This is a genomic window from Streptomyces hebeiensis (genome assembly GCF_052983195.1).
Genome location: NZ_CM129812.1, coordinates 3,563,680 through 3,619,433 on the forward strand (window position 1 = coordinate 3,563,680; position 55,754 = coordinate 3,619,433).

General features: G+C 71.3%; 54 protein-coding genes (2 of these 54 only partly in view). 15 read left to right on the plus strand and 39 right to left on the minus strand.

What is annotated here, in order from left to right:
• Window positions 1-417 carry the 3' portion of an SURF1 family protein gene (locus ACU6P3_RS15530; RefSeq protein WP_447197626.1) on the plus strand. It extends 336 nt beyond the left edge of the window, so 417 of the gene's 753 nt are visible here — the last part of the coding sequence; its start codon lies off the left edge, out of view; the stop codon is at window positions 415-417.
• Window positions 418-655: 238 nt separating this feature from the next.
• Here ACU6P3_RS15530 and ACU6P3_RS15535 read toward each other — a convergent pair whose 3' ends face one another.
• From ACU6P3_RS15535 to ACU6P3_RS15550, 4 genes are all read right to left on the minus strand, one after another.
• A complete protein-coding gene (locus ACU6P3_RS15535) occupies window positions 656-1,729 on the minus strand; it encodes a hypothetical protein (protein ID WP_447197627.1) in 1,074 nt (357 codons plus the stop codon).
• Window positions 1,730-2,148: 419 nt separating this feature from the next.
• Entirely contained in the window at window positions 2,149-2,967 is an 819-nt protein-coding gene (locus ACU6P3_RS15540) for a SigE family RNA polymerase sigma factor (protein WP_447197628.1), read from the minus strand.
• 357 nt (window positions 2,968-3,324) lie between these two features.
• Window positions 3,325-4,506: an aspartate-semialdehyde dehydrogenase gene (locus ACU6P3_RS15545; RefSeq protein ID WP_447197629.1), complete on the minus strand. Its 1,182-nt coding sequence runs from the start codon at window positions 4,504-4,506 to the stop codon at window positions 3,325-3,327.
• A gap of 28 nt (window positions 4,507-4,534) precedes the next feature.
• Complete coding sequence (locus ACU6P3_RS15550) at window positions 4,535-5,803, minus strand: aspartate kinase (protein WP_030751265.1); 1,269 nt, start codon at window positions 5,801-5,803, stop codon at window positions 4,535-4,537.
• 371 nt (window positions 5,804-6,174) lie between these two features.
• Here ACU6P3_RS15550 and ACU6P3_RS15555 point away from each other — a divergent pair, with 371 nt between their 5' ends.
• Window positions 6,175-6,585 (plus strand): VOC family protein, encoded by a 411-nt coding sequence (locus tag ACU6P3_RS15555; protein WP_447197630.1) that lies wholly within the window; start codon window positions 6,175-6,177, stop codon window positions 6,583-6,585.
• 242 nt (window positions 6,586-6,827) lie between these two features.
• On the opposite strand, the gene ACU6P3_RS15560 is transcribed toward ACU6P3_RS15555, so the two are convergent.
• The 3 genes from ACU6P3_RS15560 to ACU6P3_RS15570 form a co-directional block, all read right to left on the minus strand.
• Window positions 6,828-7,496, minus strand: a complete 669-nt coding sequence (locus tag ACU6P3_RS15560) for a DUF5063 domain-containing protein (RefSeq protein ID WP_447197631.1) — start codon at window positions 7,494-7,496, stop codon at window positions 6,828-6,830.
• Entirely contained in the window at window positions 7,489-8,088 is a 600-nt protein-coding gene (recR, locus tag ACU6P3_RS15565) for a recombination mediator RecR (RefSeq protein ID WP_030751288.1), read from the minus strand. The genes ACU6P3_RS15560 and recR overlap by 8 nt, the downstream gene beginning before the upstream one ends.
• Before the next feature lie 80 nt (window positions 8,089-8,168).
• Window positions 8,169-8,504, minus strand: coding sequence for a YbaB/EbfC family nucleoid-associated protein (locus ACU6P3_RS15570; RefSeq protein ID WP_030751292.1), 336 nt, complete (start codon window positions 8,502-8,504; stop codon window positions 8,169-8,171).
• A gap of 410 nt (window positions 8,505-8,914) precedes the next feature.
• On the opposite strand from ACU6P3_RS15570, the gene ACU6P3_RS15575 reads away from it, so the two are divergent.
• The gene (locus ACU6P3_RS15575) at window positions 8,915-9,802 is read left to right on the plus strand and encodes an SLATT domain-containing protein (RefSeq protein WP_447197632.1); all 888 of its coding nucleotides are present in this window, start codon (window positions 8,915-8,917) and stop codon (window positions 9,800-9,802) included.
• A 47-nt stretch (window positions 9,803-9,849) separates the two neighbouring features.
• Here the strand turns inward: ACU6P3_RS15575 and ACU6P3_RS15580 are convergent, their stop codons facing one another.
• The 4 genes from ACU6P3_RS15580 to ACU6P3_RS15595 form a co-directional block, all read right to left on the minus strand.
• Entirely contained in the window at window positions 9,850-10,500 is a 651-nt protein-coding gene (locus tag ACU6P3_RS15580) for a putative DNA-mimic protein (protein ID WP_030751296.1), read from the minus strand.
• A gap of 289 nt (window positions 10,501-10,789) precedes the next feature.
• Complete coding sequence (locus ACU6P3_RS15585; RefSeq protein ID WP_447197633.1) at window positions 10,790-13,600, minus strand: glycosyltransferase; 2,811 nt, start codon at window positions 13,598-13,600, stop codon at window positions 10,790-10,792.
• A gap of 77 nt (window positions 13,601-13,677) precedes the next feature.
• A complete protein-coding gene (locus ACU6P3_RS15590; RefSeq protein ID WP_447197634.1) occupies window positions 13,678-14,370 on the minus strand; it encodes a GntR family transcriptional regulator in 693 nt (230 codons plus the stop codon).
• Between the two features lie 249 nt (window positions 14,371-14,619).
• Window positions 14,620-16,017: an aspartate aminotransferase family protein gene (locus ACU6P3_RS15595; protein ID WP_447197635.1), complete on the minus strand. Its 1,398-nt coding sequence runs from the start codon at window positions 16,015-16,017 to the stop codon at window positions 14,620-14,622.
• Window positions 16,018-16,209: 192 nt separating this feature from the next.
• Between ACU6P3_RS15595 and ACU6P3_RS15600 the strand changes: the two genes are divergently transcribed.
• Window positions 16,210-18,357 (plus strand): serine/threonine-protein kinase, encoded by a 2,148-nt coding sequence (locus tag ACU6P3_RS15600; RefSeq protein ID WP_447197636.1) that lies wholly within the window; start codon window positions 16,210-16,212, stop codon window positions 18,355-18,357.
• A gap of 26 nt (window positions 18,358-18,383) precedes the next feature.
• Here the strand turns inward: ACU6P3_RS15600 and ACU6P3_RS15605 are convergent, their stop codons facing one another.
• Window positions 18,384-18,857, minus strand: coding sequence for a hypothetical protein (locus ACU6P3_RS15605; RefSeq protein WP_447197637.1), 474 nt, complete (start codon window positions 18,855-18,857; stop codon window positions 18,384-18,386).
• 155 nt (window positions 18,858-19,012) lie between these two features.
• Here ACU6P3_RS15605 and ACU6P3_RS15610 point away from each other — a divergent pair, with 155 nt between their 5' ends.
• Both ACU6P3_RS15610 and ACU6P3_RS15615 read left to right on the plus strand, forming a co-directional pair.
• Window positions 19,013-19,849, plus strand: coding sequence for a helix-turn-helix domain-containing protein (locus ACU6P3_RS15610; RefSeq protein ID WP_447197638.1), 837 nt, complete (start codon window positions 19,013-19,015; stop codon window positions 19,847-19,849).
• On the plus strand, window positions 19,846-20,082 hold the full coding sequence (locus ACU6P3_RS15615) for a DUF397 domain-containing protein (protein WP_447197639.1): 237 nt from the start codon (window positions 19,846-19,848) through the stop codon (window positions 20,080-20,082). Before ACU6P3_RS15610 ends, ACU6P3_RS15615 begins: the two co-directional genes overlap by 4 nt.
• A gap of 78 nt (window positions 20,083-20,160) precedes the next feature.
• Here ACU6P3_RS15615 and ACU6P3_RS15620 read toward each other — a convergent pair whose 3' ends face one another.
• The gene (locus ACU6P3_RS15620) at window positions 20,161-20,949 is read right to left on the minus strand and encodes an SDR family NAD(P)-dependent oxidoreductase (protein ID WP_447197640.1); all 789 of its coding nucleotides are present in this window, start codon (window positions 20,947-20,949) and stop codon (window positions 20,161-20,163) included.
• A 63-nt stretch (window positions 20,950-21,012) separates the two neighbouring features.
• Between ACU6P3_RS15620 and ACU6P3_RS15625 the strand changes: the two genes are divergently transcribed.
• Window positions 21,013-21,396 carry a MerR family transcriptional regulator gene (locus tag ACU6P3_RS15625; protein ID WP_447197641.1) on the plus strand — a complete coding sequence of 128 codons (384 nt, stop codon included), beginning with the start codon at window positions 21,013-21,015 and terminating at the stop codon, window positions 21,394-21,396.
• A 47-nt stretch (window positions 21,397-21,443) separates the two neighbouring features.
• A complete protein-coding gene (locus tag ACU6P3_RS15630; protein ID WP_447197642.1) occupies window positions 21,444-21,911 on the plus strand; it encodes an SRPBCC family protein in 468 nt (155 codons plus the stop codon).
• A 79-nt stretch (window positions 21,912-21,990) separates the two neighbouring features.
• On the opposite strand, the gene ACU6P3_RS15635 is transcribed toward ACU6P3_RS15630, so the two are convergent.
• The 3 genes from ACU6P3_RS15635 to ACU6P3_RS15645 form a co-directional block, all read right to left on the minus strand.
• A complete protein-coding gene (locus tag ACU6P3_RS15635) occupies window positions 21,991-22,392 on the minus strand; it encodes a PIN domain-containing protein (RefSeq protein WP_030751326.1) in 402 nt (133 codons plus the stop codon).
• Entirely contained in the window at window positions 22,389-22,652 is a 264-nt protein-coding gene (locus ACU6P3_RS15640) for a hypothetical protein (RefSeq protein WP_234314871.1), read from the minus strand. The genes ACU6P3_RS15635 and ACU6P3_RS15640 overlap by 4 nt, the downstream gene beginning before the upstream one ends.
• Window positions 22,653-23,827: 1,175 nt before the next feature.
• A complete protein-coding gene (locus tag ACU6P3_RS15645) occupies window positions 23,828-25,111 on the minus strand; it encodes an adenylosuccinate synthase (protein WP_030751332.1) in 1,284 nt (427 codons plus the stop codon).
• Between the two features lie 290 nt (window positions 25,112-25,401).
• Here ACU6P3_RS15645 and ACU6P3_RS15650 point away from each other — a divergent pair, with 290 nt between their 5' ends.
• Window positions 25,402-26,322, plus strand: a complete 921-nt coding sequence (locus ACU6P3_RS15650; protein ID WP_447197643.1) for an acylglycerol kinase family protein — start codon at window positions 25,402-25,404, stop codon at window positions 26,320-26,322.
• A 6-nt stretch (window positions 26,323-26,328) separates the two neighbouring features.
• Here the strand turns inward: ACU6P3_RS15650 and ACU6P3_RS15655 are convergent, their stop codons facing one another.
• Window positions 26,329-26,949, minus strand: a complete 621-nt coding sequence (locus ACU6P3_RS15655) for a GbsR/MarR family transcriptional regulator (RefSeq protein ID WP_447197644.1) — start codon at window positions 26,947-26,949, stop codon at window positions 26,329-26,331.
• Window positions 26,950-27,065: 116 nt separating this feature from the next.
• On the opposite strand from ACU6P3_RS15655, the gene ACU6P3_RS15660 reads away from it, so the two are divergent.
• Together ACU6P3_RS15660 and ACU6P3_RS15665 are read left to right on the plus strand one after the other, a co-directional pair.
• Window positions 27,066-28,037, plus strand: coding sequence for an ABC transporter ATP-binding protein (locus ACU6P3_RS15660; protein WP_447197645.1), 972 nt, complete (start codon window positions 27,066-27,068; stop codon window positions 28,035-28,037).
• Complete coding sequence (locus tag ACU6P3_RS15665; protein WP_447197646.1) at window positions 28,034-29,659, plus strand: ABC transporter permease; 1,626 nt, start codon at window positions 28,034-28,036, stop codon at window positions 29,657-29,659. The genes ACU6P3_RS15660 and ACU6P3_RS15665 overlap by 4 nt, the downstream gene beginning before the upstream one ends.
• A gap of 103 nt (window positions 29,660-29,762) precedes the next feature.
• Here ACU6P3_RS15665 and ACU6P3_RS15670 read toward each other — a convergent pair whose 3' ends face one another.
• The 16 genes from ACU6P3_RS15670 to ACU6P3_RS15745 form a co-directional block, all read right to left on the minus strand.
• On the minus strand, window positions 29,763-30,347 hold the full coding sequence (locus ACU6P3_RS15670; RefSeq protein ID WP_447197647.1) for a Uma2 family endonuclease: 585 nt from the start codon (window positions 30,345-30,347) through the stop codon (window positions 29,763-29,765).
• Window positions 30,348-30,488: 141 nt separating this feature from the next.
• The gene (locus tag ACU6P3_RS15675) at window positions 30,489-31,085 is read right to left on the minus strand and encodes a Uma2 family endonuclease (RefSeq protein WP_447197648.1); all 597 of its coding nucleotides are present in this window, start codon (window positions 31,083-31,085) and stop codon (window positions 30,489-30,491) included.
• Between the two features lie 102 nt (window positions 31,086-31,187).
• Entirely contained in the window at window positions 31,188-31,847 is a 660-nt protein-coding gene (locus ACU6P3_RS15680; protein ID WP_344269831.1) for a response regulator, read from the minus strand.
• Window positions 31,844-33,202, minus strand: a complete 1,359-nt coding sequence (locus ACU6P3_RS15685; protein WP_447197649.1) for a sensor histidine kinase — start codon at window positions 33,200-33,202, stop codon at window positions 31,844-31,846. Before ACU6P3_RS15685 ends, ACU6P3_RS15680 begins: the two co-directional genes overlap by 4 nt.
• Window positions 33,203-33,494: 292 nt before the next feature.
• Complete coding sequence (locus tag ACU6P3_RS15690; protein ID WP_447197650.1) at window positions 33,495-34,445, minus strand: alpha/beta hydrolase family protein; 951 nt, start codon at window positions 34,443-34,445, stop codon at window positions 33,495-33,497.
• Window positions 34,446-34,548: 103 nt separating this feature from the next.
• Complete coding sequence (kynU, locus tag ACU6P3_RS15695; protein WP_447197651.1) at window positions 34,549-36,024, minus strand: kynureninase; 1,476 nt, start codon at window positions 36,022-36,024, stop codon at window positions 34,549-34,551.
• Window positions 36,017-36,868, minus strand: a complete 852-nt coding sequence (locus ACU6P3_RS15700; RefSeq protein WP_447197652.1) for a tryptophan 2,3-dioxygenase family protein — start codon at window positions 36,866-36,868, stop codon at window positions 36,017-36,019. Before ACU6P3_RS15700 ends, kynU begins: the two co-directional genes overlap by 8 nt.
• A gap of 299 nt (window positions 36,869-37,167) precedes the next feature.
• Window positions 37,168-37,581 (minus strand): DUF3151 domain-containing protein, encoded by a 414-nt coding sequence (locus tag ACU6P3_RS15705; protein ID WP_447197653.1) that lies wholly within the window; start codon window positions 37,579-37,581, stop codon window positions 37,168-37,170.
• A gap of 89 nt (window positions 37,582-37,670) precedes the next feature.
• Complete coding sequence (locus ACU6P3_RS15710; protein WP_447197654.1) at window positions 37,671-39,158, minus strand: MFS transporter; 1,488 nt, start codon at window positions 39,156-39,158, stop codon at window positions 37,671-37,673.
• Between the two features lie 205 nt (window positions 39,159-39,363).
• Complete coding sequence (gene fbaA / locus ACU6P3_RS15715; protein WP_447197655.1) at window positions 39,364-40,395, minus strand: class II fructose-bisphosphate aldolase; 1,032 nt, start codon at window positions 40,393-40,395, stop codon at window positions 39,364-39,366.
• Window positions 40,396-40,656: 261 nt separating this feature from the next.
• On the minus strand, window positions 40,657-41,196 hold the full coding sequence (pyrE, locus tag ACU6P3_RS15720) for an orotate phosphoribosyltransferase (RefSeq protein ID WP_030751371.1): 540 nt from the start codon (window positions 41,194-41,196) through the stop codon (window positions 40,657-40,659).
• Between the two features lie 49 nt (window positions 41,197-41,245).
• On the minus strand, window positions 41,246-42,040 hold the full coding sequence (locus tag ACU6P3_RS15725) for an aldose epimerase family protein (protein ID WP_447197656.1): 795 nt from the start codon (window positions 42,038-42,040) through the stop codon (window positions 41,246-41,248).
• A 9-nt stretch (window positions 42,041-42,049) separates the two neighbouring features.
• Window positions 42,050-42,925, minus strand: coding sequence for an SRPBCC family protein (locus ACU6P3_RS15730; protein WP_447197903.1), 876 nt, complete (start codon window positions 42,923-42,925; stop codon window positions 42,050-42,052).
• A 204-nt stretch (window positions 42,926-43,129) separates the two neighbouring features.
• Window positions 43,130-44,833, minus strand: coding sequence for a polyamine aminopropyltransferase (locus ACU6P3_RS15735; protein WP_447197657.1), 1,704 nt, complete (start codon window positions 44,831-44,833; stop codon window positions 43,130-43,132).
• Between the two features lie 86 nt (window positions 44,834-44,919).
• A complete protein-coding gene (locus ACU6P3_RS15740; protein WP_344269806.1) occupies window positions 44,920-45,438 on the minus strand; it encodes a DUF2617 family protein in 519 nt (172 codons plus the stop codon).
• A 408-nt stretch (window positions 45,439-45,846) separates the two neighbouring features.
• Entirely contained in the window at window positions 45,847-46,209 is a 363-nt protein-coding gene (locus tag ACU6P3_RS15745) for a hypothetical protein (protein WP_447197658.1), read from the minus strand.
• 192 nt (window positions 46,210-46,401) lie between these two features.
• Between ACU6P3_RS15745 and ACU6P3_RS15750 the strand changes: the two genes are divergently transcribed.
• Window positions 46,402-47,688 (plus strand): pyridoxal phosphate-dependent aminotransferase, encoded by a 1,287-nt coding sequence (locus ACU6P3_RS15750; protein ID WP_447197659.1) that lies wholly within the window; start codon window positions 46,402-46,404, stop codon window positions 47,686-47,688.
• A gap of 197 nt (window positions 47,689-47,885) precedes the next feature.
• Here ACU6P3_RS15750 and ACU6P3_RS15755 read toward each other — a convergent pair whose 3' ends face one another.
• Window positions 47,886-48,296 carry a hypothetical protein gene (locus tag ACU6P3_RS15755; protein WP_447197660.1) on the minus strand — a complete coding sequence of 137 codons (411 nt, stop codon included), beginning with the start codon at window positions 48,294-48,296 and terminating at the stop codon, window positions 47,886-47,888.
• 413 nt (window positions 48,297-48,709) lie between these two features.
• Window positions 48,710-49,831 (minus strand): helix-turn-helix domain-containing protein, encoded by a 1,122-nt coding sequence (locus ACU6P3_RS15760; RefSeq protein WP_447197661.1) that lies wholly within the window; start codon window positions 49,829-49,831, stop codon window positions 48,710-48,712.
• 223 nt (window positions 49,832-50,054) lie between these two features.
• Here ACU6P3_RS15760 and ACU6P3_RS15765 point away from each other — a divergent pair, with 223 nt between their 5' ends.
• Both ACU6P3_RS15765 and ACU6P3_RS15770 read left to right on the plus strand, forming a co-directional pair.
• Entirely contained in the window at window positions 50,055-50,894 is an 840-nt protein-coding gene (locus ACU6P3_RS15765; protein WP_447197662.1) for a helix-turn-helix domain-containing protein, read from the plus strand.
• On the plus strand, window positions 50,891-51,100 hold the full coding sequence (locus ACU6P3_RS15770) for a DUF397 domain-containing protein (protein WP_447197663.1): 210 nt from the start codon (window positions 50,891-50,893) through the stop codon (window positions 51,098-51,100). Before ACU6P3_RS15765 ends, ACU6P3_RS15770 begins: the two co-directional genes overlap by 4 nt.
• Window positions 51,101-51,191: 91 nt before the next feature.
• Here ACU6P3_RS15770 and ACU6P3_RS15775 read toward each other — a convergent pair whose 3' ends face one another.
• Together ACU6P3_RS15775 and clpB are read right to left on the minus strand one after the other, a co-directional pair.
• Window positions 51,192-51,728 (minus strand): type III secretion system chaperone family protein, encoded by a 537-nt coding sequence (locus tag ACU6P3_RS15775; RefSeq protein WP_030751403.1) that lies wholly within the window; start codon window positions 51,726-51,728, stop codon window positions 51,192-51,194.
• Between the two features lie 153 nt (window positions 51,729-51,881).
• Window positions 51,882-54,536 (minus strand): ATP-dependent chaperone ClpB, encoded by a 2,655-nt coding sequence (gene clpB, locus ACU6P3_RS15780; RefSeq protein ID WP_447197664.1) that lies wholly within the window; start codon window positions 54,534-54,536, stop codon window positions 51,882-51,884.
• A gap of 222 nt (window positions 54,537-54,758) precedes the next feature.
• Here clpB and ACU6P3_RS15785 point away from each other — a divergent pair, with 222 nt between their 5' ends.
• Window positions 54,759-55,262 carry a pyridoxamine 5'-phosphate oxidase family protein gene (locus ACU6P3_RS15785; protein WP_447197665.1) on the plus strand — a complete coding sequence of 168 codons (504 nt, stop codon included), beginning with the start codon at window positions 54,759-54,761 and terminating at the stop codon, window positions 55,260-55,262.
• Between the two features lie 102 nt (window positions 55,263-55,364).
• Here the strand turns inward: ACU6P3_RS15785 and ACU6P3_RS15790 are convergent, their stop codons facing one another.
• Together ACU6P3_RS15790 and ACU6P3_RS15795 are read right to left on the minus strand one after the other, a co-directional pair.
• Window positions 55,365-55,685, minus strand: coding sequence for a Rieske (2Fe-2S) protein (locus ACU6P3_RS15790; RefSeq protein ID WP_030751410.1), 321 nt, complete (start codon window positions 55,683-55,685; stop codon window positions 55,365-55,367).
• Window positions 55,682-55,754, minus strand: partial view of a 5'-nucleotidase gene (locus ACU6P3_RS15795; RefSeq protein ID WP_344269778.1) — the 3' portion only. Its footprint extends 209 nt past the window's final position; 73 of the gene's 282 nt are visible here — the last part of the coding sequence; the start codon falls outside the window, past its right edge; the stop codon is at window positions 55,682-55,684. Before ACU6P3_RS15795 ends, ACU6P3_RS15790 begins: the two co-directional genes overlap by 4 nt.

Sequence of the window (55,754 nt, forward strand, 5' to 3'; positions counted from 1 at the left end):
GTCGTACGGGGCTGGCTGGCCGACGGCACGAAGGCACCGGCGCCGCCACGGGGCGAGGTCACGGTCACCGGGGCGCTCCAGGCGTCGGAGTCCACCGGGTCGGACGGGGTGCACACGGGCGGCGGGCTGCCGGAGGGACAGCTCGGCATGATCAGCGCGGCATCGCTGGTCAATGTCGTGCCGTACGACGTCTACAACGCCTGGATCACCGTGGACCGGGCGGCGGACGGGCTGCGGGCCGTCCCGGCGTCCGCCCCGCAGAACAGCGGACTGGACCTGAAGGCGTTCCAGAACCTCGGCTACACCGGCGAGTGGTTCGTGTTCGCCGGATTCGTGGTCTTCATGTGGTTCCGGCTGTTCCGCCGCGAGGTCGAGACCGCGAAGGACCGGGCGCTGGGCCTGGAAACGGCGGCCTGAGCCGACGCCGCGCGCGTGTGGCCGGGCCCTGCCGGAAGGGCTCGGGTCCGGGGGCCCACGGGGCGCCCCTTCCGAGCGGGTCCTCGGAGCGGGCCTTCGGAGAGCGCCGGCCCGTGCGCCCATCAGGCCGGGGTACGTGCGCCAGGCCGGGACGGAGCGTCCGCGCCGACCGGGGCGGGGCAGCGGCGTCTCCTCCGGCCTCGACCGCGCCACCGGGCGGGTGCGGCGCGGCGCCGCGTCATGACGCGGCGATGGCTCCGGTCCGGTAGACCGTGCCGACGCAGGCATTGGGGATCGTCGTCTGCGCGAAGGGCGCGCCCGCCTGCGGAACGTGCGACACCGACACGCTGCCGTCCGCCGTCCCGCCCGTGTCGTAGCCGAGCTGCGGCTCCACGTTCGAGCCGTCCGAACCCGATCCGGGGTTCGCCCCCGGGTCCGTACCTCCGCCGCCCGCACCCGAGGAGCTCCCCTCGGTGGGCGTCGGACCGGGCGAGGGCCCGACGGGCTGACAGCTCTCCGAGGGCACCCAGGCGAACCGCACCTCGTACGCCCCGCTCGGCGCCAGCGTCAGCGTCGACGCCTCCTGGGACGGATCGGGCAGGCCGGGTGCCGCGTCTCCCGCCGCGTGCCGCACGACGGTGATCCTGCTTCCGTCGGCCGCGCCGCTCGCCTGGGTGCCGACCGTCCCGGGGTCGGTGACGGTACAGGTGGTGCCCGAGACATTGGCGATACGGAAGGTGCCGTACACCGTGCCGGAGGCGTCCGGTGCGCCCGCTTCCGCGGCGGCGACCTGGAGCTGGCCCGCGACGCAGAGGGACGAGGACGCGACGGAACCCCCGCCGGGCTTGTCCGCGCCGCCCTTGGTGCCCTCCGACGTGCTGGACGCACGCTCCTCCGGCTTCGCCTTCTTCCCCGGCTCGTCCTCGTCGACGGTGGACACCTTGTCGGACGGACGGTCCGGGTCGTCATGCGGGCTGTCGGGCCGCCGGTCGGGGTCCGTGTCGTCGTGCGACTCCTCGCCATGGCCCGCGTTCACGGACTGCTTGTCCGCCGCGGTGCCGGAGTTCGCGACGTGGACGAACGCCGGTACCGCCGTGCTCAGCAGCAGGGCCGCGGCCGCCATGCCGACGACGGCCTGGCGCTTCCTGGCCCGCCGGGCCGGTACCGCCTTGCGCAGATGGTCGAGGGCGTCATCGGCGGGACGGAGGTCCGCGACGGCACTGTGCATCAGGCGTCGAAGCGCCAGTTCGTCGTCGTCGAAGCCGTCCGAACCGTCGGGACCGTCCGAACCGTCGAGGCTGACGCTGTGCAACTGGGCGCCCGGAAAAGCGCCCGTGCCGCGATCACGGTCAGGACCAGGGGCAGGGCCAGGGCCAGGGCCAGGGCCACGATCAGGGTCAGGGGCACCGGCGTCGTTGTTGCCGTCGGCCGTGGCTTCCGCCGGGCCTTCCGCCGTACCCCGCGCCGAGCTCTGTGCCGCGTCCTCTGTTGTGTCGTCGGTCGCGCTCAGAGGCTCGTCCGGTGACACGGCCGACGCCGCGTCCGCCGCTGGGGACGCGGCGGGACCTTCGAGGCCGCTCTGTTCGTTTTCCGGCCTGTTGTTCACAATGTCGTTTCCAGTCAGGTCGTTCAACCGCGTATCCCGGTCCGCCGGCTCGCTTCCCCGGCTCTCGTCACGGCTCCCCCCACGGCCGTCGCCGCCGCGGAAACCGCGCCGGTCCCTGCAGGCACTCATGTCGTGGCCTCCATGGCGACGCGCAGCGCCGCGATACCGCGGGAGCCGTACGCCTTCACCGAGCCGAGGGATATCCCCAGCGTCTCGGCGACCTGCGCCTCGGTCATGTCCGCGAAGTACCGCAGGGAGAGCACCTCGCGCTGGCGCCGCTGGAGCCCGCGCATCGCCTTGATCAGCGCGTCCCGCTCCAGCAGGTCGTACGCGCCCTCCTCCGCGCTCGCCATGTCGGGCATGGGCTTCGAGAGGAGCTTGAGCCCGAGAATACGGCGGCGCAGCGCGGACCGGGACAGGTTCACCACGGTCTGCCGCAGGTACGCGAGCGTCTTCTCCGGCTCCCGTACACGGTTGCGTGCCGAGTGGACCCGGATGAACGCCTCTTGGACGACGTCCTCACAGGAGGCGGTGTCGTCCAGCAGAAGGGCCGCGAGACCGAGCAGCGAACGGTAGTGCGCACGGTAGGTCTCGGTGAGATGGTCGACAGTGGTGCCCGCAGCCATCGCTTCGTCAGGATTCCCGCGCCGGGAGGACGGCGACAGGGGCGACTTCGCGGCCTTCGGACTCCTCGACGCCCCGGACGGATCGACCGGAACGCCCGGCGCCCCCGGCACACCCGACGGATCCGGCGCGTCCGCCGGCGCCACGGGTGACGCCGGCGAAGGTACGCGAGCCGGCCGCGCGGCCGGCATGGGCGCGATCACCGGCATGCCACCGGACGCACGGGGACGCCGAAGCGGGCGCACGGTCGCGTCGCGCACCGGGACGACCGTCGCGTCGCGTGCCGGAACAGCTTCCGCGATATCGAGAACCTCTGCCACTGCCACGTCTGTTGGACACGCTTCCCCCCGTCAGGGTTGTACGTGCACGCGATCTCGTCCAACGCTGCACCAATTAGCTTCATACGCCCCGCTCTCCCCCTATGCCCCATATCTGCGGCACCCCTGAAGGGTGACCGCAGAGACGCGTCCCGGCCGCCGGCGGTTGCGGTGTTTTCGAGGTGCTCTCGCGGGAGGACGGGACGCGCGTTGCCGCATACAAGAACGTCCCAGCTCAAGCGGTTCGGATCACAAGCTTGCGCACGGGACGTTCAGGACGTTCACGAATCCTACAAAGTTTAAGGACACCCTGGCGCCCGGGTTATGTCCAGGGCCGGTACGCACCGGCCGTCGGAACGCCTACCGCCGCGCCGACAGCTCCGCCGCGACGGCCTCGGCGATCTGCGCGCTGTTCAGCGCCGCGCCCTTGCGGAGGTTGTCGCCGCAGACGAACAGCTCCAGCGCCCGCGGGTCGTCCAGCGAGCGCCGTACGCGCCCGACCCAGACCGGGTCCGTCCCCACCACGTCCGCCGGCGTGGGGAAGTCGCCCGACTCCGGGTCGTCGAACAGCACCACTCCCGGCGCGGTCGCCAGGATCTCGTGTGCGCGCTCCACGCTGATCTCCTGCTCGAAACGCGCGTGCACCGTCTGGGAATGTCCGGTGATCACCGGTACGCGGACGCAGGTGGCCGTGACCCTCAGCTCCGGCAGGCCCAGGACCTTCCGGGTCTCCTCCCGGATCGCCAGTTCCTCCGACGACCAGCCGCCCTCCCCGGCCCAACCGGCCCAGGGCACGACATTGAGCGCCAGCGGGGCGGGGAAGGGGCCGGTGGCGTCCCCCACCGCGCGGCGCACATCGCCGGGGTGCGTGCCCAGCTTCGTACCGGCGACGAGGGAGAGCTGATCGCGCAGCGCGGTGACACCGTCAGGACCCGCCGCGCTGACCGCCTGGTACGAGGAGACCACCAGTTCGCGCACGCCGAACTCGGCGTGCAGCGCGCCCACCGCGACGATCATCGACAGGGTGCCGCAGCCCGGCCCGGCGACGATGCCGCGCGGCCGGGACCGTACGGCATGGGGGTTCAGCTCCGGTACGACCAGCGGTACGTCGGGGTCCATCCGGAACGCGGACGAGTTGTCCACGACGACCGCGCCCTTCGCGGCCGCGACCGGTGCCCAACGGGCGGACACGGTGTCCGGTACGAGGAACAGCGCGACGTCCACGCCGTCGAGCGCTTCCTCGGAGAGTTCGACGACCTCGATCTCCTCGCCGCGCACGGAGAGCTTGCGCGTGTCCGGGAGGCCGCGGCCGTCCGGGTGCGCGGGACCGCGACCGTCGGAGCGCGCGGGGGCCCGGCCGCCGGAGCGCGCGTGACCGCCGCGGCCGACGGCCGTACGGGGATCGGCGCGTACGCCCGTACGCGGCGAGGCGATCAGCCGGATGTCGCCCCAGACGTCGGCGTGCTGCGACAGGATCTGGAGCATGACGGCGCCGACGGCCCCGGTCGCTCCCACGACCGCGAGCGTCGGCCCGCCGTTCATCGCACGGGACCTCCGGCCGGGCGGCGGTTCATCGTCCGGTGCCTCCGTAGACCACGGCCTCGTCGGAGTCGCTGTCGAGCCCGAAGGCGCTGTGCACGGCGCGCACCGCTTCCTTGACCTCGTCCGCACGCGTGACGACCGAGATGCGGATCTCGGACGTCGAGATGAGCTCGATGTTCACCCCCGCGTCCGACAGCGCCTCGAAGAAGCCGGCCGTGACGCCCGGATTGGTCTTCATGCCGGCGCCGACGAGCGAGATCTTGGCGATCTGGTCGTCGTAGCGGAGCGACTCGAAGCCGATCGTCGACTTGGTCTTCTCCAGCGCGTCGATGGCCTTGCGGCCCTCGGCCTTCGGCAGCGTGAACGAGATGTCGGTCAGGCCCGTCGACGCGGCGGAGACGTTCTGCACCACCATGTCGATGTTGATTTCGTTGTTCGCGATGGCGCGGAAGATCGTCGCCGCCTCGCCGGGCTTGTCGGGGACGCCGACGACCGTGATCTTCGCCTCGGAGGTGTCATGGGCGACACCGGAGATGATGGCCTGCTCCACCTTGCGGTCCCCTTGCTCGTTGCTGACCCATGTGCCCTGAAGGCCCGAGAAGGAGGAGCGTACATGGATCGGGATGTTGTAACGGCGTGCGTACTCCACGCACCGGTGCAGCAGCACCTTGGAGCCGGAGCTGGCGAGCTCCAGCATGTCCTCGAAGGAGATCCGGTCGATCTTCCGGGCCTTCGGCACGACCCGCGGGTCGGCGGTGAAGACACCGTCCACATCGGTGTAGATCTCACAGACCTCGGCGTCCAGCGCGGCCGCGAGCGCGACGGCGGTGGTGTCCGAGCCGCCACGCCCCAGGGTGGTGATGTCCTTCTTGTCCTGGGACACCCCCTGGAAGCCCGCGACGATGGCGATGTTGCCCTCGTCCAGCGCCGTACGGATCCGGCCCGGCGTGACATCGATGATGCGCGCCTTGTTGTGGACCGAGTCGGTGATGACGCCCGCCTGGCTACCGGTGAACGACTGGGCCTCGTGACCCAGGTTTTTGATCGCCATCGCCAGCAGAGCCATGGAGATCCGCTCTCCGGCGGTCAGCAGCATGTCGAACTCACGCCCGGCAGGGATCGGCGATACCTGCCCGGCGAGATCGATCAACTCGTCCGTCGTGTCACCCATCGCCGACACCACGACGACCACTTGGTGGCCGTTCTTCTTGGCATCGACGATCCGCTTGGCGACCCGCTTGATGCCCTCGGCATCGGCGACGGAGGAGCCTCCGTACTTCTGCACGACAAGGCCCACGTGCGCTCCTCGCTCAGTCCATTGCTGTCGGCTCAGTTTAACGAGCAACCGCGGAACGACCCGGACATATCGCATCGTGAGATGACCCGCTCACGTGCCGAACGCCGGCGTCGGCTCACAGCCGCTCGCTGACCATGCATGCCCCGGATGCGGTAGGGCACGCGGGAACGTGTGACGGGTCACACGCGACGGGGGGGCGGCCGCGGCGACGCCGGCCCCGCCTCCGCCCCGACGTGGATCCCATGGGGATCCCCACGGTTCGACGCGATTCGAAAATTTTTCCGCGCCGCCGATGAGTTCCGTCGCGGCCCCTGGTCTACCCCTCCGAACAGCGCGGACCGATCGCGCCCCGGACAAAGGCGGAACCTCTCATGTCGACCAAGATCTTCGTGAACCTCCCGGTGAAGGACCTGGAGGTCTCCAAGAACTTCTTCACCAAGATCGGCTACTCGATCAACCCGCAGTTCAGCGACGAGCACGCCGCGTCTGTCGTCATCAGCGACACCATCTACGTGATGCTCCTGACCGAGCCGCGCTTCAAGGACTTCACGAAGAAGGACATCGCCGACGCCTCGCTCACGACCGAGGCGATCCTCTGCCTCAGCGCGGAGAGCAGGGAGAAGGTCGACGAGCTGGCCGACGCCGCCCTGGCCTCCGGCGGCTCCGCGGCGGGCGACCCGCAGGACCACGGCTTCATGTACGGCCGCTCCTTCCAGGACCCGGACCACCACCTCTGGGAGGTCGTGTGGATGGACCCGGCCGCGGTCGAGGGCCAGGGCTGAGCGGGCCCCAGAGCCGGCTCGGGGGGCCGGACGGCGCCGGCGCGGGCGTCCTGTCGTGCCGTACGGGTCCGTGCCGTACGGGCCCGTGCCGTACGGGCCCGTGCCGTACGGGTCCGTGCCGTACGAGCCCGTGCGGCACTGGCCCCAGGTGGCGCGCTCAACGCAACCACCGACGCAAAAGCCCGCACCCGCACCCCGAGCACCGGCGGTCGACCATCCCGCGGACCCCGGGCCGGACAGCGTCAGCGGCGCCCGCGCAGCCCTAGCGGCGCCGCGATCTCCGCCACCATCACCTGGCCCGCCTCCTCCGCCAGGAGGTCTTCCGGGTCCTCCTGCAGCGCCTGGTCCGTGTCCAGGCCGTCCAGCGCCGGCAGCGGCTGGTCGAGGCGGACATGGGCCACCAGCGACTGGAGCGCGCGCAGGGCCGCCGAGGCGGTGGAACCCCAGTTGGAGAAGTACGAGAACTGCCACCACCACAGCGCCTCGGTCGTCCGGCCCGCCCGGTAGTGCGCCAGGCCGTGCCGCAGGTCCGTGACCACGTCGGCGATGTCGTCGGAGATACGGGAGGCCACCGGCGCCTTGCGCGGCTCGTACGGGTCGAAGACCTCGGAGTAGACGTCGATCGGCTCCAGTATCACGGCGAAGCGCTCGCGCAGGTCGTCCACGTCCGGCTCCGGTCCGAGATCGGGCTCGTACCGTTCCTCCGGGAGGATGTCCTCATGCGCGCCGAGCCGGCCGCCCGCCAGCATGAGCTGGGAGAACTCCAGCAGCAGGAACGGCACCGTGCTGTCCGGCTCGTCGCCCTTGGCCACCTCGGTCACGGCGACGATGAAGCTCTCGATCTGGTCGGCGATCTGGACCGCGAAGTCGTCCGGGTCCTGGTTCACGGCGTGCAGCGTTGCGTCAGACATCGAGAAGTCGTCTCCCCTCGAAGGCACGCCCGAGCGTGACCTCGTCGGCGTATTCCAGGTCGCCCCCGACGGGCAGACCACTGGCCAGGCGTGTGACTTTCAGTCCCATCGGCTTGATCATGCGCGCGAGGTACGTGGCCGTGGCCTCGCCCTCCAGATTGGGGTCGGTCGCCAGGATCAGCTCCGTGACGGTGCCGTCGGCGAGCCGGGCCAGCAGTTCACGGATCCGCAGGTCGTCCGGGCCCACGCCCTCGATGGGGCTGATCGCGCCGCCGAGCACGTGGTACGTGCCGCGGAACTCGCGCGTGCGCTCGATGGCCACGACGTCCTTCGGCTCCTCCACGACGCAGATCACCGCCTGGTCGCGGCGCACGTCACGGCAGATGCCGCACCGCTCCTCCTGAGCCACGTTGCCGCACACGGCACAGAACCGGACCTTCTCCTTCACCTCCAGCAGCGCGTGCGCGAGGCGGCGGACATCGGTCGGCTCGGACTGGAGGACATGGAAGGCGATCCGCTGCGCGCTCTTGGGGCCGACGCCGGGCAGCCTGCCCAGTTCGTCGATGAGCTCCTGAACCACGCCTTCGTACAAGGGATCGCCTCTCGAATACGGCTCGTACGCGTAGGCCCGAACATGCGGCCCGTACGTACGGTAGTTGGTGTCGGGGGGACTTAGAAGGGCAGGCCAGGCATGCCACCGAGGCCCTGCGCCAGCGGACCCAGCTTCTCCTGCTGGAGCGCCTGCGCGTTCGCGTTCGCCGCGTGGACGGCGGCCACGACGAGATCCGCGAGCGTCTCCGTGTCGTCCGGGTCCACGGCCTTGGGGTCGATGACGAGGCCGCGCAGCTCTCCCGAGCCGTTGACGGTCGCCTTGACGAGACCGCCGCCCGCCTGGCCGTCGACCTCGGTGGCCGCCAGCTCCTCCTGCGCCCGGGCGAGGTCCTGCTGCATCTTCTGGGCCTGCTGGAGCAGGTCTTGCATGTTGGGCTGGCCACCACCGGGGATCACGGTCACTCCTGGTCTTCTCGTCGTCTTCTCGTCCTGGCACGTTTCACGTGCCGTCTCGAACCTTCTCGCGCCTTCTCGTACCTCTAAAGCGAGCCTACGTGTTCCCCGCGCACCCCGCCGCACCCCTCGGTGCCCAACTCTTTCGGGTGAATGTGAGTGGACTTTTCCCGGGCCCATTACCTGATCACGGCCCACGGAAGGGGGAAATCAACAGGATTTCAGACACAGCGCCCACCATTCGGCGGTAGGAAGTGTTCACGCAGCCGCCTGGGCCGCTGGGCCAGGGGACTGCGTGCGCGGCAGCGCGTCAACCGACCGTCGCCGTACGTCAACGACGCGTCGCCGTACGTCACGTCCCGCGTGCGTCACGAGCGGCGGCGCGGTCGCCGTACCCGTAGAGGAGTGCCCCGGTGAGCCAGCCGGAGATGCAGCCCGGAGGCCCCGCCAACGAGGAGGGCACCGCGCCAGGTGCGCAGAGCGCACAGGGCTCGCAGAGTGCGCAAGGTACGCACAGTGCGCACGGTGCCTGGTACGGCGGTGGCGGCGAGGAGAACGGTACGGGGGGCACGGGAGCCACGGGAAGTACGAGCGGCCCCGGCGGTGGTCCGGGCCGTCCCGGACACGCCGGCGATCTGACGGGGGGCCCGTTCCCGCAAGGCGACTGGGGCGAGCCCGCCGAACGGCTCGACGAGCTGTACCGCTGGGTGGAGGCGGGCGCGCTCCACACGGTCGGCTGGTACCTGGCGGACCGGGTGCGCAAGCGGCGCTTCGCCCGCGTCCTGCGCGGCGCGACCGCCCTCACCGGCACGGCGGGCGCCATGCTGCCGCTGCTGGACCTGACCGGCGCGCTGCCGGGCGCGGCGGGCTGGGGATACGTCGCGCTGCTGCTGGGCGCCGCGTCGCTCGCGTGCGACCGCTACCTGGGACTGACCTCGGGGTGGATGCGCGCGCTGGCGACGGCGCAGGCGGTGCAGCGGCGGTTGCAGACGCTCCAGTTCGACTGGGCGTCGGAGTGCGTACGGGAGGTCCTGGGCCCGACGGAGGGCACGGCGAGCGAGGCGGCCGAGCGGTGCCTGACCGTGTTGCGCCGGTTCACGGAGGACATGACGGAGCTGGTACGGGCCGAGACGGCGGACTGGCTGATCGAGTTCCGGTCGGGACCGGCGCCGCTGGTGATGCAGTCGATGCCGATGGGCGGCGGCCGGGGCGAGGGCGCCGTACCGCCGGCGGGGCGTTTCCCGCTGCCGCCGGGGGCACGGCCGAACATGCCCCGGCAGCGGCCCCCGGAGGCACGGTGACCCCGCGCGGCGCGCGGGGGCGGTGACGCCACACGCCCGTTCCACCGTCAGCTGAAGATGATCATCGAGCCTTGGCCCAGGCTCCGGGTGGCCGCCGCGTGCAGCCCCAGCCACACGTGCCGTTCCCGGGCGAACGGGCTGTCGTCGTACGGGACCGAGGTCGCCGGCTCCTCCAGGGACGTGGGCCGTTCCGGCGGGGTCGGGGCGGACGGGGGGTTGGCCGGGTCGATGCCGATCGACGGCGCGACGAATTCCAGCTCCCGCAGCAACCCCTGGGTGGAGCCCAACGGGCCTCCCCCCGCGAGGAGTTCCTCGTTGGAGAGCGGCGCGGAGAAGTCGACGGGGACATAGGCGCCGGCGTGGTCGTAGTGCCAGACGAGGTGGGACTGCTGGGCCGTCGACTCGAACATCTCCAGCAACTGCTCGTAGTCACCGCCCAGTTCGCCGACGGGCGTCACGGCGAGGCCGCAGAGCTGGAGCAGGTACGCGCGGCGCAGGAAGTGCAGGGCGTCGTAGTCGAAGCCGGCGACCGGGGCGACGTCGCCCGAGAGGCCCGGCATGTAGGCGAAGACGGGGACGGGCGGCAGCCCGGCGTCGCCGAGTGCCTTGTCGTAGGTTGCGATCTCTTCGGCGAAGGGGTTGTCGGGGCTGTGGCACAGCACATCGACGAGGGGGACCAACCACAGGTCACAGGCCAAGGGAGGCTCGCTCTCCAACGGGTGCGTACGCGTGTGCTCGATCGAGTGGCGATCGTCGGGACAGCGTAATGCGGCGGGCAGCTTCCGCGTAGGGGCCGGGCAGGCACCGTCCGCCGATCGGCCCGTTCGGGAGGCCGGTCGTCCGGCCCGGTCGTCCGGCCCGGTCGTCCCGCCGTCGTCATCTCGCCGTCGCCGTCCCGTCGCCGTCCCGTCGCCGTCCCGCCGTCTCGTCGTCAGGCCGTCCCGTCGTCCCGTCGTCGCGCCGTCTCGTCGTCCCGTCGTCGCGCCGTCAGGCCGTTCCCGTCGCTCCCGTGTTCGTCGTCCATCTCGGCGGGAGGTCCCAGACCCACACCCCGCCGATCCGCTTCCCGGGACGCTCGAAGAGCTTCTCCAGCACGTCGTACAGCACGGCGTCGTTGGGCTGCGGCGCCAGGACCACCGCGCCCGCCTTCCAGTAGGCCAGGTCGAAGCGTGCCTGCGCGCGCCAGCGGGCCTCGATCTCCGGGACCTCGCCGCCGAAGCGGATGTCCCGCCAGAGGTTGGAGGTGTAGCGGGCCGGGGCGCCGTAGATGCCCGTACGGTCCTCGCCCGCGGGGCCGTTGAAGTAGCCGCGCGGCAGCGAGAACCCCATGCCGGTCGCGGACTGCCAGTGCAGCGCGCCCGCGCTGCCCGGTTCCGGGAGCGGCACGGGGACGAGGGTCTCGCCCTCCGACACGTACGACCGGTACATGCCCTCCGCGATGAACGGCGGGATCTCCTCCCGCTCCCGTACCGGCATGGCCGTCGGCACGATCGGGATCAGCGCCGCCGCCACCGCCAGCAGCCCCACCAGCCGGTTCCGCGCCCGGCCCGCCGCGAGACCTGTCCCGAGGCCCGTTACGAGGCCCGTCCCGAGGCCCCCCGTGGCACCCGCGCCCGCGGATCCCGTGGCCGCGGACCCCGTGGGCGCGGACCCCGCGTCGGACGCCTTCTCAGGACCGGACTCCTCCGCCCCCGCCCGCAGCCGCTCCACCGCCAGCGCCAGCAGCGCCCCCAGCACAGGAGCGCAGATCATCGCCACCCGCGACTCGATCACCGACTCGAAGAGCGGCTGATGGACGAGGAGGCGCCACGGGCCCGGCAGTACGACATCGGTGAACGGCACGGGGATCCGGGGCCCCAGCGACAGCAGCGCCGCCACGGCCGCCGTCCAGGCCAGTGCCCGCACCACCGCCAGCCGCCACAGCCAGACCACGATCCCGCCGGCGAGGGCGATCAGCGGCCAGCCGTAGAAGGCGTTCTGCTCGGTGCGGTTCATCGCCAGCGCGTCGGCCGTCTCCTCGTTCCCGAACAGCGCGCGCCCCGAATACTCCAGGAACGCCAGCGGACTGTTGCCGGCGTTGTCCCCGTGCAGCACGCTGTGGTAGCTCTGCGGCCCGAAGAACTGCCAGTACAGCGGAAACGCCAGCAACGGCAGACAGACCAGCAGCGCGATCCCCGTCCCGCGCAGCAGGGGGCGCACGGCCACCCTCGCGACGTCGGGCCGTGCCACCGCGTAGGCCGGCGCGAACAGCACCATCCCCATCGCGGCGATCAGCAGCGGCTCCTCGCCCAGGAAGATCTGGTACGTCGCGAAGAGGCCGAGCAGGACCCCGTCCCGTACGACCCGGGCGTCCCTCTCGCAGAGCCGCAGCGCCCTGTCGATGATCACCGGGATCATGAACAGGACGCAGAAGTTCGGGTGCGCGGTGGCGTGCGAGATCATCGGCGGCGCGAACGCCGCGAGCCCCGCGCCGAGCGCCGCCGGCCACCGCCCCGCCGAGGGGCGGTCCGGGAAGAGCCTGCGCGCGAAGAGCCAGTACCAGGACACCGCCGTCGCCGCGAGCCCCAGGGTGAGGACCAGCGCCCACGTGACGTGCGGCCCGAACGCCAGCGTGACGGGTGTGAGCGGAACGGAGAGCCCGAACATGGCGGTGTTCGCCATCAGGTTCACGCCGTCGGGATAGTTCTGGAACGTGGTGAAGAGCGGATTCCGCAGGTGGGAGACATTGTCGGCGGTGACGCGGAAGAACCACTCCCACTGGTCCTGGTCCGCCCCCGCGTCGCGCAGATAGGCGTGGTCGAGGTCCGTCCACAGCCCCTTGTAGAGGTAGAGGGAGAAGAGGAGGAAGAGTCCGGCGACGGCCAGGTCGGTACGCGGGTGAGGGCGGTTCCGGCGGAGGTCTCCGCTCCCCCGCCCGGCCCCGGTGCCTTCCCCGGCGCCTGTTACGGGGGTACCGCCCACGGGGGTACGGCCCACGGGGGTACGGCCCGCCCGCAGCCGTACCAGTTCCACCAGCACCCGTACGTAGTCCAGCGGCCGTACCTTCGATCCCGGCTGGTGCGACCAGCGCACCGGAACCTCGGTCACCGGCCAGCCGGACCTCCGGAAGTACCGGAGTATCTCGACGTCGATGCCCCAGCCGTCCAGCCGCGACTCCGCGAACGCGGCCCGCGCCTGCGCGCCGTCGAACAGTTTGAAGCCGCACTGGGTGTCGCTCACCCCGGCGACCGCGACGCGCTGTATGAGCCGGTTGCCCAGTCGGCCGAGCCATTCGCGCAGGGCCAGCTGCCGTACCTCGATCCGGGCGTCGGGGTGGGCCCGGGAGCCGATCACCGCGCCGTCCCCGTCGGCGGTGAGCCGCTTGTCGAGCGGGTCCAGCTCGTCGATCGGCGTCGCGAGGTCCGCGTCCGTGACGAGCACGCGCCGGCCGCGCGAGGCCAGTACACCCTGGCGCAGGGCGTGCCCCTTGCCGTGGTTGGCGTCGCTCGCGACCACGCGGATGCGGGGCTCCTCGGCGGCGGCCTCGGCGGCGACCCCCGCCGTACCGTCCGTCGAGCCGTCGTCCACGACGATCAGTTCCCAGTCGCCCCAGCGGGCGGGGTCCGCGCGCAGATAGGCACGGACGGCCTCGAGGGTGGGGCGGAGGCGGTGCTCCTCGTTGTACGCGGGGACCACGACGGTGAGGTCGAGCGGTACGAGCGGCACACCCTCCGGCGCGTCATCGGACGGCGCGTCACCGGCCTCCGCCCTTCCGGCCGGTACGGCGGCCCCGATGGATTCCTCCGCGTCCGGGCTCATACGTTCCACACTCCCGCCGTCCACACTCCCGCCGTCCTCGCTCACCCCGCTCGATTCTCTCGATCCGTCCGGCCCGCTCACCGCCGTGAACTCCCCGGCGTCTCCAGCCTCTCCGCCCACGCGCGCGCGTGGTCGTCGTACTCCCGGATCACCGTCCGCACCAGCGACACGTCCCCCAGCGTGAACGCGTCGACCAGCCGCTCATGGCCGTGCCACAGCCACTTCCGGTCCGCCGTCTCCTCACGCAGGTACGGCACGGAGAACACCCACGCCTGGACGCGCAGCCGGTGCAGGAACTCCGCGACGTAGCGGTTGGCCACCAAGGCGCCCAACTCGCGCCAGAATCGCAGGTCGTAGCCGATGAGGACGTTCAGGTCACCGCCCCTGGCCGCGCGCGTCGCCTCCTCGGCCCGGCGCCGTACGGACACCAGCGCGGTGCTCTGCGCCCTGGCGGCGAGGTGTTCGCCCTCCAGTTCGCGGAAGACCGCGTCCACGACCAGGGCACGCGCCTCGACCATGCCCCGGAAGTCCGCCAGCGAGAACTGGTGGACGCGGAAGCCGCGGTGCTGGTCGGAGTCGAGCAGGTCCTGCGCGGAGAGGTCGACCAGGGCTTCCCTGACAGGCGTCGCGGAAACCCCGTACTGCTCGGCGATCTGTTTGACGGTGAACTCCTGCCCCGGAAGTAAACGCCCCGCGAGCACTTCGTCACGCAGCGCGTCCGCGATCTGCTGCCGCAAGGTACTGCGGGTCACAGCTCCGCTGGCGGGCATGGTTTTCCGTCCCCTCGTCCGGCTTGGGACACCTTAAGCCAGGGGGGTGCCGGGGGCGCGGAAAGTTGATGGTGAGGCGGCTGAGACTGATGGGATCACGCCAGATCGTGTCGGCATCAGCCGCCCCACAGCCGGGCGCCGGCCGGACGGCAGCCGGGCCACGCCACGGGATCGTCCCGCGCCACGGGCTCGTCCCGCGCCACGGACTCGGCCTACGCTGCCTACTCGCCCCGCGCCACGTGCTCCGCCCTACGCCACGTACTCGTCCGCGACCGACAGCCCGGCGTCGAGCGCCGCCAGCCCCTCCTTCGCCTCCGCCTCGGAGATGTTGCACGGCGGGACCACATGCGTGCGGTTCATGTTCACGAAGGGCCACAGGCCGTTCTTCTTGCAGGCCGCGGCGAAGGCGGCCATGGGACCGTTCGCCTCGCCCGTCGCGTTGTACGGCACGAGAGGTTCGCGCGTCGCCGGATCCCGTACGAGTTCGAGCGCCCAGAAGGCCCCCGTACCGCGCACCTCGCCCACCGACGCGTGCCGCGCGGCCAGTTCGCGCAGGCCGGGGCCGAGAACCGTCTCGCCGAGGCGCGCCGCGTGTTCGACGATCCCCTCCCGCTCCATCACCTCGATCGTCGCGACGGCGGCGGCGCAGGCCAGCGGATGGCCGGAGTAGGTGAGTCCACCGGGGTACGGGCGGGTCGCGAAGGTGTCGGCGACGGCGGCGGAGATCGCGACACCGCCGAGCGGGACGTACCCCGAGTTCACGCCCTTGGCGAAGGTCAGCAGGTCGGGAACGACACCGAAGTGCTCGGCCGCGAACCACTTCCCCGTCCGCCCGAAGCCCGCCATGACCTCGTCCAGCACGAAGACGATCCCGTACCGGTCGCAGATCTCCCGTACGCCCGCGAGGTAGCCGGGCGGCGGCATCATGATCCCGGCCGTGCCCGGGATCGTCTCCAGGACGATCGCGGCGATGGTCGCGGGCCCCTCCAGGGTGATCGTCGATTCCAGGTGTTCCAGGGCGCGGGCGCACTCCTCGGCCTCGGTCGTGGCGTAGAAGGCGGACCGGTAGAGGAACGGCGCGTGGAAGTGGACGACACCCGCGGCGCCCGAGTCGGAGGCCCAGCGGCGCGGGTCGCCGGTCAGGTTGATCGCGGTGGAGGTGGCCCCGTGGTACGAGCGGTACGCGGAGAGCACTTTGGGGCGGCCGGTGTGCAGGCGGGCCATGCGGACCGCGTGCTCGATGGCCTCGGTACCGCCGTTGGTGAAGAAGATCTTGTCCAGGTCGCCCGGGGTGCGCTCGGCGATCAGCCGTGCCGCCTCGGAACGCGCCTCGACGGCGAAGGCGGGCGCGAAGGTGGTGAGCCGGCCGGCCTGCTCCTGGACGGCGGCCACGACGGCGGGGTGCTGGTAGCCGACGTTGGTGAAGACGAGGCCGCTGGTGAAGTCGAGGTAGCGGTTGCCGTCGTAGTCCCAGAAGTACGAACCCTCGGCGCCGGCGACGGCGAGGGGGTCGATCAGCTCCTGCGCGGACCAGGAGTGGAACACGTGGGCCCGGTCGGCGGCCTTCACGGCGGCGCCGGCCTCCGGGTCGGGGGCCGGGCCGGGGGCCGGCTCGGGGGCCGGGGCGGAGGTCTCGGTGGTGGTCATGCCGACAGCGTAGGAAGCGAAGGGGGCGGGCGGTACGGGAGTGTCGCGTGGATCGGGCCACTCCCGCCGCGCGGCATATAGGAGGCCTCGTACCGGGGCGCCGGAACGGGGCGCCGGAACGGAGGCGCTGTACGGACGCGTCACAATGGGCGGACTTACGGGGCAGGGGCAATTCGGGAGGGCCGCGCGGCCATGGAGAAGCTGGCAGCAGAAGACCCACGACGCATCGGCGCCTACCGGCTGCTCGCCCGCCTGGGCGCCGGTGGGATGGGCCGCGTGTATCTGGGGCGTTCGGAACGGGGCCGTACGGTCGCGGTCAAGCTCGTACGGGAGGAACTGGCCCGGGAGGAACAGTTCCGCGACCGCTTCCGGCGGGAGGTGGCGGCGGCGCGGCGGGTGGGCGGCGCGTGGACGGCGCCGGTGCTCGACGCGGACACCGAAGCGCCGGTGCCCTGGCTGGCCACGGGCTATGTGGCGGGGCCCTCGCTCCAGTCGGTGGTCTCGGCCGGCGGAGGCCGCGACGACGACGGTGATGTCAGCACGGGCGGCAGCGTCGTCGGCGGCGGCGGGAAGAACGGCCTGGACCGCCCCGGTGGGCTTGGCGGCCCCGCCGGCCCTGGTGGGCCCGGCAGTCCGGGCGTCCGGGACGGCCACGGCCCGCTGCCCGAACGTTCCGTCCGCATCCTCGCCTCCGGACTCGCGCACGCCCTCCAGGACATCCACGCCGCCGGCCTCATCCACCGCGACCTCAAGCCGTCCAACATCCTGATCACGATCGACGGCCCGCGCGTCATCGACTTCGGCATCGCCCGCGCTTTGGAGACGGTCACGGACGGCGACCTGACCCGCACCGGCTCGGTGGTCGGCTCGCCCGGCTTCATGGCGCCCGAGCAGATACGCGGGGACCGGGTGACGGCGGCCTGCGACGTGTTCTGCCTCGGCTCGGTCCTGATGTACGCGGCGACGGGCCGGCTGCCGTTCGGCACGCAGGACACGCCCGCGCACGCGCTGATGTTCCGGATCGCGCAGGAGGAACCGGACCTGACCGGACTGCCCGAAGACCTGGCGGTCTTGGTGCGCGCCTGCCTGAAGAAGGACCCGGCGGCCAGGCCGACCACCCGCGACATCCTGGCCAGGGTGGGCGAACCCGTCGACTCGGGGGCCGGACGCGGCGGCGACCCCTGGCTGCCGGGCCCGCTCCTGGCCGAACTGGGTCAGCACGCGGTCCAGCTGCTGGAGTACGAGGGCGACGCGACGGCTCAGATGCGCAAGGTAGAACTGGAGCCGGACGCGGAGACCACGCCCCCCGCGGCGGCAACGACTCCGACTCCCGCCGGGGCTCCAACTGCGGTTCGGACAGCGGCTCCGACAGCGGCTCCGGCAGCGGCTCCGACGCCCGAGAAGCCGGTTGAGCGGACCACCCGGCTGAGGCCGGTGCCGGGTCCGACGGGTCCGACGGGTCCGACGGGTCCGATCGCGCGTCCAAGCGCACCAGCGACACAAAAGACGCCGGAGACGACCGGCACAGGCGCGGATACCGGTACCCGTGCCGGTACCGGCACACCGCCGCACCCGACGCCACCCGGCTCGTACGGCTACCCACCGGCACAGGCACAGGCACAGGCACAGGCACAGGCACAGGCACCGTACGGCTACGCCACGCACCCGTACGGCGCCGCTCCCCCGCCCTCGTACGGCGGCGCGATACCGCAGCCCGCACAGCCCCAGTTCCCCCACCCGCCCCCGTCCCCTGAGCGCTCCTCCCGGGGCACTGCGGTCCTGATCACCGTCACCGTGATCGTCGCGATCCTCTCCGGCCTCTCCGTGTACGCGTTCCTGGGCGGCCACGACAGCAAGGACGCCAAGAACGACGAGGCGATCAGCCCGGCCGCCTCGGAGTCCCAGGCGGGCGGAACCGAACCGGACCCGTCGTCCACCGCCTCGGGCGCACCCATCCCCTCCCCCAGCGCCTCGGCGGAGGCCGGTGACGTGCCGGCCGAGTACGTGGGGACCTGGACCGGCGGCGTGAACACCGCTGCGGGCCACAGCCCCCGCCGGCTCGTCATCACGCAGGGGAACGTGGGCGAAACGGTCCTCTCCCTGACCGCCGACGGCCCGGCCGGAGGGAGCGGCGGCTACCACTGCGTCTTCGAGGCGCCACTGGCCTCGGCCCCCGCCCCGGGAGCCCCGCTCAGCATCGGACCGTCCACGGTCGCCGTCGGCGAACCGATGACCTCCTGCACGCCGGGCACCGCCACCGAACTGACGCTCCTGCCCGACGGCACCCTGCGGCGTACGACGGCGAACGGCGAGTCCCTGATCTACACGAAAGGGAACTGACGGCCCGTCGTCTCCTGTCTCCTCCCTCACTCTTCGAGGGCGGACAGCCGGAACCCGATCCGGGCCAGGTCCTGGTGTCGGACGACGGCGTCGCTGAACAGGACGGTCGCGGCGTTGAGCAGCAGCAGCGGATGCACGAACCGGCCGTACTCCGTGGGCGGGAAGTGCCACGCCAGCGGCCAGGTGTGCTCGGCGAGGGCGGGCACGGGTACGTAACTCACCCGCCCGGAACAGGCGTTGAAGGGAACGACCGCGCGCGGCCACGACCGGCGCACGGTACTGCCGGCGGGAAGTAAGAAGTACATTCCCCGGCGGCCATTCAATTCTCTGACAATAGGCCCGGGATCCCCACCGGTAATCGCCTCCATCATGTCGGCGAGCCGCCGCCCGTCGTCCCCGTCGACCCGTACCGCGTCGAATTGCACTCCCGCCTTGCGTAGTTGGAATCCATAACGCGGAATCCAATCGATGTCATCCAAGTGGCGACTTGTCGCATCCATGGGGACATTTTGAAGGCTCGCGACTAACGTTTTCCATGACGGCGCGGGTACGTCGGACACCGGTCGACCTGGGCCAACTACCCGAGCGGAAGGTCAAGTTCCGTACGTAGTGGTTGTGACCGGTTGAGTCCGGTCGAGACGAATGGTGATCACACATGGCGCGAGCGGAAAACAAGGAAACGGCGGGCCCGACGACACGGCTGGTGGCGGATATCGCCCGCCTGATGCGTATCCGGAAGGGCTGGACGCAGGAACAACTGGGCAAGCAACTGGGATTCTCGGGTGCGGCGGTGAGCGCGATGGAAACGTGCGCGCAACCGGCGAGCGACGACATGCTGGTGGCGCTGGAGCGGGTGCTCGGGGAGGGGATGGGAATCTTCGAGCAGGCGAGGCGGTACGTACGGCTGGACAAGTACCCGAAGCAGTTCAAGGACTACGTGCTGCTGGAGCAGATCGCGCTCAGCCTGCACCTGTTCTCGACTCTGGTTGTGCACGGCCTGTTCCAGACGGAGGAGTACGCAAAGGCATTGATCACCGGCGGGTACCCGCCGCCCTCCGCCGAGCGGGTGGATGAGCTGGTCGAAGCCAGGATGGCCAGGAAGGCACTCTTCGACCGGGAGCCGATGGCCCTGATCGAGCTCATCCTGGAAGAGGGGATGCTGCGCCGGCCGATCGGCAACTGGCAGATCATGCGTGAGCAGTTGCGACACCTGGCCGACTGCGCACGCAGGCGCAATGTCACCATTCAGGTGCTCCCGCAGCACTGCGGGCTGAGCGGAGAACATGCCGGCGCATACGGCGATATCACCCTGGTGGAGACGCCGGCCCACGACCGGCTGGTCTACCTGGAGCCACAGGACGAGAGCCTGCTGATCAAGGAGCCCGCAAAGGTGAGCATGTATGCCCAGCGCTATGCGAAAATCCGAGCACAGGCCCTGGGGCCTCGGGAATCGCTGGGCCTCATCGAGCAGTTGGCAGGAGAGCATCAATGAGCGACACCCTGCGGTGGTTCAAGTCGAGCTACAGCAACCCCAGCGGCGGCGACTGCGTCGAGATCGCCTTCGACTGGCACAAGTCCAGCTACAGCAGTCCCAGCGGCGGCGAGTGCGTCGAGATCGCCGCCTGCCCCCACGCCGTGCACATCCGCGACTCGAAGAACAGCGAGGGCCCCACCTTCGCCGTCACCCCGACGGCCTGGTCCGCGTTCCTCACCTGGAGGGACTGACGCCCGACACGGGGCCGGGCCGTACGCCGTCCGCACCTGAGCCATCAGGTTCGTCTCGACTCGGAGGGGCACCAAACCTCAGCGCCCGAGCGCCGCCTTGCGCAGGGACCTCTCCGCGATCCGGGTGGCCGCCGACGCGGGCAACAGGCGACCGAAGACGAAGGTCTGGAAAGTGTTGAGACGGCCGTCGACGACCGCCGGGCCCCGGCCGCGCATGGCGGACATGACGGTGTCAGCGACGGAACCGGGCCCGCGCTTGCCCGGTATGCGCCGTGTGTTCATCGCGGTGGCGGTCGGCCCGGGGCTGACCGCCACGACCCGCACCCCCGTCGCTCTGGTCTCGGCCCACACCGCCTGGGTGAAGGACAGCACGAAAGCCTTCGAGGCCGCGTAGGCGGCCACGTACGGAGCCGGCGCGTACGCACCGGTGCTCGCGATGTTGACGATCGCCCCCCTCCCCCGCGCGACCATGGCGGGCAGCAGGAGCGTCGTCAACTCCGCCACCGCGCCGGCATTGAGGTCGACCAGGCCCCGCACCCGCGCGGGATCGCTGTCGGCGACCCGCGCCATCAGGCCGGCTCCGGCATTGTTGACCAGCACATCGACCTCGGTTCCCGTATCCGCCAGCCACTCGGTCAGCCGGGAAGGAGCACCCTGGTGCGACAGGTCCAGCGCCAGCGTCGACACCTGGGCCCCGTGCTCGACGTGCAGCCGCTCGGCCGCCGCCTCCAGGCGTGCGCCGTCCCGTGCGACCAGGACCAGGCGCATGCCCTGCCCGGCCAGCCGCTCGGTGATCGCGGCCCCGATGCCGGTCGCGGCGCCGGTCACGACCGCGGTTCGCCGCCCCGTCTCTTGTTTCCTCTTCATGCCCCGAACGCTAAACTCTGACATTAACGTCAATGTCAAGCCTGGCTCGGCGGAGGAGACGGCGTGCGCATCGGAGAACTCAGCAGGGCCACCGGGGCCAGCACCCGTTCGCTCCGGTACTACGAGGACCAAGGGCTGCTCTCCAGCGACCGCCGCTCCAACGGATACCGGGACTACGGCGAGGAAGCCGTACGCCAGGTCGCCTTCATCCAGGACCTCTACCGCGCGGGACTGCCCTCCCAGATCATCCGGGAGATCCTTCCCTGCACCGCACCGACACCGCCCTCGGGCGAGTGCTCACAACTCCTGGCCCGCGTCCGGGAGGTCCGCGACGAACTCGCCCGCCAGGAGCAGCAGATCGCTCGGCGCCGCGAGACGCTCGACCGGTACCTCTCGGGCACGGCGGCCCCCGCCGGCCTTGGCGGCCAACCCCACTGCTCGGCTTGAGGCGACTGAAACCTGGCGTGAGCAGCCGGTGTCATGAGAATCACGCCATGGGAAGGACCGACCGCGCGGAACTGGTGATCGCGGCGTCGCCGACGACCGTCTACGACGCCCTCCTCACCCCGGAGGCCCTTGAGGCCTGGCTGCCGCCGGACGGCATGCGCGGGCGGATCGAGCGGTGGGCCCCTCGGCCCGGTGGCGGGTTCCGGATGGTCCTCACCTACCTCGACCCCACCGGCAGTCCCGGCAAGACGTCGGACGCGACGGATGTCGTCGATGTCGAGTTCGCCGATCTGGTACCACCGGAGCGCGTGGTGCAGCGGGCCGTGTTCGAGGCCGACGACCCGTCGTACGCGGGCACGATGACGATGACCTGGCACCTCGCCGCCACGGGCGAGGGAACCGAGGTGACCGTCACCGCCACGGACGTGCCGCCCGGCATCGACCAGGCGGACCACGAGACCGCGATCGCTGCCTCGCTGGCCAACCTCGCGTCGTATGTGGAAGCGGCCGGCTGAGCCCTCGCCCGCACCGACCCGCCGCCGGGCGCGGGCCCGGGGCGCGCACACCACCCCGGTCCCGCGACGCTCACCTCGGTCAGTTCCTCTCGGGCAGCCTGATCGTCCGTACGAGCGGCATGTCGGCGTACAGCTCCGGCATCGTTGTCAGCACCGGGCGACCGTCCGGGTAGTCCAGCGTCGGCCGGGACAGGTAGATCGCCTGGCCGAGACGCAGTTCGACCCCGTCGCGGACCAGCGCCCCCACGGCCGACGCTCCCGCGAAGTCCAACTCGACGATCTCTGCCGCCGGGAGCGCGCCGACGTGGTCGGCCAGCCCCTTGCGCAGGCCGTCGGCGGCGGCGAGGGACAGCGCCGGTACGTAGACGTGCCGGGTCGGGCCGTGCTGGCGGTTGGACACGAACTGCGAGGCGAGCCGGTTGCCCGCGCCCAGCGCGAGAAGTGCGGTCTCGTCGTAGATCACCGCCGTTGAGCCGGTCACAGGCTGTCCACAGGCCGGCCGGCCTCCAGCTCCTGCCAGACCTTCTCCACCCGGTCGTGGTCCTCGTCGGTGAGCGTGACGCCGAAGTGCGTCTCGCAGTACGCCTTGGTCTCCTCGTAGCGCTTGCGCAGCTCCTCCCGCGTCGGCGTCGCGCCCGCCAGCTCGGCGATCAGATCGCGCATCGTCAGCCCACGCTCGCGGGCGAGGACCATGAGGCGGTCGCGGACGGCGGGGTCGACCTTGACGGTGGTGTCAGCCATGACCACAGTATACCTGCGGTATACCATCTCGGTCGGCCGTTCCAGTTGAAGGGTCATCTCACTCTCTTCGGGTTGGCCCGCCTCCTTGTGGGGCGGGAAGCTTCAGCCGGTGGCGCAGGGCGCCGTCGGCGCGGTCACCGCCCCCGCCAGCGCCGCGCGGACCAGCGCGCCGCCCTTGCGCGCCGCGTCCATGAAGCCGCGCGTCTCGGGCGTGGGGGCGGGCGGCGGGGCCGCGCAGGCGCGGCAGTCGGCCGACGGCGGCAGGGGTGTGCCGCAGCGCTCGCACTCGTCGCGTACCGGCGGCGGAGGCGGCGGGGCCGGCAGCTTCCGGCGGAGGCGGTCCGCGAGCAGGTCCCCTCTCCGGAGGCCAGGTTTCGGCCATTCCTGTCCCCGTCGCCGACCCCCTCGCCGTCTCCCCCGTTCGAGTACGGGGCGTCGAACACCTCGTACACCGTGGAGAACCGTCCGGTCTCGCGATCCTTGGCGACCACCCGGCACAGATAGCGGGATTCCTCCAGCTCACGCAGGGATTCGACGATCCGGGCCCGGCCCTCCTTGCGTAACTCGGCCGGCGAACGGATCGAACTGCGAGCCCCGTTCGGGAGGCTCAGCAGGTACATCAGTACGTCTGCCGCACACCACGAGATGGTGTGGTCGCGCAACAGCGCGTTGGCGAAGGTCGAGAAGAAACGCGTGGGCGTTGTACGGTAAATCCGCATCGGAGGTATGGCTCCCGGTGTCATGCCCCCGGGTGTTGGCCCACCGCGGGGGCAATTCCATGTCTCTGGGGCCGAGGAGGCGAGAGGGCGGAAGTCCCGCTCACTGCTCGGCAACTGGCGTGACTGTATCGCCACGCACCGTGACGAGCGCAAGTTCCCTCTCTGTGGCCCGGACCCGGCGCCCGGGCCCTGGGCCTTCGGGCATCAAAACCCTTCTGACCTGCCCGTTCCTCCCATGTCGCCACCGCGCGACACACACGGCAACGCAGGAGACGCGTCAAGGGAGTTCACCCGCCGGAGTGATTCCGCGACATACGAGAACCGCCCCGGCCGGCCTGTCGTCCTGGCCACCGGGGCGGTTCTCGCTGTACGCGCTGTACTCGCTGTTGTCGCTGTTCCCGCGTCTCTTGTGTCGTGCGGTGCGTTACGCGCCACCCGACACCCGGCATCCTGCTCCTACAGGAACGAGTTGATCTGGATCGTCTCCGTACGGCCCGGGCCGACCCCGATCGCCGAGATCGGCGCGCCCGACATCTCCTCCAGCGACTTCACGTACGCCTGCGCGTTCTTGGGCAGTTCCGCGAAGGTCGTCGCCTTCGTGATGTCCTCCGACCAGCCCGGCAGGTACTCGTACACCGGCTTCGCGTGGTGGAAGTCGGTCTGGCTGTAGGGCAGTTCCTCGACGCGCTTGCCGTCGATCTCGTACGCGACGCACACCGGGATCTGCTCCCAGCCGGTGAGGACGTCGAGCTTGGTGAGGAAGAAGTCCGTCAGGCCGTTGACCCGGGTCGCGTACCGCGCGATCACCGCGTCGAACCAGCCGCAGCGGCGGTCGCGGCCGGTCGTGACGCCGCGCTCGCCGCCGATGCGGCGCAGTGCCTCGCCGTCCTCGTCGAACAGCTCCGTCGGGAAGGGGCCGGCGCCGACGCGCGTGGTGTACGCCTTGAGGATGCCGATGACCCGGCTGATCTTCGTCGGCCCCACGCCCGCGCCCGTGCAGGCGCCGCCCGCGGTGGGGTTGGAGGAGGTGACGAAGGGGTACGTGCCGTGGTCCACGTCCAGCAGGGTGCCCTGGCCGCCCTCGAAGAGGACGACCTTGCCCTCGTCGATGGCGTCGTTGAGGACGAGCGTGGTGTCGGCGACGTACGGCCGGAGCTTGTCCGCGTAGCCGAGCAGTTCCTCGACGATGCGGCCGGACTCTATGGCGCGGCGGTTGTAGAGCTTGGCGAGGATCTGGTTCTTGAAGTCGAGCGCCGCGTCGACCTTCTGGGTCAGGATGGACTCGTCGTACAGGTCCTGGACGCGGATGCCGACACGGTTGATCTTGTCGGCGTAGGTGGGACCGATGCCACGCCCCGTCGTGCCGATCTTCCTCGATCCGAGGAACCGTTCCGTCACCTTGTCGATGGTGGTGTGGTACGGCGTGATCAGGTGGGCGTTACCGCTGAGCAGCAGCTTGGAGGTGTCGACGCCGCGCTCCTCCAGCCCGCTCAGCTCGGAGAGCAGGACGGCCGGGTCGACGACCACACCGTTGCCGATCACCGGGGTGCACCCCGGGGAGAGGATTCCGGAAGGGAGGAGATGCAGTGCGTATTTCTGGTCGCCGACGACGACGGTGTGACCGGCGTTGTTGCCCCCCTGGTAGCGCACGACATAATCCACGGAGCCGCCGAGCAGGTCGGTGGCCTTTCCCTTGCCCTCATCACCCCACTGAGCACCGAGCAGCACAAGTGCGGGCACAGGCGTACACCCCTTCCGGGCGGGGCATGTCCAAGGTCGGGGGCGGACGCCGTATGCCCGCCGCAGCACGTTGCCGTGGCGCAGGACAGCGCACACGGCTGTGCACGGATGTGCGCGTGTACGCGATCACCCGCGTACGTACGCGCCATGCGGCACAGCGGTGTACGACGTCGTACGACACGACACGTCACAGCCCGCCCGTCGAACCGGTTGCCCCGGAATAGACGAAGCCCCTGGCGCAATAGCGCAAGGGGCTCTTGCACAAAGATGCTACCCGAGGAAGGACCGAGGTGTCGGCTCCGGAGCCCGCCGAGAACGGCGCGCAGCAGCTTCTGGTGTTCATCGACCCGGTCGCCCGCAGAACCGACGGTGAATCCGTGCGGATCGCGAAAGACGTGCTGGGCGCGGGTGCCGCCGTGAAGATCTGTCTCCCGGACGGGCCGGAGGAATTCGCCCGGGCGCTGGCCCGGCGGGGCAGCCGGCGGCCGGTGGTGATCGGCGACGACCGGGCGCTGCTGCGCATGGTCGGCCTGCTGCACCGGGAGCGGGAGCTGGCCTCGGGCGCGCTGTCGGTGGTGCCGGTGGGCACGTGCGTGGATCTGGCGCGGTCGCTGGGCGTGCCGACGGGCGCGGTCGCGGCGGCGCGTGCGGTGCTGGACGGGGTGGTCCGGCGGCTGGACCTGCTGGTGGACGACAGCGACGGGGTGGTGCTGGGCGACCTGCGGATCCCGGCGCCGCCGGGGACGCACCGGGGGACGGGAGCGGCGGGTGACGGGGCCGGGGCCGGGGCCGAGGAGTTCACCGCCGGTCTCGGTCCCGCGGCGTCGTCCGTGTGGCACACGTGCCGCTCGCTGGTGCGCACGCTGGTACGGCCGGTCCCGGGCGTGGGGGGCGCGCGGGCGCACCGGCTGCGGGTCGAGGCGGACGGGGTGCTGCTGAGCGACCTGGACGAGCCGGTGTCCGGCGTGACGGTCCGCTCGCGCGACGGGCGCGCCGAGGTGGTGATCCGTACGCAGGACACGGAGGAGCCGCGCCGGGCGAGCGCGCTGTCGGTGACGGTGTCGGGGGCCGATTTCCGCTACCACGCGGACGCGCGGGTGACGGGGCCGGTACGGACGCGAACGTGGACGCTGCGGCCGGCGGGCTGGGGGCTGACGCTCCCGGCGTCCGCGCCGGAGGCGGCGCGAGTGCCGGGCCCCGGGGACGGCTGAGGGGAGTCAGCGCCGGTCCGCCCCCGCCCCCGCGTTCCGGTTCGTCTCCGCGTTCCGGTTCGTCTCCGCGTTCCGGTTCGTCTCCGCGTGCGCTTCCGTTCCCGCCCTCACCTCGGTCTTCGCGGCCCACGCCCGTAGCTCGTCCTGGCGGACCTTCCAGCGGTCCATCATCGCGAGCAATTCCTCCTGCACGAACTCGAAGAAGGCGACGGACTCCACCATCCGTTCCCCCGCCGGCGTGTCCCTGCCCAGCGTGTCGATCCCGTCCCGCAGGACGGTCGCCCAGCGGTGCATGATCCGGTCCCGCGCCGTGAAGGTGCCGTACCAGATGTCGGGGTACAGGCGGTAGCGGTCGCGCCGGGTACCCGGGTCGCGCTCCCTGCTGATCATGTTGACCTGGATGAGGTAGCGGACCGCCCCCGATACGGCCGCCGGGCTGATGCTGAGCCGCTCGCTCAGCTCCGCCGAGGTCATGCTCGCGTCGTCGGAGGCCATCAGCGCGGCGAAGACCCGGGCGGCCGCCCGCTGCATCCCGGCCTCGGTCATCTCGGCCGCGAAGCGTTCCGTGAAGCGGGACACCGCCTCCGGGTCGCGCGGCGCGCCGACCGCGCTCTCCGTTCCGCTCATCGTCCTCATCTCCCTCATCGACCTTGTCACCCGCCCGGGCTCCTTTCGATCTTACCCGGGCCTTTTTACGCTTCCTTAACTTCACAAATTTCTGAACAAAGCGTACGTTCAAAATCATGACAAAGGCAATCAGCGTCGCCGGACTGCACAAGTCGTTCGGGCGGACGCATGCGCTGGACGGCCTCGACCTGGCCGTCGAGACCGGCGAGGTGCACGGCTTCCTCGGGCCCAACGGGGCGGGCAAGTCCACCGCCATCCGCGTGCTGCTCGGACTGTTGCGCGCCGACTCCGGCGCCGCCCGGGTGCTGGGCCGGGACCCGTGGAAGGACGCGGTCGACCTGCACCGGCGCGTGGCCTACGTACCGGGGGACGTGACCCTGTGGCGCAACCTCTCCGGCGGCGAGGTCATCGACCTGTACGGGCGCCTGCGCGGCAGCCTCGACAGGGCCCGGCGGGACCGGCTCGTCGAGCGTTTCGAGCTCGACCCGACCAAGAAGGGGCGTACGTACTCCAAGGGCAACCGCCAGAAGGTCGCCCTGGTCGCCGCGTTCGCCTCCGACGTGGACCTGCTCATCCTGGACGAACCGACCTCCGGGCTCGACCCGCTGATGGAGGAGGTCTTCCAGAACTGTGTCGCCGAGGAGCGCGACCGGGGGCGTACCGTCCTGCTCTCCAGCCATGTGCTCAGCGAGGTCGAGGCGTTGTGCGACCGGGTGAGCATCATCCGCAAGGGCGCGACCGTGGAGTCCGGCTCGCTCTCCCAGCTGCGCCACCTGACGCGGACGAGCGTGAGCGCGGAACTCGCGGAACCGCTCGCGGGATCGCTCCCGGGAGCGCCGAACGGACTGGCCGGGCTGGCCGGTGTGCACGACCTCGACGTCCAGGGGAACCGGGTGCGGCTCCAGGTCGACACCGACAAGCTCGACGCCGTACTCCGCGCGCTCAGCACGTCCGGCATCCGCTCGCTGACCAGCACTCCGCCCACGCTGGAGGAACTGTTCCTGCGCCATTACGCGCCGGAGGCGGCCGGGGGTACCGGGGCGGACGACGCCCGGCCGGGGACCGGAGGGCGGGTGGCGTCCCGATGACCACCGTCTCAGCGCCGGCCGCCGGGGCCGGAGCCCGTACCGGCGGCTCCCGCCACCTGGCCGGCACCTGGCCGCTCTTCCGGCTCGCCCTGCGCCGTGACCGGATCATGCTGCCGGCGTGGGTGCTGGTCATCGGCGCGTCCTACATGTCGGTGGCGAGCTCGTACGCCTCGCTCTACGACACCGCCGCCGCGCGTGCCGACATCGTCCGCTCGATGACGGCGAACAGTTCGTTGCGCGCCCTGTACGGCCCGTTCTTCAACGACACCCTCGGCGCGCTCACCGCCGCGCGCATGATCGCCTTCGGGAGCGCGTTCGCCGCCGCGATGAGCCTGATCATCGTCGTTCGGCACACCCGCGAGGAGGAGGAGACGGGCCGTCAGGAGATGCTGTCCGCCGCGATGGTCGGGCGGGCGGCGCCGCTGACGGCCGCGCTGCTCACGGCCCTGACCGCCAATGCCGCGCTGGCGCTGCTGATCGCCGGCGGGCTGGCCGCGAGCACCGGCGACACGACCGGTTCGCTGGCACTCGGCCTCGCGAGCGGGGGCGTCGGCATGCTGTTCGCGTGCACGGCCGCGATCGCCGCGCAGATCACCGAGAACGCTCGGCTGGCGAAGGGGCTGACGAGCGCGGTCATCGGCGCCGCGTTCGCGCTGAAGGCGGCGGGCGACGCCTCGGCGGCGAACGGTTCGTCCCTCCTCACCCGGCTCTCCCCGATCGGCTGGGCGGAGAACGTACGCGCCTACGACGACGAACGCTGGTGGGTGATGCTCATCCTGCTCGCGGCGATCGCCGTCCAGGCCGTCCTCGCGTACACCCTCGCGGGCCGGCGCGACATCGGCATGAGCTTCCTGCCCGCCCGGCCGGGGCCGGCGCACGGCGGACTCGGCACGGCCTGGGCGCTCGCCCTGCGGCTCCAGCGCGGCAGTGTGCTCGGCTGGGGCGCGGGCTTCCTGCTCACCGGGATCCTGTTCGGCGGCATCACGGACGGCGTGGCGGACGTGGTCGGCGACAACGAGCAGGCGCGGCAGATCTTCGAGCGCATGGGCGGCCAGCAGGGGCTGACCGACGCGTTCCTCGCCGCGATGGTCTCCATGCTGGGCATGGTGGCGGCGCTGTACGTCGTCGCGTCGGTGCTGCGGCTGTACGGCGAGGAGACCGGCGGACGCGCGGAACCGGTCCTGGCGGGGCCGGTCGGCCGGCTGCGCTGGGCCGCCGGCCACCTGCTGATCGCGTATGCCGGCGTCGCCCTGATCATGCTCCTCGGCGGCGCGGGCCTGGCCCTCGGCTACGGCCGGGACCTGACCGCGATCCTGGGCGCCTGCCTGGTCCAGCTCCCGGCGGTCTGGCTGCTGGGCGCGCTGGCGGTGTTCCTGTACGGGCTGGCGCCGAAGGTGTCCGTGGCCGGCTGGGCGGTCGCGGGCCTGGCCCTGGCCCTGGGCTGGATCGGCCCGGCGATCGACCTGCCGCAGTCGGTGATGAACCTCTCGCCCTTCGGCCACCTGCCGAGGCTGCCGGGCCCGGAGATGTCCTGGCCGCCGGTGCTCGTCCTGACGGCCCTGGCGGCGGCACTGACGGCGGGGGGCCTGGCGGGGCTGCGGCGCAGGGATCTGCTGACCTGAGCGTGCTGACTTGCGTGTGCTGACCAGAAAGTGCCCGGGCAAGACGTCGGCCCGTTCATCCACAGGGTGTGGACGAAGGGGCCGACGTGCGGCGCGGAGGGCGTCAGGGCGCGTACGCCTTCAGGATTTCGGTGTCGAGTTCGATACCGACGGGGTCCGGAATGACGAGCCTCTCCCCGAACACGACCCGGTGCAGATCGCTGTAATCACCGGCGGCGGGATCCGGGTTGCTGTGCACGGTGACGGTGCCGGCTTCGCGGTCGATCAGCAGATACACCGGGATGCCGGCATCGGCGTAGGCGGCGGGCTTCTCCACCCGGTCCCGCTTGTGGGTGTCGGAGTCACGCGAGGTGACCTCGACGGTCATGAGCACGCCGTCAGGATCGGCCCATTCCCCTTGGCCGGCGAAGTGCCCCATGGGCACCAGGGACCCGTCCGGCCGCGCCCGCCCTGACCGGTATTTTTCGATTTTGAGCCCCTGCAGAGGGTTCAGGACAAGGCCCGGTCGCGACTGCATGCACTGGCCGAGCAGCCACAAGATGATCTCTCCATGGTCCCCGTCCGGCACCTTCTTGACTCCGATCCGGCCGTCGATGAATTCCAGCCTGACGGTCTCGGATTCCACAGCGGCGAACTTCTCGAAGTCCTCCACCGTCATTTGCGCCGAATGCTCTGCCATAACTGTCATGGTGCACCTCCTGTCAGGCGGAAACCACCCTGACAGGCCCATCATCAGCCAAAACGGTTCCTCGCCTGTCGATCACCCGACCGAGTGATCAGAATCTGATAGTCACCCCGGCGTCACCAGTCGCGTACGAGAACGGGGACGTCAGCGGACGTAGTTCTTCAGTTCCTCGGTGTCGAGCTCGATGCCGACGGGGTCGGGGACCGTGACCTTCTTGCCGAAGTCCGCCACCTGGAGATAGCCGTAGCCGTCCGGCGTCGGATCACTGTGCACGGTGATCGTGCAGTGGTCCCGGTCGATCAGCAGATAGACCGGGATCCCAGTGGCCGCGTAGGCGGCGGGCTTCTCCTTGCGGTCCCGCCGGTCCGTGTCCCGGTCGTACGACGTGACTTCCACCGCCATCAGCACGCGGGCCGGGTCGGCCCAGTCGCCCTGTCCGGCGAAGGTGCTCTCCGGGGCGAGGACGGCATCGGGTTTGGCCCTGCCGTTGCGGTACGTCTCGATCGCGAGGCCGAGCTCGCCCCCCGCGTAGAGCCACATATCAGGCCGGGCCTGCATACAGCGCTTTTGAAGCCACCTGATGATCTCAGCGTGGTCGCCGTCCGGCATTCCCTTGAACCCGATCCGTCCGTTGATGAATTCCAACCTGACGGTGTCGGACTCCCTCTCGACGAGCTTGGCGAGCCTCTCGAACTCCTCGACGGACATCTGCTGAACCGCGCGCGCTGCCATAACTGTCATGGTGCACCTCCTGTCAGGTGGAAACCACCCTGGCAGGCCCCTCATCAGCCAAAACGGTCCCGCTACCCGCATTCACCCGACCGAGTGATCAGAATCTGATAGTCACCCCGGCGTCACCAGCCGCGCCTCGTAGGCGAACACCGCCGCCTGCGTGCGGTCCCGCAGGCCCAGCTTCACCAGGATCCGGCTCACGTGCGTCTTGATCGTGGACTCCGCCACGATCAGGTGCTCGGCGATCTCACCGTTCGACAGCCCCTGCGCGATCAGCACCAGTACCTCCGTCTCGCGCTCCGTGAGGTCCCCGAGGCGGGCCATCGTCGGCGGGCGCGGGGAGTCCGAGATCTTGGAGAATTCCGTGATCAGGCGACGGGTGACGGTCGGGGCCAGCAGGGCCTCGCCGGCCGCCACCACCCGTACGCCGTCCGCGAGCTGCCGCGCCGAGGCGTCCTTGAGCAGGAAGCCCGAGGCGCCGGCGCGCAGCGCCTCGTAGACGTACTCGTCGAGGTCGAAGGTGGTCAGCACCAGCACCTTCGCGGTCCCGTCGGCGGCGACGATCTCACGGGTCGCCTCGATGCCGTTCAGCTCCGGCATGCGGATGTCCATCAGGACCACGTCGGGGCGCAGGGCGGCGACCTGGTGGACCGCCTCCCGGCCGTTCACCGCCTCCCCCACGACCTCGATGTCCGGCATCGCGCCCAGCAGCACGGAGAATCCCTCGCGGACCATCACCTGGTCGTCCACGATCAGTACCCGGATGGTCATGGCTTCTCTCCGTGTTTCTCGCCGGGCTTGTTCCCGTGCTTGTCGGCGTGCTTGTCCGCGTCGCGCTCGGCCGCCGGTACCGGGATGAACGCGGCGACCTCGTAGCCGCCGTCCTGGAGCGGCTCCGCCGTCAGCTCCCCGTTCAGCATCGTCACCCGTTCCCGCATGCCCGTGAGGCCGTGCCCCGATCCGGGCGACGGCTTGACCAGCCCGCGCGGCGGCGTGTTGACGATCCGCAGGCCGAGCCCGCCCAGGACGTAGCTGATCTCCACGCTCGCACTCGACCCCGGCGCGTGCCGCAGCGCGTTGCTGAGCGCCTCCTGCACGATCCGGTACGCCGACAGCTCGACGCCCTGCGACAGCGTACGGACCGAGCCGGTGACCGTCTTGTCGACGGCCAGGCCCGCCTCGCGGACGTTCGCGAGGAGTCCGTCCAGTTCGGCGAGCGTGGGCTGCGGGGCGTCGGGGGCCTCGTAGTCAGCCGCCCGTACGACACCGAGGACCCGGCGCAGCTCGGCCAGCGCGATGACCGCGTTCTCGCGGATCGTGGCGAACGCCTGCTCCAGCTCGGGCGGCGGGTTCTCCACCCGGTACGGGGCGGCCTCGGCCTGGATCGCGACGACCGACATGTGGTGCGCGACCACGTCGTGCAGCTCACGGGCGATGGTGGTGCGCTCCTCCAGGAGCGTGCGCCGGCCCCGTTCGACGGCGGTGACGGTCTGCTGGGCCGCGACCTCCTCCTTCGCGTCGCGCCGGACGTGGAACACGGCGACGGCCAGCAGCACGAGCGCGGAGAGGAACAGCATCTGGAACGAGGTGGCGTCCTCGTTTCCGGACAGGACCGCCGGGACCACCATGGCGTACACCGCCGTTGCCAGCCACATCGAGAGGCCGATGCTCAGCCGGCTGCGCAGCGCCACGATCGTCAGCACCGCCAGGTATCCGAGGAAGGCGCTGGGCGTAAAGGGGAAACCCTCGTACCGGTTGCTGAAGAAGGCCGTGATCCCGGAGGCCGCCAGCGCCAGCCACCACGCGCCCACCGGCCTGACCAGGGTGAAGAGCACCGGGATGACCGGGAGGAACGCGAACAGACCGCTGCCGAAGCCTGTCTCGAGGCGCGCGACGAACATCACGAGGACGGCGGCCGCCACGATCAGGCCGTGCGGTGTCCACACCGCCAGCTCCCGTATCCGCCCCTCGGGGAGCCGGCGGACGAACGGGTGGCCCGCCGCCAGCGGCTTCAGCGGACGATAGGCGAAGGCGTCGTCGAACAGGTCCTGCCGCACGTTGCCGAAGGCTCGCGCGGTCATGCGGCGCTCGGGGCCCCGGGAATCCCCGGTGTCTGTCTGGGTCACGCTGCCACGGTAGGGGGCGGGGCGGGGAGCGGTCGTCACCAGGGAAGCGGATCCGCGGGCGTCCGTCCCAGGTACTACGAGGGGGACGAGGCGACGAGACAGCGGACCGGGCTCGGGGGGCGGGGCGCGGCCTTCCGCCCGGATGCCCTTCCGCCCGGGCGCCTAACCGCCCGTGTGCCCTTCCGCTCGGATGCCCTTCCGCACGGACGCGGTCCCGCTCGGACGCCGTTCCGCCCGTACGTCCGGCTCCCGTACGCCCGGCTCCCGTACGCCCGGCTCCCGTACGCCCGGCTCACCACGCCAGTTGGGCGATCTCCTCCGCCACCACCGCGCAGGCGTCCGCCGCCGGGTCGATGAGCGGGAAGTGGCCGACATCCTCCAGCAGCGTCAGCCCGACCGTCTCGCCCGCTCGCGCCGCCGCTTCCACGAAGGACTCGGGGACGGCGTACGGCACCGTCAGGTCCGCACGGCCCTGCACCACCGTCGTCGCGATGCCCGTCGGCAGCAGCACGGCCGGGTCCACGGCCTCCCGCCGCCGCTTGAACCCGGCCTCCCCGCCCAGCAACTGGAGAACGGCGCCGCCGCACACCGCCAGCTCCACCGACCGCACGAGGTCCGCGATGGGCGCGAGCGCGACGACACCGCGCAGCTCCGGGGACCGGGGCAGATGCCAGGGCGACCCGGCGGGGAGCACATGGCGGGCCGCGGCCCAGAGCGCGAGCTGGCCGCCCGCGGAGTGGCCGGTCAGGACGGTCCGCCGGAGATCGGCCATGGGCAGCGCGTCCGGGACGAGGGACGGCAGCGCGTCCAGCGCGGCGGCCACGTCGTCGAACGTCTCGGGCCACCGACCGGCGACCGGACCGGCCCCGGGCTCCCCGGGCTCCCCGGGCTCGCCGGAGGCCGCCCCCCGCCGGTACTCGACATTGGCGACGGCGAAACCCCGACGAGCCAGGAAGTCCGCGAAGGGGGTCACGTGGCCACGGTCGTACGGCGCCCGCCACGCGCCGCCGTGCAGGACGACGACGAGCGGGGCCCGCCCCTCCCCGCCCGGCGCACCCGACGCGTCCCGGGGTGCGTAGAAGTCGATCACCTGGTCCGGGTGGTCACCGTACGACGCGGTGGCATCGGGAGGCACGGCCGCATGGCCGAAGGCCGATTCGCTCTCCGCCGCGTCGCGAGCGAGCGCGTCCTGAGCGACGGCGTCATGGGCAACGGCTTCGCCGCGCGCGGCGTCGTCCGGCATGGTGCGCCAACCTTTCGCTGGTCGGGCCTACTTGACCTGGTGACCATTGACCTGATCAGCGGGACCGTACCAGCCCCGCCGGCCGCGCGGGGCCCGTCCTCGGTCACTCGTTCGCGCCGGGCCCCGCATCGGCGCGCGGCGTCGCCGCCGGTGACTCCGCCGACCCCTCCACCGAGGTCTCGGCCGGCGCCTGCGCCGGTACCGCCGCCGGTACCTCCGCCAGGACTTCGCCGAGCACCCTCGCCGCCCGTTCCGCGTCGGCGAACCCGGTGTACAGCGGGGTGAAGCCGAACCGCAGCACATCCGGTCTGCGCAGGTCACCGACCACGCCACGGGCGATGAGCGCCGCCATCACGGCAGGCGCCTCCGCGCAGCGCAGAGCGACCTGGCTGCCGCGTTCCGCGTGCGCGGCCGGGGTCAGCGACCGCACCCGCCCCGGCGGCGCGTACTCCGCCACGCACTCCAGGAAGAAGTCCGTGAGCGCCAGGCTCTTCCCCCGTACGTCCTCGATCCGCACGCCCTCCCAGACGTCGAGCGCCGCGTCCAGCGCCAGCGTCGAGAGGATGTCGGGGGTGCCGACCCGGCCCCGTACCGCGCCCTCGGCCGCCGCGAAGTCGGGGGACATCGCGAAGGGGTCGGCATGGGAGTTCCAGCCGGGCAGCGGCGAGTCGAAGCGGGACTGGTGGCGTTCGGCGACGTAGAGGAAGGCGGGGGCCCCGGGCCCGCCGTTCAGGTACTTGTACGTGCAGCCCACCGCGAGGTCCACACCGTGCGCGTCCAGGCCGACGGGGAGCGCCCCCGCGCTGTGGCACAGGTCCCAGACGACGAGCGCGCCGGCGTCGTGCGCGGCGGCGGTGATGCCCGGCAGGTCGTGGAGGCGCCCGGTGCGGAAGTCGACGTGGTTGACGAGCACGACGGCCGTCCGGGGCCCGAGCGAGCCGAGCAGGCTGCCCGGGCCGGTGGCGGCCGCCGGGTCGACCGGAACGATCCGGTGGCCGGTCAGCCGGGCCGCGGAGCGCGCGATGTACCCGTCCGTGGGGAACGTCGTGGCGTCGACAAGGATCTCGTCCCGCACCGGAACCGCCGTGCCATCCGCCGGGTCCGCCGCGGCCGCCGGAACCGCCGTGCCATCCGCCGGAACCGCCGCGTCGTCCGCCGGGGCCGACAGGCGTACCGCGCCCACCACGGCCTTGAACACGTTGACGCTCGTCGAGTCGCCGACCACGACGCTGCCCGGCGCCGCGCCGACGAGCGGGGCGATCCGGTCCCCGATCCGCTCCGGCGCGGTCCACCAGCCGCTCTCGGTCCAGGAACGAATGCCCAGCTCGCCCCACTGCCGGGTGATGACGTCCTGGAGGCGGGCGGGGACGTGGCGCGGCAGGGCGCCGAGGGAGTTGCCGTCGAGGTACGTGGTGGCCGGTCGGTCGAGGACGAAGAGGTCTCGGAGAGGGGCGAGCACGTCGGCGGCGTCGAGCGCGGCGGCGCGTGCGACGAGCTGAGCGGCGGCCCCCTTGGCGGAGGAAGCGGGAGAAGCGGAGGAAGCGGAGGAAGCGGAGGAAGCGAGAGGGGAATCAGACATGGCTGCGCGCCGTCCACAGCTCGGGGAACACGTTCTTCGCCGCCCGCTTCTCCAGCCAGGCCACCCCCGCGGAACCGCCGGTGCCGGTCTTGGAGCCCATCGCCCGCCGGGTCGCCACCAGATGGTCGTTCCGCCATCGCCAGACCAGTTCCCCGACGTCCGTCAGCGCCTCGCCGAGCCGGAGGAGCTCGGAGCACTGGGCGGGGTCGGCGTAGATGCCGGCCCAGATCCGCTCCACCTCCGGGGACGGCTCGTAGCGCTGGGACAGGTCCCGCTCCAGGACCGCCACCGGGACCGGCAGCCCGCGCCGCGCCAGCAGCCGCAGCACCTCGTCGTACAGGCTCGGCTGGTGGAGCGCCTTCTCAAGCTCGGCGTGCACGCGCGGCGCGCCCCGGTGCGGGACGAGCATCGACGCGGACTTCTCGCCCAGCAGGAACTCCAGTCGCCGGTACATCGCCGACTGGAATCCGGACCCCTCACCGAGCGCGGCCCGGTACGAGTTGAACTGTGCGGGCGTCAGCCGTCCGAGCGGCTTCCACGACGCGTTGAGCGCCTCCAGCTCGTGCACCGACCGGCCGAGCGCGTCGATCGCCTCCCGCGTCCGGTCCTCCCGGAGCGCGCGGGACGCCGTCTCCCACTCGTGGACGATCACCGTGAACCACAGCTCCATGACCTGGGTGGTGACCAGGAAGACCATCTCGCCGGGATCCTCGGAGAGCGGATGCTGCAAGTGGGTCAGGACGTCGGCCCGGACGTAGTCCTCGTACGGGGTGGTCCCGGCGAAATCGAGGTTCGGGGCGTCCGAACCGGCTCCGGGCACATGGACATCGGGGGTCTGCGACATTGCTGTCTCCTCGAATGCGCTGCCGGGTAGCGGTCCGCCCCTTCCGTTCGTCCGTGGAGCCCCGGTCCCCTGTGCGCATCATAATCCGGGGGCACGGACCGGGGTCAGTGCGCGGCAGCACATACGCCGGCGGCCCGCCCGCCGCGCGCACGCCGATGGCCCGCCCGGGGACGGGAGTCCGTCGGAGCCGGGCGAGCCATCAAGGGTTCTGCGGTACCTGAGCGGTACCGGGTACGTGACCGGTACGGGGTACGTGAGCGGTACGTCGCGCTGCTCGAGCGGTACGCGGGCGCTCGTGTTCAGCCGAGCGTGTCGGCCGCCAGCGGTGAGGAGTCCCGGAGGAACGTGGCGCAGCGCTCGTACTCCTCCTGCTCACCGATCGCCTGCGCGGCGCGGGCGAGCGCGTGCAGGGCACGCAGGAAACCGCGGTTCGGCTCGTGCTCCCACGGCACGGGCCCGTGCCCCTTCCACCCACTGCGCCGCAGGGCGTCGAGCCCACGGTGGTAACCGGTCCTGGCGTACGCGTACGACTCGATGACCCGCCCGTTCTCGAACGCGGCGTCCGCGAGCTGTGCCCAGGCCAGCGAGGAGGTCGGGTACTTCGCGGCGACGTCGGTGGGCGGCGTCCCGTTCGCGAGCAGCTCACGCGGCTCGGGGTCATCGGGCAGCCGGGTGGGGGGCGGTCCTCCGAGGAGGTTCTCATGGATGGCCATGCCTACAGTCTGCCTTGCCCCGCCCACCCGTGCCGCGACGCCGTCGGGTGCCTCCCGTCTCGCGTCACCGGTGGCCCTGGCCACCCGTCTCAGGTGTGCCCTGTTCCGCCGCCCCCGGCGCCCCTCGTCCGTCGTGGCGGTTCCAGTGGTGGGGCCGAGAGGCCGCAGCTGATCCGGCACTCGGGGTGAAGTGCCGCCTCCGGGCCTGCGCCCCGCGGCGGCTTCGGGGTACGTACGGTCGCGAAGGCGAGCAGCGCGCCCGCCACCAGGACTCCCGCCAGGATCGGCATCGCCCGGCGGAAGGTGTCGTCGAACTGCGCCGCCGAGCGGTACGCCTCCGGGCCCGAACCCGTCAGCAGCGGCAGCGCCGCCACCGCGATCAGGCCGGCCGCGCGGGCCGCCGCGTTGTTGATGCCGCTGGCCAGGCCCGCCCGCGCGGTGTCCACGGACGCGAGGACCGTCGCCGTCAGCGGCGCGACCAGGGCGACCATCCCCATGCCCATCACCACCAGCGCGGGCAGTACGTCCTTGAGGTAGTCGGCGTGCGGCCCCACGCGCAGCATCAGCAAGAGCCCCGCCGCGCACAGCAGCGGCCCCACCGTGAGCGGGAGGCGCGGCCCGGTCCTCTCCCCCAGCGCGCCGGACCGCGCGGAGAACAGCAGCATCAGCACTGTCGTCGGCAGCAGGGCCGCCCCCGCGCCCAGCGCCGAGTAGCCCGCGACGACCTGGAGCTGGAGCGCGGCGAGGAAGAAGAAGCCGCCGAACGCCGCGTACACGCACAGCGTCACCAGGTTCACCGCGGTGAACAGCCGGGAACGGAAGATCGACGGCGGCAGCATCGGATCGGACCGCCGTCGCTCGACCTGGACGAAGACCACCGCGAGCAGTACCCCGGCGATCCCGGTCCAGACCGTCCTGCCGATCAGGGCGTAGGTGATCAGGGCCAGCGACATCGCCCCGAGCGCCGCCCCCAGCACATCGAACCTGCCGCGTGCCACGGGGTCCCGGGACTCCGGTACGTGCCGGAGCGCCACGGGTGCGCAGATCGCGGCCAGCGGCACGTTCAGCAGGAACACCCAGCGCCAGCCGGGCCCGTCGACCAGCCAGCCGCCCAGGAACGGCCCGACCGCCGCGCCGACCCCGCCGAACCCCGACCACAGGCCGACCGCTCGCGCCCGGTCGTCGGGGTGGAAGCTCGCCTGGATGATCGCGAGCGAGCCCGGTACCAGCAACGCCCCGCCCACGCCCTGGAACGCCCGGGCCGCGATCAGCACGGTCGCGTTCGGCGCGATGCCGCACACCAGCGAGCCCAGCGCGAACCAGGCCACCCCCAGGACAAAGATCTTCCGCCGCCCGTACCTGTCCCCCAGCGATCCACCGAGCAGGATCAGCCCGGCCAGCGTGACCGTATAGGCGTTGACGGTCCACTGGAGCGCCGCGAGATCAGCGTTGAGCGCCCGCCCGATGTGCGGCAGGGCGACATTGACGACGGTGGAGTCCAGCAGCGCCATGCTGGAGCCGAGCACCGTGGTCAGGATGACCCAGCGCCCCCGTGCCGAGGACAGCCTGATGTCCATAGGGGGATCATCCTCGCCCCGCGACAGGAAGGCGACCGGGCGGACGGTCCCGAGCACGGCCCGGCGGAGGCGGAATGCCGTCGGGGCCCGCATGAAGCGGGCCCCGTGTGGCGCGCAACGAGTTGCGCGCCATGAACAACGTGCCGCGAGCTACGAGCCGCGAGCCGGCACGACTACGTGCCGACGGGACTACGTACCGGCGGGACTACTTGAGCTTCGTACCGGTCGAGCGCAGCGCCGCGCACGCCTCCGTGACGCGCTTGGCCATGCCTGCCTCGGCCAGCTTGCCCCAGGTCCGCGGGTCGTAGGTCTTCTTGTTGCCGACCTCGCCGTCAACCTTCAGCACACCGTCGTAGTTGCTGAACATGTGGCCTGCGACGGGGCGCGTGAAGGCGTACTGGGTGTCGGTGTCGAGGTTCATCTTCACGACGCCGTTGTCCAGCGCGGTCGCGATCTCCTCGGCCGTGGAGCCGGAACCGCCGTGGAACACGAAGTCGAACGGCTGGCTGCCCGCGGCCTTGCCGTACTTGGCGGCGATCCCCTCCTGGAGGTCCTTCAGCAGCTCGGGGCGGAGCACGACGTTGCCCGGCTTGTAGACACCGTGGACATTGCCGAAGGAAGCGGCCAGCAGGTAGCGGCCCTTCTCTCCCAGGCCCAGGGCCTCGGCGGTGCGCAGCGCGTCGTCGACCGTGGTGTACAGCTCGTCGTTGATCTCGTGGCTGACGCCGTCCTCCTCGCCACCGGTCGGGGTGATCTCGACCTCAAGGATGATCTTGGCGGCGGCGGCCTGCGCGAGCAGTTCCTCGGCGATGGTGAGGTTGTCGGCCAGGGTCTCGGCGGAGCCGTCCCACATGTGCGACTGGAAGAGCGGGTTACGGCCGGCCTTCACACGCTCGGCGGAGATGTCGAGCAGCGGCCGGACATAGCCGTCGAGCTTGTCCTTCGGACAGTGGTCGGTGTGCAGCGCCACATTGATGCCGTACTTCGCGGCCACGATATGCGCGAACTCGGCCAGGGCGACGGCACCGGTCACCATGTCCTTGTTGTACTGACCGCCCGCGAACTCGGCGCCACCGGTCGACATCTGGATGATGCCGTCGCTCTCGGCCTCCGCGAAGCCGCGCAGCGCAGCGTGCAGGGTCTGGGACGACGTCACATTGATGGCCGGGTAGGCGAACTTGCCTGCCTTCGCCCGGTCGAGCATCTCGGCGTAGACCTCGGGGGTTGCGATGGGCATCGGGCCGCTCCTTGTGATGTGCGGGTGTGAGGTACTTGTCCCAGACCTGGGGGCGACATCATCGTCGCCCCCATCTTTCCAGACGTGGTGAGGGGCTCCACCGGGAGTCTTGGCCGTTTCACGTGAAACAGTCAAGAGATCCCAAAAAGCGCAGGTGCGGGCCGGTCCGGCCGGACACGGCAGGCGTCCGGCCCCAATACGCGAGGTCACGCGCGCGGGCCGGCGACACACAGGCCAGGCCCAGCTCAAGCCAGGCCCGGCTCAGGCCAGGCCCAGCTCTTCCAGCCCGTAGACGTTGACATACGGAAGCCCCGCCTCGGCGATGGCCGGAGCCGCTCCGCGCTCCACGATCACCGCGACCGCCACGACCTCGCCGCCGGCCTCCCGTACCGCCTCGACAGCGGTCAGCGGGGAGCCCCCCGTGGTGGAGGTGTCCTCGACCACCAGGCAGCGGCGGCCCCGGACGTCCGTGCCCTCGATCCGGCGCTGCATACCGTGCGCCTTCTGTGCCTTGCGCACCACGAACGCGTCGAGCCGCTCCCCCCGGGCGGCGGAGGCATGCAGCATCGAGGTCGCCACCGGATCGGCGCCCAGCGTCAGCCCGCCCACGCAGTCGAAGTCCAGACCGGCCGTCGCATCGAGCATGACCTTCCCCACCAGCGGAGCGGCCTGGCCGTCCAGCGTGATCCGGCGCAGGTCGATGTACCAGTCGGCCTCGATCCCCGAGGAGAGGGTCACCTTGCCGTGCACCACGGCCTTGTCCTTGATCAGCTGCAGCAGCTCGGCCCGTACGTCGCTCATGGCCACGAGCTTATGCGGTCCGCCGACGGCCGGTCCGCGGAGCCGTCCCTCACAGCCGTCGCCAGGTCCAGTCCGTCGTGATCTCCAGCGGATCCACGGGCGTCACGAGGTGCGGCATGCTGTTGAGCCCGTTCGGCGGCCCTGACTGGGGCTCCACACAGACGGCCTCGTCCTGCTCGTCGTAGATCACGACCCACTCGGCGCGGCTCGCGACCTTGAGCTCCAGCCGTCCGGGCCAGGTCAGGGTCACGTCCACACCGTCGGGCATGCCGAAGCAGTCGTCCCAGGGGCCGGGCAACGGCGGGATCCGGCGGCCGGTGGGCAGGTGGTCGTCACCGCGCTCCTCCTGCCAGGCGGCGGTGAAGTCGACGGCCACGTCGCTGCCGTCGAGGCTGCGCAGGAACCAGGGGTGCCAGCCGGCCTGCGCCGGGAACGAGGTGTCGTACGTCTCCACCCCGAGCGCCAGCGACAGCGAGTCCCCGGTCAGCCGGAACGTCTGGGTGACCCGCCCGCTGTACGGCCACGGCTCGACCAGGTCGTAGGTGAACGCCGCCTCGCTCTCACCGACGCGGGCCGTGCGCCACGCGGTGTCACGGCCGGTGCCGTGGATCGCGTGCGGCGGGGAGTTGAGGGGCATCTGCTGGACCACCTCGCCGTTGCGGAAGCGGCCATGCTCGATCCGCCCGCACCACGGCACCATCGGGAAGCAGCCGTACCGCTCGCCCTGGCGCAGCAGTTCGGTGCCGCCGATGCGCAAGCTGCTGATACGGCAGCCGTTGTCGGGGCTGATGGTCAACTCGGCGTCACCGGCCGAGAGTCGGATGCTCTTCTCGCTGCTACTCACACTCCGACACTACTTGCGACGGCGCAGCGCGCGGCCGACCACCACGGCGGACGCCAGCGCCAGCGCGGCAGCGGGCGCGACCCAGCGCAGAGTGGCCCGGGTGGTGGCCGCGTCGGGCGCGGGCACCGGCGCGTAACGACCACGGGGCGGCGCGTGGTCGACCTCCTCCGCGCTCCGTCCGATCATGGTGCGCCGGGCGTGCGCGGCCTCGGCGGGAGGCGTGTCGGGCACCAGGAACTCGGCACCGTCGGCCTCGGCCCGCGAGTTGAGCAGGGCGTCAACGTCGTCGACATCGCCCGCGTCGTCCACATCATCCGCGTCGTCCACATCATCCACGTCGCTCACGTCACCGACCGCTTCCCTGGAGGACTCGCCCCCGGGGGACCGCTCGGCGGGCAACGGGTCGGCGGCGGCGTCCGCGGGCGGCGGCGGGGCGGGCCGGTTCGTCGCGGGCTCGGGCTCGGCCTCCTCGGCCAGCCGTACGGCGAACCGCCCCAGCAGCCGTCGCGCGGCAGCGGTCGTCGTCTCGTCGGAGAACTCCGTCAGCCGGCCCTCGATGCCGGAACTCCCCGTGAACGTGAGGGCCGTGCCGTCCGGGCGCTCGGTCAGCCGGAGCGAGAGCATGACCTTCACGGTCCCGCTGCCCCGAACCTCCGCGCCCTCTCCCTCGACGGTGAACACGCCGTCCCGCTCCACGAGCGTCAGCGCCCCGCGATAGGTGATCGTGTGCCCCCCGACCCGGAACCTGAGCCGCCCCACAAGGGGCCCCGCCCCTCCCTCCGCGTCCTGCTGGATCCCCGGCACGCAACGAGCGACTCGGGAGGGATCCCGCAGCGCCCGCCGGAGAGCCTCTGCCACCACCGGAACGAACACCTCATGCTCCATGGCTTCGAGCCTACTCATTCCCACTCCTCGGGGCCCTGGTCCTGCCACAGGTTTCTCTCCCAGCCCCTGGCCTCCTCCGCTCCCGCTCCGGGCTCCTTCCCCTCCGGCCCCGGCCCTTCGGGCCCCTCCCTTCCGATCCGGCTCCAGGCCCGGGCCCTTCCTTTCCTTTCCGGTCGCGCTCCGTGTCATCTGCCGCCCCCGCGTCTACCCGTACCTCGGACGCACCAGCGTCGAGGCCGTCAGCCCGGCCAGTCGCCTCCGCTCCATTTCCCGGGCCCCCGCCGCCAGCGACGACGGGCCCAGCGAGCGCAGCCGCGGGACATCGGCGGGCAGGGCCAGGGGCGGCGGGCGGGGGCCGAGACGCGCCAGGTCGAAGCCCCAGTCGCGCGCGGTGGCAGGGCCGCCCACCGCGCGGTACGGGCTCGTGCGGAAACCCGCCGCCCGCAGCGTCGTGTCCACCGTCCAGTACGTGCGCGGCTTCGCCGAGGGCGAGCCCGCGTGCACCGCCAGCCGACCGCCGGGGGCGAGCACGCGGGTGGCCAGGCCGTAGAACTCTTCCGAATACAGCTTCGTGCTGTCCGTGATCTCCGGGTTCGGCAGATCGGAGATCACCACATCGAATCCGCCCCGGCCGCCAGGACCGCCACCGGCACCAGGCCCGGCCCGCGCATCGCCCGCACCGCCCGCTCCGCTCGGCCCGGAAACCCGGCCCCGCCCGCCCCGCAGCCAGGTGAAAGCGTCCGCCGACACCGCCCGTACCCGCGGATCGCCGTACGCGTGCCCGTTCAGGGCGGACAGCGCCGGGTCCGTACGGGCCAGCCGTATGAGCTCGGCGTCCAGTTCGACGACCGTGACCTCCCGCACGTCCCCGTACCGCAGGACCTCGCGCGCGGCCAGCCCGTCGCCACCGCCCAGGATCAGCACCCGGGCGTGCGGTCCGCGCATGGCGGGGTGCACGAGCGCCTCGTGGTACCGGAACTCGTCGCGCCCGCTCACTCGCAGCCGCCCGTCCAGATAGAGGTCGAACGGCCCGCCCCGGCCACCGGCGAGGACGATCTCCTGCACATCCGTGCGGACCGCGACCCGCACCCCCTCCCCGTACACCGCGCGCCGCGCCGCCCGCTCGAAGTCCCCGACCAGGACCGTCGCGGTGGCCAGCAGCGCCAGGACGACGGCGTTGACGACGATCAGGAGCCGGCGCGACCGCCGCGTCAGGTCGCGGCCGAAGAGCCACAGGACCAGCGCGCCGCCCGCCACCGCGTTGACCGCGCCCGTCAACAGCGCGCTCGTGAGCTGCCCGAGCCAGGGCAGCAGCAGGAACGGGAAGGCCAGCCCCCCGACGAGCGCCCCCACGTAGTCCGCCGCGAACAGGTCCGCGACCGTCCCCTCCGCGTCCTGCCGGGAGACCCGCTGGATCAGCGTCATCAGCAGCGGGATCTCCGCGCCGATGAGGATGCCGACGCCCAGTGAGAACCCCACCAGCGCGTACCGCGTCTCGCCCAGCCAGGCGTAGGCCGCGTACAGCACGAGGGCCGAGCAGCCGCCCAGCAGCGCCAGCGACGCCTCCAGCAGCCCGAACCCGACCGCCGCCCGGCAGCGCAGCCTCTTGGCGAGCAGCGAGCCCACGCCCATCGCGAAGACCATCACGGAGAGGACGACGGACGCCTGGGTGACGGAGTCGCCCAGCAGGTACGAGGCGAGAGCCACCAGCTCCAGCTCGTACACCAGCCCGCACGCGGCGCAGATGAACACAACCGCGAGGATCAGGAAGCGGCCGGCGTCCGCGCGCAGAGGCGGCCGCCCCTCACCCCGGCCCCCGCGGGACCGGGTGCGGCCCGCTCGGAACCGGGCGCCCCGGGACCCGCGGAGGCCTCGGCAGGGCGGCGGCACGGACTGTTGCTCGATCATGTTGGTAACGCTACGTCACGACTTCCTCGCGGTTTGTCACCCACACGGGTGTAACTTCCCCATAAAGCCACGACACACCGCGACGCCTACAGCATCGCGGGCATCCGCGCGCCCACGCGCGTCCGCGTGACGACGAGCTTGTTCTCCTGCGGATACGCGTGCCACGTGCGCCACCGCACCTGCCCCTCGTCGCGCTGGGCGAGCATCGCCGTGAACGCGTTGGGCGCACCGGGGAAGGTCCCGGCCAGTCCGTTCGGATGGTCCGCGACCAGCGCGAGCAGCTCCTGCGCCCGCCCGGCGAACGATCCTCGCGAGAGTGTCTCGACCCGCGCCGCGAACTCGTACTCCCACTCCCCGAGCCGCTTGGACACCCCCAGCGGCAGCGGCGTGCTGCTCCCCGGCATGCAGGCGACGGTCTCGGAGCAGACGCCCCGCTCCTCTTGGAGAAGTACCTGGTGGGAGGCGCCGAGCAGTCTCAGCTGTAACTCGGCGCCGGCGAGGTCGAGATCGAGGACGGCCAGGGCGGGAAGCGGCTCCCTGCCCAACGCCCAGGCCAGGTCGGCGGCACGGGAGTCGATATAGGGGGTGTGGAGAGTGGTGAGCATGGGTCGGCTCCGCAGACACGCTTGACGGGTGGACCGGGGACGTCCCGGACGATGAGCTGGGAAAACGGAAGAAGCGAAAGGCAACGACAGAAGCGAGGGAATGAGGGGAAAGAGGGGAACGAAGGCGACGAGGGAAATCGGCTGGGGAGAACTTGTGGGGGAGACCGCCTGCTCGGTTCCGTACGAGGCCCGAGGGCTGGAAGCTCTCAACAGGGAGGGAATCATGAACTACGCGACGCTCACAGCGCTTTTACCCAAGTTGACGGGGTTTACATCCCCTAGGGGGCCGCACAGTTCAACTGTTCAGCAAAACCTGTCGAAGTAGACCAACAAACGATCAACATGACTGTGCCCGGCGGGAATCACTCTCCCGCCGGGCACCATTGGCCGCGGATCAGCCACCCCGTGTCAGCTGCCTCCGCCGCACCCCCCGCCACCACCGCACGACGAGCTACCGCTACTGCTGCCACCACCGCACGACGAGCCACCGCTACTGCTGCTGCCACCACCGCACGACGAGCTGCCGCCACTGCTGCTGCCACCACACGAGGAGAAGCCGCCGCACGAGGAGGAGCCACCGCTCCCGCCGCCGGCCCACCAACTCTCCTCGGAGGAACGGCGCTTCGCGCTCTTGCGCATGGACACCTTGGAAGCGCTCCGGCCCTTGGCCGTCCCCAGGCGCTTCTTGCTCCGCTGCTGCTGACTCCTCCGGCTCGCGACCAGCCCGACGACGGCAACCGCCACCAGAGCGACCACTACGACCTCTGCCATACCCCCACCGTCCTTCGTCCCCCGTACCGGCCCCGTCCGGGGCCCCGTGCCGGACCTGGTGCCGGGCTCTCGCGGCTCTCCGCGCCGGCCCCCGCACTCACCCGGCTTCCTGAGTGACTACCTTGTCCCCGTGCCGCCACGGCGCCAAAGCCGACTTGAGCAACTCCAGAGGTTCGGCCCAGGATGTCCGCCATGAGCGCACGCGAAACAGCCGCACGCGAAACAGCCGCCCCCGGGGCCGGCGCCCACAGGACCGCCGCACGGGGAACAGAAGCGGACGGAACCGGTCCACGCCCGAGCCCCGGCCCGGGTCCGCGCCCGCCGCTCAACCGCCGCCTGGCGGAGTTCGGCACGACGATCTTCGCGGAGATGTCCGCACTGGCCGTACGGACGGGGGCGATCAACCTCGGCCAGGGCTTCCCCGACACCGACGGCCCCGAGGAGGTCCGGGAGGCCGCCGTACGGGCGCTGCGCGACGGGCGCGGCAACCAGTACCCGCCCGGCCCCGGCATCCCCGAACTGCGCACCGCCGTCGCCGAGCACCAGCTCGCGCGCTACGCGCTCACGTACGACCCGGACACCGAGGTCCTGGTCACCGCCGGCGCCACCGAAGCCATCGCCGCCGCGCTGCTGGCGCTGGTCGAGCCGGGCGACGAGGTGATCGCGCTGGAGCCGTACTACGACTCCTACGCCGCCTGCGTCGCCATGGCGGGCGGCACCCGCGTGCCCGTCACCCTGCGCCCCCGCGACGGCGCCTACCACCTGGACCTGGACGAACTGCGCGACGCCGTCACCGACCGCACACGGCTGATCCTGCTCAACACCCCGCACAACCCCACGGGCACGGTCCTGACCCGCGCGGAGCTGGCCGCCGTGGCGGAGCTCGCGGTGGAACGCGATCTGCTGGTGGTCACCGACGAGGTGTACGAACACCTGGTCTACGACGGCGAGCACACGCCACTCGCGTCGTTCCCCGGGATGCGGGAGCGGACGGTGACGATCAGCAGCGCGGGCAAGACGTTCTCGTTCACCGGCTGGAAGGTCGGCTGGGTGACGGCGACTCCGGAACTGGTGACGGCGGTGCGCTCGGCCAAGCAGTTCCTCACCTACGTGTCGGCCGGGCCGTTCCAGTACGCGGTCGCGGAGGCGCTGCGCCTGCCGGACACGTATTTCGACGGCCTCCGCGCCGACCTGCGCCGCAAGCGCGACCTGCTGTCGGCGGGCCTGACGGCGGCCGGCTTCGAGGTCTACCGGCCGGCCGGCACGTACTTCGTCACCACCGACATCCGCCCGCTCGGGGAGAGCGACGGCTTCGCGTTCTGCCGTGCGCTGCCCGAGCGATGCGGCGTGGTGGCCGTACCGAACGCGGTCTTCTACGACCACCGCGACCAGGGCGCCCCCTTCGTACGCTTCGCCTTCTGCAAGAAGGACGACGTCCTCCACGAGGCGGCCGACCGGCTGCGACGCCTGGCGGCCTGAGACGAGGCCGGCGAACGCCCCCGTGACCGGGGCGGTACAGCGAGCCCGGGGCTCTGTCGCGTCCACGGGTGCGCCGAACGCGCCTGTGGACGCAAGAGACCTGCAAGCGCCGGGTTCCGCCCCGCCGGCTATGGCGAACATCCGCCAAATACGGCGAACAGTCGCAGTGAAGCCGCTGTGGAACTTTCCTTACCGGTCTACATGTCGTTGAGGATCGTGGCGGTGCGCGTCTCACCTGCCGCGTCGGAGAAGGTGAGCTTGATACGGCTGCCCTTTCCGCCCAGTGCGTTGGGCGAGGTCGTGTTCTCGTAGAAGTCCTTGTTGCAGGACACCCACGAGTTTCTGGCGTAATCGCCGTAGCAGACGCCCTCGCGGTACAGCTTCCAGACTCCGTTGCTGTCCTTGAGCTCATTCGCCCAGTAGGCCCGGGGACTGCCGTCCGTGTAGTTGCGGGACCAGACTCGGATGACGTCGCCGTACTGCTCGAAACATCCCATTCCGCTGTTCAGCTGGTTGTTGCCCATGATGCCGTAACCAGCACATCCTTCACGCGCGGTCAGTTTGCCGAAGTCTGCCTCCCACGTGACGGCCTGGGCGGAAGTGGTCACGGCGAGCGATGTCATACACGCCATCGTCGCGGCCAGAAGTACACGCTTTGCGTTCACGGACAGGATCTCCTCGGGTGTTGTGGACGGAGTGGTTTCCTCAGGGGCGCCTTGTCGAGTGATGCGGCACGACTGACACAGCCGTCCGTGAATAAATCGCTGATGGGTCCGGGCGGCCGGAGCGCCCGTCCGGATCCGGATCTCGGCACCCAGGATGCCGGGCGTGAAGGCATCCAGCCTTGTCAGTCCCCGTAGGGTTGTTGACGATTTGCGCACGCCTCGGGTGGCAGGCTTCCGCAGTCACGTGGTGGTACTCCGGAGGTGGCCCGGAACAGGCGTCTGAAGTACGCGAGGTCGGTGAGGCCGCAGCGCGCGGCGATGGCCTGGTTCGGTCGAGCGGGGCGGCAGTTGGGCAGTCAGACCCGGCGCCGGTCGGGCGAGTCGCTGCCCCATCCCCTCTCGCTCAACTCGGTGATACGGCCCGGGGCAGTGATCTCCTCCGACGGGGAACGGCCGTCGGCCGGGGCGGGACTTCGGCAGTCGGCGCAGTGGCTGCCGGGTTCCGGGGAGCGGAAGGCACGGTCGCAGCCGTCGCAGGTCTGGAGGGGGTGCACGACGGGCGGCGGGGCGGCGGGGGCGCGGAACGGGGGCGGGGGCGGCAGCTTCGCGGTCAGGCGGTGGGCCAGCAGGGCGGCCGGGCGGCGCGGGCCCTCCGGCGGCAGATCGCTGATCAGGGCGTGCGTTACGGCGGCGGGCGGTACGTCGCGCTCCAGCCAGGCGGCGACGCCGGGGGCCAGGTGGGCGGTGTCGCAGGCGGAGAGGAGAAGGCGTGGGTCGTGGACGCGCAGGTCGGTGAGCAGGTCCGTGGCCGTCTGGAGGAGGTCCGGGGCGGGGTAACCGGGCTGGGGTACGGCGGGCAGGGGGCGCTTCTCGCGGGGCGCGGGGCGAGCGGGCGGCGTGGGGTGCGTGGGCCGCATGGGGTGCGTGGGCCGCGTGGGCGACGCGGGCTCGGGGTGCGTGTCGGAGGTCGCGTGGCTCGCGTCCGGATCTGTCGCGTCCACGGTGCGCGCCGAACGCACCGGTGGACGCAAAAAATCGGGGAGGGCTGAGGTGTGATGCCGGGTCGCCGCCGGCTGGTTGCAGGAGATCGTACGGGTGACGATGCGGCCGGCGGGGGTGCGTTCGCGGACGCGGCGCAGGTAGCCGTACGCCTCGAGTTCCCGTAAGGCGGCGGCGATACGACTCGCCCCCTCGGGGAAACGGTGGGCGAGTGTCTTGATGTCGACGCGGGCGCCCGGGGGCAGCGACTGGATGTGCACGCCGAGCCCGATGGCGAGCAGTGACAGCGCGTCGTGCTGGGCGAGGTGGTTGCCGATCACCGTGAAACGGGTGGTGTGGCGGACGTTGTCGTGCACGACGCCGGCGGGACCGGCCGCCGGCGGGCGAACACGGGGCCGCCGGTTCGCCCGGGGGTGACGCGGGCCGTCGGCAACGGCTGACGAGGCATGCGGGGGCACGCTAGTGTTTCGGGTATCCATTGGGAAGGTTCTGCTTCCTCGTGGTCAGGCCCTCGATCGGGAGTGCTAGTCCCGGCCGGGGGCCGACGTATGTCTGCGGTGGTGTCGCGCTGAGCGCAAGGCAGTCGGGGGATACGAAATCCAGCCCAACCGGGGTAGTTCACCCGCCCGAGTGAGTGTGCCCGTGAGCGTGACGCCGGGCGGGTGGGGTGGGACTTGGTCAGGTTTTTTCTCCTCACGTCCTTTGGGTAAGAGCGCCGGCGGCACCGGAGCCCGAGGGAACGGGTGGGGCGTGGCCGTTCTCACCACGGTGGGACGGCAGTTGAAGCTACGGCGCGAGGCGACGGGGATGCGGGCCTCGGATTTCGGCAAGGCCGTCGGCTACGGCGAGGACATGGTGTTCAAGATCGAGGGTGGCAAGCGGATTCCCCGGCAGGAGTACCTGGACAGGGCCGACGAGGTGTTGCGGGCCGGTGGGCTCATCTCGGCGACGTGGGAGGACGTGAAGAAGGTCCGGTACCCGAAGAAGGTTCGGGAGCTGGGGTGGCTGGAGGCCAAGGCGGTCGAGATCGGCCTGTACGAGTGCAACATCATCGCTGGGTTGTTGCAGACGCCTGATCACGCGCGGGCCGTGATCGGAGCAGCGCAGCCGCCGTACTCGCCGGACGACGTGGCGCGCATGGTGGCGGCTCGTCTGGCCCGGCAGTCGATCTTCGAGCGTTCACCCGCACCCGCGCTCAGCTTCGTCCTGGAAGAGGGGGTCCTGCGACGCACCATCGGAGGCACAATGGTGTGGCGACAGCAGCTCGAACGTCTGTTGGAGGCAGGGCGGTTGCACAACGTCGTGCTTCAGGTGATGCCGACGAACTGCAACACCCACTCCGGCATGGACGGCAGGATCGAGATGCTGAAGTTCGCGGACGGTACGGCCGTGGGTCGCTCCGATGGTGCGTTCAGCGGTCGGCCGACCTCCGAACCCAGGCACCTGCGCATCCTTGAGCTGCGGTATGGCACCATCCGGGCTCAGGCGCTCTCGCCAGGGGAGTCGCTGGGCTTCATCGAGCAACTGCTGGGAGAGACATGATGCGCACAACCACTTCCGGGGACGCCTCCTGGCTGGCGTGGTTCAAGAGCAGCTACAGCGGCGGCACCAACGGCGAGTCCTGCGTCGAGGTCGCCACCACCCCCGGCACCGTGCACGTCCGCGACTCCAAGAACATCGAAGGCCCCCGGCTCGCGCTCACCCCGAGCGCCTGGGCGGGCTTCGTCACGTACGCCGTCGAAAGCTGACCCTCAGCACACCACCGCCCCCGCCTCCGTACGCAACGGTGGCGAGGGCGGCGGCAGGGGCCTGCGGGGACGCCTCGGGGGAGGGCCCGGCTCAGATGTCCTCGGGCTTCTCGTCGCCCGGCTCCAGGCCGAGCTGCTCCACGAGCCACTTGTCGAACTCGATGGACGCCCGCACCCAGCTGACCGTGGACGCCACGAAGTGCTCCAGGCTGACGCCCGTGCCGATCAGCATCTGGGCCTCACCGATGATCCGGACGGTGGGCGGGCCGTCGCCCTCCTCGTGGATGTGGCTGTAGACCTTGGGCCAGAGCGTGCGACGGTTCCAGTCGTCGATCGCGTCGAGGATCTTGGACTTGTCCTCGACGGGGTGCGGCCGGTCGTAGAACGTCCGCACGGAGAAGACCTGCTGGTCCCCTTCGCCACGGAACATGAAGTACGTGCGGAAGTCCTCCCACGGCGCCGCGAGGTCGCCCTCGTCGTCGACGACGTACTTCAGCTCCATCTGGTCGAGCAGCTGCTTGACCAGGTCCTGGTCGGGGACGACGGGGCCCGCCGGTCCTTCCGCTCCTGCGCCCTGCTGCCGGGGCTGGCCCCCGAAATTCGGAATCGAGGACGGGTCGATGCTCACCGTGTTCTTCCCTTCGTACGGTTCCTGCCATCCTCTCCCATCGCTCCCGCCCCATGGCAAGCCCGCCCCGCCCGGATCCGCCCCGATCCGCCAGGAGCGGACAGGGGCGAGCGGACGGGGCGGGGCAGAAGGCGGTCCCGGCCGACGCGGTCCTCAGGGCTTCTTGTCGAACGACGGCCCGGTCCCCGTGGGCGCCGCTCCCGCGGACTCCGGCTCCGGCTCCGGCGTCGCCGCGCCCACGATCAGACCGTCCTCGAAGCGGTCCACCCGGACCGTGTCGCCGTCCCTGACCTCACCCGAGAGGATCTCCTTCGCCAGCCGGTCGCCGATCGCCGTCTGCACCAGGCGACGCAGCGGGCGGGCTCCGTAGGCCGGGTCGTTGCCCTCGTCGGCCAGCCAGTCCAGGGCCGCCGGGGTCACCTCCAGCGTCAGGCGGCGCTCCGCCAGGCGGCGGGCGAGGCGGTCGATCTGGAGGCGGGCGATGCGGGCCAGCTCGTCACGCGACAGGGCCGTGAAGACGACCATGTCGTCCAGGCGGTTCAGGAACTCCGGCTTGAAGGAGGCCCGGACCACCTCCAGCACCTGCTGCTTCTTCTGCTCGTCGGTCGTCGTCGGCTCGGCCAGGTACTGGCTGCCCAGGTTGGACGTCAGCACCAGGATGGTGTTGCGGAAGTCCACCGTCCGGCCCTGGCCGTCCGTGAGCCGGCCGTCGTCCAGGACCTGGAGCAGGACGTCGAAGACCTCGGGGTGGGCCTTCTCCACCTCGTCCAGCAGCACCACGCTGTACGGGCGGCGGCGCACGGCCTCCGTGAGCTGGCCGCCCTCCTCGTAGCCGACGTAGCCGGGCGGGGCGCCCACGAGCCGGGCCACCGAGTGCTTCTCGCCGTACTCGCTCATGTCGATGCGGACCATGGCCCGCTCGTCGTCGAAGAGGAAGTCCGCGAGCGCCTTGGCCAGCTCCGTCTTGCCGACGCCGGTCGGGCCGAGGAAGAGGAAGGAGCCGGTGGGCCGGTCGGGGTCGGCGATGCCCGCGCGGGTGCGCCGTACGGCGTCGGAGACGGCCCGTACCGCCTCGGTCTGGCCGATCAGCCGCTTGGCCAGCTCCTGCTCCATGCGCAGCAGCTTCTGCGTCTCGCCCTCCAGCAGCCGGCCGGCCGGGATGCCGGTCCAGGAGCCGACCACGTCCGCGATGTCGTCGGGGCCGACCTCCTCCTTGACCATCGTGTCCTTGGCGGCCTCCTCCTCGGCCGCCGCGGCCTCCTCCAGCTCCCGCTCCAGGCCGGGGATCTCCCCGTACAGCAGCTTGGAGGCGGTGTCGAAGTCGCCGTCGCGCTGTGCCCGCTCCGCCTGGCCGCGCAGGTCGTCCAGGCGTTCCTTGAGCTCACCGACGCGGTTGAGGCCCTGCTTCTCCTTCTCCCAGCGCGCGGTCAGGCCGCGCAGTTCCTCCTCGCGGTCCGCGAGGTCGCGGCGCAGCTTCTCCAGGCGCTCCTTGGAGGCCGCGTCGGACTCGTTGCGCAGGGCCAGCTCCTCCATGCGGAGCCGGTCCACGGAGCGCTGGAGCTCGTCGATCTCCAGCGGCGAGGAGTCGATCTCCATCCGGAGCCGGGAGGCGGCCTCGTCCACGAGGTCGATCGCCTTGTCGGGGAGGAAGCGCGAGGTGATGTAGCGGTCCGAGAGCGTGGCGGCGGCGACCAGGGCCGCGTCCGCGATCTGCACCTTGTGGTGGGCCTCGTAGCGGCCCTTGAGCCCGCGCAGGATCGCGATCGTGTCCTCGACGGTCGGCTCGGCGACCAGCACCTGCTGGAAGCGCCGCTCCAGGGCGGCGTCCTTCTCGATCCGCTCGCGGTACTCGTCCAGCGTCGTCGCGCCGACCATGCGCAGCTCGCCGCGCGCCAGCATCGGCTTGAGCATGTTGCCCGCGTCCATGGCCGAGTCGCCGCCCGCGCCCGCGCCGACGACGGTGTGCAGCTCGTCGATGAACGTGATGATCTGGCCGTCGCTCTCCTTGATCTCGGAGAGGACGGTCTTCAGGCGCTCCTCGAACTCGCCCCGGTACTTCGCGCCGGCCACCATCGCGCCGAGGTCCAGCGCCACCAGCCGCTTGTTCTTGAGCGACTCCGGCACGTCGCCCTTGACGATGCGCTGCGCGAGTCCCTCGACGACGGCGGTCTTGCCGACGCCCGGCTCACCGATCAGCACGGGGTTGTTCTTCGTACGGCGCGAGAGCACCTGCACCACGCGGCGGATCTCCTGGTCCCGGCCGATGACCGGGTCGAGCCGGCCCTCGCGGGCGGCGGCCGTGAAGTCGGTGCCGAACTTCTCCAGGGCCTTGTACTGTCCCTCCGGGTCGGGGGTGGTCACCCGGCGCCCGCCGCGCGCCTTCTCGAACGCGGCCAGCAGGCTCTTGGCGTCCGCCCCCTGCCCGGCCAGCACGTCCCCGGCCGGCCCGCCCTTGGCCGCGACGCCGATCAGCAGGTGCTCGGTGGAGACGTAGTCGTCCCCGAGGTCCTTCGCCCGCTGTGAGGCGTCCGCGATGACGGCGAGCAGGTCGCGGTTGGCCTGCGGGGGCGCGACGGTGGACCCGGCCACGCTGGGCAGGGCGCCCAGCAGCCGCTCGGCGCCCGAGCGGACCGCCACCTGGTCCGCCTCCACGGCGGCCAGCAGGTCCGTCACGTTCTCGTTGTCCTGGCCCGACAGCAGCGCGAGCAGCAGGTGCGCGGGGGTCAGGTCGGGGTGCCCGGCCGCCACGGCCCGGTTGGTGGCCGCGTTGATCGCGTCCCGGCTCTTGTTGGTCAGCTCGGCGTCCACTGCGCTCTCTCCTCCTGGCGTCCTCACGTATGCGGCCCGCCCGCGCCCCGCACCTGCCGCGCGCGGGGCCCGGGCCCCGTGTCCGACTCCCGGCTCTTTGACTCCTGCAACATACGTAAAGTTGAGTCTATTCCACTCAACACCGAAACTGCCCCCGTACGGTCGAATCCATGCCCGAAGGCCCCGAACGCCCGAAGGTCCGAACGTCCTACGCTTCGACGCATGCCTGCGCCCACGCCCACGCCCGAAACCGCACCCGCACCCGCACCCGCACCGGCGCGCACTCCCGCGCACCATGACGTACGTAATCCCAGCCCCGATTTTCTCGCGTTCTGGCGCGAGCACCATCTGTGCACCCTCACCACCGTGCGCGCGGACGGCACTCCGCACGTGGTTCCGGTGGGCGTGACGTACGACCCGGAGGCGGGGCTCGCGCGCGTCATCTCCGACGGGAACAGCCGGAAGGTCGCCCACGTCCTGGCCGCCGGACCGAACGGCGCGCGGGTCGCGGTCTGCCAGGTCGACCGGGCCCGCTGGGCGACGCTGGAGGGCCGCGCCATGATCCGCCGGGAGCCGGAGGCGGTGGCGGACGCGGAACGCCGCTACGAGGAGCGCTACGGCCACCCTCCCCGGGTGAACCCGAACCGGGTCGTCATCGAGATCACCCTGGACCGGGCGATGGGGCGCGGCTGGGCGCGGAAGGCGACGGCGGAGGGAAACAGCTGACCCGCACCCGGACAGCACAGCGGCGCCATCGTGTTTCAGGTCCACGATGGCGCCGCTGTGTGGGGGAAGCGCCGGAGCGATTTACAACGACGGGGGAATCGCTCAGGCGCTGCGGGGGGTGGCGATGGTGGTTCTCGGTCCGACCAGCTGGTGGTCCCGCTGGTCGAGGTTAACGAAGATCATTCCGTATCGGATCGCGCACCGGACCGGCCGCGGTGCTCCCCGCGGCTTCCGGAGGCAGCGGTAGGCGCGGACGTCCTCGTCCTCTTCGCGTACGACGACGATCGGTTCTCCGAGCAGGGTGACCATCAACGAATCGCCACGGTGAGGAATGGCCGTGACCAAGTCGATGAAATGCCACCCGGATCGGTAGGCCGTCGCCATCTCGCGACGGAAGACCCGGTCGTCCGGCGGCACGGTCATGCGCCCGAGTCGGCCGGCGTGGTGTTCCAGCCGATGTCCCCCGGCGCGCTCCTGGGGGAGACGATCCAG

Coding starts and splice junctions, on each gene's coding strand:
- pyrE (WP_030751371.1), bottom strand. CDS start 41,196: ATGAGCGACGTACGGGCCGAGCTGCTGCAGCTGATCAAGGACAAGGCC.
- ACU6P3_RS15560 (WP_447197631.1), bottom strand. CDS start 7,496: ATGTCTGACGCAACGCTGCACGCCGTGAACCAGGACCCGGACGACTTC.
- ACU6P3_RS15770 (WP_447197663.1), top strand. CDS start 50,891: ATGATGCGCACAACCACTTCCGGGGACGCCTCCTGGCTGGCGTGGTTC.
- kynU (WP_447197651.1), bottom strand. CDS start 36,024: ATGTCTGATTCCCCTCTCGCTTCCTCCGCTTCCTCCGCTTCCTCCGCT.
- ACU6P3_RS15660 (WP_447197645.1), top strand. CDS start 27,066: ATGACAAAGGCAATCAGCGTCGCCGGACTGCACAAGTCGTTCGGGCGG.
- ACU6P3_RS15700 (WP_447197652.1), bottom strand. CDS start 36,868: ATGTCGCAGACCCCCGATGTCCATGTGCCCGGAGCCGGTTCGGACGCC.
- ACU6P3_RS15710 (WP_447197654.1), bottom strand. CDS start 39,158: ATGGACATCAGGCTGTCCTCGGCACGGGGGCGCTGGGTCATCCTGACC.
- ACU6P3_RS15620 (WP_447197640.1), bottom strand. CDS start 20,949: ATGAAGAGGAAACAAGAGACGGGGCGGCGAACCGCGGTCGTGACCGGC.
- ACU6P3_RS15740 (WP_344269806.1), bottom strand. CDS start 45,438: ATGCTCACCACTCTCCACACCCCCTATATCGACTCCCGTGCCGCCGAC.
- ACU6P3_RS15605 (WP_447197637.1), bottom strand. CDS start 18,857: ATGGATGCGACAAGTCGCCACTTGGATGACATCGATTGGATTCCGCGT.
- ACU6P3_RS15680 (WP_344269831.1), bottom strand. CDS start 31,847: ATGACCATCCGGGTACTGATCGTGGACGACCAGGTGATGGTCCGCGAG.
- ACU6P3_RS15615 (WP_447197639.1), top strand. CDS start 19,846: ATGAGCGACACCCTGCGGTGGTTCAAGTCGAGCTACAGCAACCCCAGC.
- ACU6P3_RS15735 (WP_447197657.1), bottom strand. CDS start 44,833: ATGATCGAGCAACAGTCCGTGCCGCCGCCCTGCCGAGGCCTCCGCGGG.
- ACU6P3_RS15640 (WP_234314871.1), bottom strand. CDS start 22,652: ATGGCTGACACCACCGTCAAGGTCGACCCCGCCGTCCGCGACCGCCTC.
- ACU6P3_RS15750 (WP_447197659.1), top strand. CDS start 46,402: ATGAGCGCACGCGAAACAGCCGCACGCGAAACAGCCGCCCCCGGGGCC.
- ACU6P3_RS15760 (WP_447197661.1), bottom strand. CDS start 49,831: ATGGATACCCGAAACACTAGCGTGCCCCCGCATGCCTCGTCAGCCGTT.
- ACU6P3_RS15585 (WP_447197633.1), bottom strand. CDS start 13,600: ATGAGCCCGGACGCGGAGGAATCCATCGGGGCCGCCGTACCGGCCGGA.
- ACU6P3_RS15785 (WP_447197665.1), top strand. CDS start 54,759: ATGCCTGCGCCCACGCCCACGCCCGAAACCGCACCCGCACCCGCACCC.
- ACU6P3_RS15630 (WP_447197642.1), top strand. CDS start 21,444: ATGGGAAGGACCGACCGCGCGGAACTGGTGATCGCGGCGTCGCCGACG.
- ACU6P3_RS15590 (WP_447197634.1), bottom strand. CDS start 14,370: ATGCCCGCCAGCGGAGCTGTGACCCGCAGTACCTTGCGGCAGCAGATC.
- ACU6P3_RS15545 (WP_447197629.1), bottom strand. CDS start 4,506: ATGAACGGCGGGCCGACGCTCGCGGTCGTGGGAGCGACCGGGGCCGTC.
- ACU6P3_RS15555 (WP_447197630.1), top strand. CDS start 6,175: ATGTCGACCAAGATCTTCGTGAACCTCCCGGTGAAGGACCTGGAGGTC.
- ACU6P3_RS15600 (WP_447197636.1), top strand. CDS start 16,210: ATGGAGAAGCTGGCAGCAGAAGACCCACGACGCATCGGCGCCTACCGG.
- ACU6P3_RS15675 (WP_447197648.1), bottom strand. CDS start 31,085: ATGACAGTTATGGCAGCGCGCGCGGTTCAGCAGATGTCCGTCGAGGAG.
- ACU6P3_RS15665 (WP_447197646.1), top strand. CDS start 28,034: ATGACCACCGTCTCAGCGCCGGCCGCCGGGGCCGGAGCCCGTACCGGC.
- ACU6P3_RS15730 (WP_447197903.1), bottom strand. CDS start 42,925: ATGGAGCATGAGGTGTTCGTTCCGGTGGTGGCAGAGGCTCTCCGGCGG.
- ACU6P3_RS15790 (WP_030751410.1), bottom strand. CDS start 55,685: ATGACCGTGCCGCCGGACGACCGGGTCTTCCGTCGCGAGATGGCGACG.
- fbaA (WP_447197655.1), bottom strand. CDS start 40,395: ATGCCCATCGCAACCCCCGAGGTCTACGCCGAGATGCTCGACCGGGCG.
- ACU6P3_RS15745 (WP_447197658.1), bottom strand. CDS start 46,209: ATGGCAGAGGTCGTAGTGGTCGCTCTGGTGGCGGTTGCCGTCGTCGGG.
- ACU6P3_RS15655 (WP_447197644.1), bottom strand. CDS start 26,949: ATGAGCGGAACGGAGAGCGCGGTCGGCGCGCCGCGCGACCCGGAGGCG.
- ACU6P3_RS15610 (WP_447197638.1), top strand. CDS start 19,013: ATGGCGCGAGCGGAAAACAAGGAAACGGCGGGCCCGACGACACGGCTG.
- ACU6P3_RS15595 (WP_447197635.1), bottom strand. CDS start 16,017: ATGACCACCACCGAGACCTCCGCCCCGGCCCCCGAGCCGGCCCCCGGC.
- ACU6P3_RS15690 (WP_447197650.1), bottom strand. CDS start 34,445: ATGCCGGACGACGCCGCGCGCGGCGAAGCCGTTGCCCATGACGCCGTC.
- ACU6P3_RS15670 (WP_447197647.1), bottom strand. CDS start 30,347: ATGACAGTTATGGCAGAGCATTCGGCGCAAATGACGGTGGAGGACTTC.
- ACU6P3_RS15705 (WP_447197653.1), bottom strand. CDS start 37,581: ATGGCCATCCATGAGAACCTCCTCGGAGGACCGCCCCCCACCCGGCTG.